General features: G+C 37.8%; 26 protein-coding genes, 4 tRNA genes and 1 pseudogene (2 of these 31 running past the window's edge). 22 read left to right on the forward strand and 9 right to left on the reverse strand.

Annotated elements, in window-relative coordinates; translation table 11 throughout:
* Positions 1-828, forward strand: the 3' portion of a protein-coding gene (locus BWD121_RS00450) for an adenylosuccinate synthase (protein ID WP_078662917.1). Its footprint begins 462 nt before the window's first position; 828 of the gene's 1,290 nt are visible here — the last part of the coding sequence; its start codon lies beyond the left edge, outside the window; the stop codon is at positions 826-828.
* A gap of 250 nt (positions 829-1,078) precedes the next feature.
* The gene (locus BWD121_RS00455; RefSeq protein ID WP_078662918.1) at positions 1,079-2,527 is read left to right on the forward strand and encodes a hypothetical protein; all 1,449 of its coding nucleotides are present in this window, start codon (positions 1,079-1,081) and stop codon (positions 2,525-2,527) included.
* Positions 2,528-2,643: 116 nt separating this feature from the next.
* On the opposite strand, the gene rpoH is transcribed toward BWD121_RS00455, so the two are convergent.
* From rpoH to BWD121_RS00470, 3 genes are all read right to left on the reverse strand, one after another.
* Positions 2,644-3,570: an RNA polymerase sigma factor RpoH gene (rpoH, locus tag BWD121_RS00460; protein ID WP_078662919.1), complete on the reverse strand. Its 927-nt coding sequence runs from the start codon at positions 3,568-3,570 to the stop codon at positions 2,644-2,646.
* Positions 3,571-3,702: 132 nt separating this feature from the next.
* On the reverse strand, positions 3,703-4,728 hold the full coding sequence (locus BWD121_RS00465; RefSeq protein ID WP_078662920.1) for an RluA family pseudouridine synthase: 1,026 nt from the start codon (positions 4,726-4,728) through the stop codon (positions 3,703-3,705).
* 35 nt (positions 4,729-4,763) lie between these two features.
* A complete protein-coding gene (locus tag BWD121_RS00470) occupies positions 4,764-6,194 on the reverse strand; it encodes an aldehyde dehydrogenase family protein (RefSeq protein WP_078662921.1) in 1,431 nt (476 codons plus the stop codon).
* 472 nt (positions 6,195-6,666) lie between these two features.
* On the opposite strand from BWD121_RS00470, the gene BWD121_RS00475 reads away from it, so the two are divergent.
* Positions 6,667-9,249, forward strand: coding sequence for a DNA translocase FtsK (locus BWD121_RS00475; protein WP_078662922.1), 2,583 nt, complete (start codon positions 6,667-6,669; stop codon positions 9,247-9,249).
* 177 nt (positions 9,250-9,426) lie between these two features.
* Positions 9,427-11,694: a PAS domain-containing sensor histidine kinase gene (locus tag BWD121_RS00480; protein WP_078662923.1), complete on the forward strand. Its 2,268-nt coding sequence runs from the start codon at positions 9,427-9,429 to the stop codon at positions 11,692-11,694.
* Positions 11,695-11,709: 15 nt separating this feature from the next.
* Here BWD121_RS00480 and mscL read toward each other — a convergent pair whose 3' ends face one another.
* Complete coding sequence (gene mscL, locus BWD121_RS00485; protein WP_078662924.1) at positions 11,710-12,123, reverse strand: large conductance mechanosensitive channel protein MscL; 414 nt, start codon at positions 12,121-12,123, stop codon at positions 11,710-11,712.
* A gap of 581 nt (positions 12,124-12,704) precedes the next feature.
* Between mscL and BWD121_RS00490 the strand changes: the two are divergent.
* The 4 genes and pseudogenes from BWD121_RS00490 to BWD121_RS00505 all read left to right on the forward strand — a co-directional run bounded on the left by BWD121_RS00490 (position 12,705) and on the right by BWD121_RS00505 (position 16,879).
* Positions 12,705-13,793, forward strand: a pseudogene (locus tag BWD121_RS00490) (quinone-dependent dihydroorotate dehydrogenase).
* Between the two features lie 103 nt (positions 13,794-13,896).
* Positions 13,897-13,973, forward strand: a tRNA-His gene (locus BWD121_RS00495).
* A gap of 180 nt (positions 13,974-14,153) precedes the next feature.
* Positions 14,154-15,581 (forward strand): glutamine synthetase family protein, encoded by a 1,428-nt coding sequence (locus BWD121_RS00500; RefSeq protein ID WP_078664030.1) that lies wholly within the window; start codon positions 14,154-14,156, stop codon positions 15,579-15,581.
* An 11-nt stretch (positions 15,582-15,592) separates the two neighbouring features.
* Positions 15,593-16,879 (forward strand): FAD-binding oxidoreductase, encoded by a 1,287-nt coding sequence (locus BWD121_RS00505; protein WP_078662925.1) that lies wholly within the window; start codon positions 15,593-15,595, stop codon positions 16,877-16,879.
* A 767-nt stretch (positions 16,880-17,646) separates the two neighbouring features.
* Here the strand turns inward: BWD121_RS00505 and folD are convergent.
* A complete protein-coding gene (gene folD, locus BWD121_RS00510) occupies positions 17,647-18,546 on the reverse strand; it encodes a bifunctional methylenetetrahydrofolate dehydrogenase/methenyltetrahydrofolate cyclohydrolase FolD (RefSeq protein WP_078662926.1) in 900 nt (299 codons plus the stop codon).
* A gap of 306 nt (positions 18,547-18,852) precedes the next feature.
* On the opposite strand from folD, the gene BWD121_RS00515 reads away from it, so the two are divergent.
* Entirely contained in the window at positions 18,853-20,733 is a 1,881-nt protein-coding gene (locus BWD121_RS00515; protein ID WP_078662927.1) for an AsmA family protein, read from the forward strand.
* A gap of 92 nt (positions 20,734-20,825) precedes the next feature.
* Here BWD121_RS00515 and BWD121_RS08335 read toward each other — a convergent pair whose 3' ends face one another.
* Positions 20,826-20,969, reverse strand: coding sequence for a hypothetical protein (locus tag BWD121_RS08335; protein WP_197684850.1), 144 nt, complete (start codon positions 20,967-20,969; stop codon positions 20,826-20,828).
* A 229-nt stretch (positions 20,970-21,198) separates the two neighbouring features.
* Between BWD121_RS08335 and BWD121_RS00520 the strand changes: the two genes are divergently transcribed.
* On the forward strand, positions 21,199-21,942 hold the full coding sequence (locus tag BWD121_RS00520; RefSeq protein WP_078664031.1) for a 16S rRNA (uracil(1498)-N(3))-methyltransferase: 744 nt from the start codon (positions 21,199-21,201) through the stop codon (positions 21,940-21,942).
* Between the two features lie 55 nt (positions 21,943-21,997).
* The gene (locus BWD121_RS00525) at positions 21,998-23,371 is read left to right on the forward strand and encodes a glutamate--cysteine ligase (RefSeq protein ID WP_078662928.1); all 1,374 of its coding nucleotides are present in this window, start codon (positions 21,998-22,000) and stop codon (positions 23,369-23,371) included.
* A gap of 270 nt (positions 23,372-23,641) precedes the next feature.
* Here BWD121_RS00525 and rpsU read toward each other — a convergent pair whose 3' ends face one another.
* Positions 23,642-23,875, reverse strand: a complete 234-nt coding sequence (rpsU, locus tag BWD121_RS00530) for a 30S ribosomal protein S21 (protein WP_078662929.1) — start codon at positions 23,873-23,875, stop codon at positions 23,642-23,644.
* A gap of 437 nt (positions 23,876-24,312) precedes the next feature.
* A tRNA-Arg gene (locus BWD121_RS00535) sits at positions 24,313-24,389 on the reverse strand.
* A 365-nt stretch (positions 24,390-24,754) separates the two neighbouring features.
* On the opposite strand from BWD121_RS00535, the gene BWD121_RS00540 reads away from it, so the two are divergent.
* From BWD121_RS00540 to pgi, 3 genes are all read left to right on the forward strand, one after another.
* Positions 24,755-25,897, forward strand: coding sequence for an efflux RND transporter periplasmic adaptor subunit (locus BWD121_RS00540; RefSeq protein WP_078662930.1), 1,143 nt, complete (start codon positions 24,755-24,757; stop codon positions 25,895-25,897).
* A complete protein-coding gene (locus BWD121_RS00545; protein ID WP_078662931.1) occupies positions 25,894-29,031 on the forward strand; it encodes an efflux RND transporter permease subunit in 3,138 nt (1,045 codons plus the stop codon). The genes BWD121_RS00540 and BWD121_RS00545 overlap by 4 nt, the downstream gene beginning before the upstream one ends.
* A gap of 192 nt (positions 29,032-29,223) precedes the next feature.
* The gene (pgi, locus tag BWD121_RS00550) at positions 29,224-30,873 is read left to right on the forward strand and encodes a glucose-6-phosphate isomerase (RefSeq protein WP_078662932.1); all 1,650 of its coding nucleotides are present in this window, start codon (positions 29,224-29,226) and stop codon (positions 30,871-30,873) included.
* A 34-nt stretch (positions 30,874-30,907) separates the two neighbouring features.
* On the opposite strand, the gene BWD121_RS00555 is transcribed toward pgi, so the two are convergent.
* Positions 30,908-30,997, reverse strand: a tRNA-Ser gene (locus BWD121_RS00555).
* A gap of 274 nt (positions 30,998-31,271) precedes the next feature.
* Here BWD121_RS00555 and rplU point away from each other — a divergent pair.
* The 8 genes from rplU to BWD121_RS00595 all read left to right on the forward strand — a co-directional run.
* A complete protein-coding gene (gene rplU / locus BWD121_RS00560) occupies positions 31,272-31,748 on the forward strand; it encodes a 50S ribosomal protein L21 (RefSeq protein WP_078662933.1) in 477 nt (158 codons plus the stop codon).
* Positions 31,749-31,759: 11 nt separating this feature from the next.
* Positions 31,760-32,014: a 50S ribosomal protein L27 gene (rpmA, locus tag BWD121_RS00565; RefSeq protein WP_078662934.1), complete on the forward strand. Its 255-nt coding sequence runs from the start codon at positions 31,760-31,762 to the stop codon at positions 32,012-32,014.
* A gap of 1,933 nt (positions 32,015-33,947) precedes the next feature.
* A complete protein-coding gene (locus tag BWD121_RS00570; RefSeq protein WP_240536674.1) occupies positions 33,948-35,675 on the forward strand; it encodes a YadA-like family protein in 1,728 nt (575 codons plus the stop codon).
* Positions 35,675-36,247 carry an invasion associated locus B family protein gene (locus tag BWD121_RS00575; protein WP_078662936.1) on the forward strand — a complete coding sequence of 191 codons (573 nt, stop codon included), beginning with the start codon at positions 35,675-35,677 and terminating at the stop codon, positions 36,245-36,247. The genes BWD121_RS00570 and BWD121_RS00575 overlap by 1 nt, the downstream gene beginning before the upstream one ends.
* Before the next feature lie 128 nt (positions 36,248-36,375).
* Positions 36,376-36,465: transfer RNA gene (locus BWD121_RS00580), tRNA-Ser, on the forward strand.
* Between the two features lie 1,791 nt (positions 36,466-38,256).
* Complete coding sequence (locus tag BWD121_RS00585; RefSeq protein WP_078662937.1) at positions 38,257-42,891, forward strand: YadA-like family protein; 4,635 nt, start codon at positions 38,257-38,259, stop codon at positions 42,889-42,891.
* Positions 42,892-43,798: 907 nt separating this feature from the next.
* Complete coding sequence (locus BWD121_RS00590) at positions 43,799-51,151, forward strand: YadA-like family protein (protein WP_078662938.1); 7,353 nt, start codon at positions 43,799-43,801, stop codon at positions 51,149-51,151.
* A gap of 907 nt (positions 51,152-52,058) precedes the next feature.
* On the forward strand, positions 52,059-57,671 hold the 5' portion of the coding sequence (locus tag BWD121_RS00595) for a YadA-like family protein (RefSeq protein WP_078662939.1). Its footprint extends 1,734 nt past the window's final position; the window shows 5,613 of its 7,347 coding nt (coding positions 1-5,613); it begins with the start codon at positions 52,059-52,061; its stop codon lies off the right edge, out of view.

Here is a 57,671-nt window from a genome sequence, read left to right on the forward strand (position 1 = left end):
GATACACTTATGGCTAAGATCGAGCGGCTTTTGGAACATCATAATGTTTTACGTCGTGGTATGGGAATTGCAGAAATTAATTCACAAGCTCTATATGATGAATTAATGCAGGTGGCGGATAAAATTATACCCTTTTTGGATTGTACATGGCGTCTTTTAAATGAAAGCTGTCAAATGGGAAAACGCATTCTTTTTGAAGGTGCGCAAGGTGCGTTGTTAGATAATGATTTTGGGACTTATCCTTATGTGACATCGTCTAATACAGTTTCTGGGCAAGCTGCTGTGGGTTCAGGTATGGGGCCTGGTTCAATCCATTATGTTTTAGGTATTACAAAGGCTTATACAACACGTGTGGGGGAGGGGCCATTTCCAACAGAGCAGATAAATGATGTTGGTGAATTTCTTGGGACGCATGGGAATGAGTTTGGTGTTGTGACTGGTCGAAAACGTCGATGCGGTTGGTTTGATGCTGTTTTAGTACGTCAGACGGTAGGTATTTGCGGCATTCATGGCATTGCACTAACAAAGCTTGATGTTCTGGATGGTTTAAAAGAAATTAAAGTTTGTGTGGGTTATGAACTTGATGGTAAAAGAATTGATTATTTACCATCTTCTATGGAGGCGCAAGCTCATGTGAAGCCAATTTATGAAACATTAAAGGGTTGGAAGGAAACGACAGCGTGCGCAAAGAGCTGGGCAGAATTACCAGTGCAGGCTATAGAATATATACGCTATATTGAAGAATTGATAGGTGCACCGGTAGCTTTATTGTCAACTGGCCCTGAGCGTGAAAATACAATTATGATTACTGATCCTTTCGCAAATTAGTCGTTGTTTATAAATTCCAATATTGGCTTTAATCTTATATTTTCTTTATTTTTTAGTGAGAATAAAGATTCATATATGTGAAAAGGGATGTAAATTAATATTGTTTATTTTTTATGCATTTTAAAACTGCTACAGTATTTTGTGCCAATGTAAATTATAATCAATTATAAGATTCAAGAAGAGAGACTACAAACGGTTTAAGCTTTTGTGAACTAAATTTTTCTTAAATTTGAGAAAGACTATATAAAATATGGTAGATTTCATTGGGATTTTAAAAAAGAAAATTGATGCACAAAATAATATTACACCACAGTTGCGTGAACGAATTTATAAACAAGCCTTTGAAATACTAGAGCATAAATTTTTAGAAATAAAAATGCCAAAAAAAATGGCAGATGCACAAAGACAGGCTTTACAAAGTGCTATTGTGGCTATTGAAGAGGAATATTTAACTGCTGAAAAAGAGTTGCTTTCTTTAGTTATGGGGTGGGATCTTACAGGTAAAGATAACAATAACGAAAATGTACAAAAGTCTGTACTATCACAAAGTGGTGATACATCAGCTGTAGTTACAGAAGAAAAAAAAAGACAACAACCATCTGTTAGTGGTAGAAAGAGTAAAAAGGCACTTGATAAGCTTTCTGTAGAATCGAAAATGTCAAATACAGAGCCTACCTATATGGATACTTCTTTGGCTCCTTGTTCAAGTAAAGTACATTCGAATATTGAAAAAAATGCTCGTAAAAGTACGGCTTTACAAACAGACACTTCCCATGTTGTTTCACATATTTTCGCTCAAGCCCTTCGGCGTGCTAATCGGTCAATTATAAAAAAGCGTATTTTAATAGGTATCGCTATCTTTATTGGTTTTTTTATTTTATTGATCGGAGTTTTTTTTGTTGGTGAATATATGTTCACATCATATAATAATCAGATACAGGAAGCAAATGTTCAAGCTTCTAATGGATTACAAAGAGAAGGACAAACCAATCAAAAGTTGACGCAACGCTTGTTGGAAGATGGAAGTGAAGTTGATGCTGGTTCAATTGAAAAAACAGATAAAAAAACAGAGTTTCTGAGTGAGGAGGAGGCATCAACAATTGTTGCTGACAATTCGAAAACAATTGAACATCCAGGTGAGGTTATATTCTATAAGACACATGCAGATCATGATTCAGAAAAAGTGATAACGGGTAATGCTTGGTGGTCACTTATAAAAGAAGCTTCTGTTAAAGATGCACCAGAAGAATTAGCTATACGAGGTGATATAAACATTCCAAGTGAGGGGTTATTATTACAGTTAACTTTGCGCCGTAATATTGATCCATCTTTCCCTACAGCTTATATTATGGATCTTGTTTTTATGACTACTGATAAATTTTCAGGTCAAGCAATACATGATATTAAAGAGTTAACTTTTAAGGCCAGTAAACAATCAGTCGGTCAACCCTTAAAAGGAGCTTCTGTAGCTAAGATTGATGATGATTTTTTTCTTTTTGCATTAAGTAACAATCATCCATTTCGTGACCAAAACTTACAAATAATTCGCGAATTAGATTGGATTCATTTGGTGATAAGTGACAAAAACGGTCATATGAGCGAATTCACTTTTGAAAAAGGGCCAACAGGCAAGGCTATTTTTAATGAAGTTATTGAACAATGGCTTGCACAAACAGCTAAACAAACGATTTTTGATTAGGAAATAATATATTAAAATAAAAGAGGTAAAGATAGACTCTTTTAAAGAGCTAACCCCCTATAAACCAACCTATTAATAGGTTGGTTTATAGGGGGTGGTTGGGGTATTTCTCTACTTTAATTCCGATTCATTTCAGAAACGCGCAAAGAGTGCTGTTGTTGTGCTTTTTTCTGGGATAGAATAGCTGCTTTAATAGAATTTTGCACTTTTTCAAATGCACGCATTTCGATTTGTCTTACACGCTCTCGACTGATGTTGAATGTATTTGAAAGTTCTTCAAGTGTCAGCGATTCATCACTTAACCGACGTGCTTTAAATATATGCTTTTCGCGCTCACTGAGGTTATCTATAGCATTTATTAACATAGAGCGGCGGTTTTCTAATTCATCTTGTTCAATCAAAATTTGTTCTTGACTATTTGAATCATCAACTAACCAATCTTGCCATTCGGTCTTCTCACCTTCTTTTGTGCGAAGAGGTGCATTGAGTGAAGTATCGCCACTAAGTCGATGATTCATGGAAACAACTTCATCTTCTGTGACATTTAATCGAGTTGCGATCTCTTTGACTTGTTCTGCATTGAGATCACTGTTATCAAGAGCTTGAAGTTTATTTTTTAATTTACGAAGATTGAAGAACAAACGCTTTTGATTAGCAGTTGTTCCCATTTTTACTAAACTCCAAGAACGTAAAACATATTCTTGAATTGACGCTTTAATCCACCACATCGCATAAGTTGCAAGACGAAATCCACGTTCTGGTTCGAAACGCTTAACAGCTTGCATAAGTCCAATATTACCTTCTGAAATAACCTCTCCAATAGGTAAGCCGTAACCTCGATATCCTATTGCAATTTTAGCTACAAGACGCAAATGACTCGTAACAAGCTTATGTGCAGCTTTTGGGTCGTTATGTTCACGATATCGCTTAGCTAACATATACTCTTCTTTTGGCTTAAGCATTGGAAAACGACGTATTTCTTCTAAGTAACGATTAAGACCTCCATCACCTGCTATGATTGATGGTAAATTTACATGGGCCATATAGCACCCTCCTTTCATATGAATTCCCTAATAAGGCAAATTCTATTTCCAAGTACTATATCAGTATTTCTTTCTTTTTTCCATCACTATAATTTTTAATTTTGTTCGAAAATGGGTATTTTGTTATTGAAATCATTGAAATGGTGAAAAGTTCCAATTAAGTTTTTTAAAATGATTGATAAGTTCAGCCATATCTTGAGGGAGAGGTGAGGAAAAAGACATAATTTCACCTTTAGCGGGATGCTCAAAAGTAAGGCTAGCTGCATGAAGTGCTTGCCGGTTGAATTGATCGATAGCATTTTTAATCGTCGCATTAAGTGTGTTTGTTTTTGTTTTAAAGGCATTTCCATAAACTGTGTCACCTACGAGTGGGTGTCCGATATGAGCCATGTGAACACGGATTTGATGTGTGCGTCCAGTTTCCAGGCGACATTCTAGAAGGCTGGCGAAGGGTTCTGCATCTACACAGGTTTTATATTTTTCAAGTAAAGAAAAATGCGTAATAGCACGGCGGGCATGAACATTCTGATGGCGGACAACAGTTTGCTTTATTCGGTTATGGGGAGAGCGGCCAAGGGGCACATCAATTGTCCCAATGTTGCGACGTGGAGTATTCCAAATCAAAGCATGGTAGCGCCGATCTAATGCGCAGGTACGTCCATGGTCAGAAAATTGGGCGCTGAGACTTTTATGAGCAAAGTCATTTTTAGCAACAACCATCACCCCACTTGTGTTTTTGTCAAGACGGTGAACAATACCAGGACGTTTAACACCACCAATACCAGATAAACTATCACCACAATGGTGAATAAGAGCATTAACCAATGTTCCCGTCCAATTTCCATTACCGGGATGGACAACAAGGCCAGCTGGTTTATTGATAACAATGACGTGGTCATCTTCAAATAGAATATCAAGTACAATAGCTTCACCTTCAAGATGTATGTTCTTGAGAGGAGGTATTATCAATTCAATCGTCTGGTTAGGTTGCAATTTTGTTTTTGGTTCTTTTATTAATTGACCATCAACTTTAAGGTAACCTTCACGTATCAGAGTTTGCAAACGTGAGCGCGATAGCTCATTATGATATTTTTTAGCAAGCCATTGATCAATACGTTGCCCAAGAGCACTTTCATCTGTTGTTTGTTGTATCACCATACGGTCCTGTTTTTGAAGTTTTTTATGAAATTCTTTTACCAGTACGAAATTGCTTTGGTATCCAGAAATTCTTCAATTCCCCATCTTCCACCTTCACGGGCACGTCCGGAAAATTTTACTCCTCCAAAATAACTACCATTTGGTAAGTTATGTCCATTAATTTCCACCATGCCAGAACGCAATTGTACAGCAATACGCCGACATTTAGCTTGATCTTGCGATTGTATATAATTTGTGAGTCCATATTCTGTGTCATTGGCCAAGGCTACAGCCTCATCTTCTGTGTTAAAGGGAAGGATCGAAAGGACTGGACCAAATATTTCTTCTCGGAAAATGCGCATGTCAGATTTAACATCGGCAAAAACTGTTGGGCGTACATAATAACCGCGTGTCATTCCTATGGGCAAACCAATTCCACCTGCAACAAGAGTTGCGCCTTCATCAATTCCAGATTGAATAAGGGCTTGGATTTTATCATATTGCTGTTTTGAGACTACAGGGCCAATATGATTTCCTGCCTTGTGATTTGAAGCTACCGTGGTTGTTTTAGCAATATGCTGTGCTGTTTTTACAGCTTCGTTATAGATTGAATGTTCCACAAGCATGCGCGTTGGTGCATTGCAGCTCTGCCCACTATTGTAAAAACAGTGCCGTACACCGCGTTGAACGGCATCTATATCGGCGTCGGCAAAAATGATATTGGCTCCTTTACCTCCAAGTTCTAGACAGACCCTCTTTAAAGTATCACTAGCGTTTTTAGAAATAATTTTTCCTACTCTGGTTGAGCCGGTAAAACTAATCATTGCTACATCTGGATGAGAAGATAAATAAGAACCTACGTTATCTCCATCGCCATTGATGAGATTAAAAACGCCGGCAGGTAGAGCAGCTTCATCTAAAATTTCAGCAAAGAGTATGGCAGAAAGAGGAGCAATTTCAGAGGGTTTTAAAACCATAGTGCAACCAGCTAATAATGCCGGGATGACTTTAAGGGTTATTTGATGTATAGGCCAATTCCATGGAGTGATCAACCCTACGACACCAATAGAATCATATTGAAGGATTGCGTTATTGTTTCCTTTTATTAAAGCTTTTTGGAATAAAAATTCTTCAAAAGCTTTAATGAAATCGCGGATATTATCACTCCCAGCTGTAGTTTGCGCATTGCGCGCCATATCGATAGGCGCACCCATTTCCATTGAAATGGCTTTAGCCATATCTTCAGAGTGTTTTTCATAGATTTCTAAGATTTTTTTAACAAAGGAAAGACGTTGACTCGGTGTGGTTGTTTTCCAGTTTTGAAAAGCCTTTTTAGCGGCTACAATCGCTTTATCTGTATCTTGGATACTGCTGTTGCTGATAATAGCACAAGCTTCTTCTGTTGAGGGGTCAATGACATGCAGATCATTGGGAGTACTCGGATCATTCCAGAGGCCATTAATATAAAATTTTCGTTTATTTAACATGGCTTGCTTCCTATTTTTTCGTTTTTAAATTGTATACGACTAGATTTTTATAACAAGATTATTTTGCTTAAATATGCGTAAACGTTGATTATTATATCGCAAGTGTGCACTAAGCGTACTGAGATGGTGGAATTTTGCCAAATTGAAAAAAGGTAATAGTTGTTTTTATATAATTTTATAATGGTGTTTGCATTAATAGAGCAGTTGGTTTGACGTATTGTTCATAAAGCATGTCTTATGACAAAGTGTTTCAGTATTGAAAGTTATAAAGAAGTAAAATCAAGATCTTCTTGTTAGATGGATTTCTGAAGTTTTTAGATGCATTTAAATTTTTCTTAATAAAAGTACAATTAATGATGCTTATTTTCGTTTAAAATTGGCTGATGACAAAAGGTTATTAACCTTCATAGTGTATCGCTTGCGCATTCTTTTTTGAAAAATCATTCTCGTTACTATAATTTTGTTGGATATTATGCGTAATTTAAAAACTATATCTATGTCTACGTCTTGTTTGGTTGATAAGGATGCAGAAGATGCATCAGAACAAAACTCATCTGGCAGTTTTGATAAGATGTTTTCTTATCCGACAGTGTGGAAAAAGGCATTTACTCTTGAACAGAATGTGCGTTTCACTCGAACTCCAGAAGTTGAAATTTTGCGTCGTCGTATAGAAGGAAATCCAATTTTTGCAAAACGGTTTGAAACTTTTGCAAAGCAAGAACCGCAAAAATTAACGGATGTCACAGAATTTAAAATGCAACCTCAATTGGCACAAGAGGTGTTTCATTCTCAATCACTTGAAAATAAAGTATCACTTTATTGTTCAACAACTCTTGGACAATCCGTGCAACAGGCTGTTAGTACACCAATTGAAAAAAATACAGTTGAGAATACCTTGCAGGTAGAGAGTGTAGCGCAAGAAATAAAACCTATTTCTTATCTTTCTGATAATGCGTTTTTTGAGTGTGAGCCCTTTTTACTAGAGCAAGTCAATGTTAGAATTTCACAAGAAGAAGATGCATCTGTTAATTTAGAAAATAATAGGGCTTTGCTGGGAAAAACTTCTTCTTTTGATGAATCAGTTTCTACTTTTTATCGTGTGCTTGAATGCCATTTCCCACAATCTTATAATGCGATTGTGTCAGAAGTTTCAGAAAATGATGTTCAGGATGATGAGGGAATTTCTGATTTAGATCATACTAACGACGAAATTGTTAGAGAGGTTCAAATACAGAACACTGAACCTGTTTTCGAAGAAATTGAAGAGGTTCAAGAACTGTCTGTTGTTGAGACACCTGATTGTGAGATAAGCGATGTGATGGATATAGACACTGCAGTAGGTGATGATCCCCATAACATTGCTAACTGTATGACAACTGATGTGACAAAAAGTGTAGAAGATCTTTCTGTAACAAAAATAGTAAGAAGCACAATGGAAACTACTGATGTGTCATTTCGCAACCATACTTCTGCTTTTATACCGAGTTCCCAATCTATTGATTGTGGTGTTTATGAATTACCTCCGATTGAACTATTACAAGAGCCTGTTTTTCAGGATGATACGTCGATTTCTCAAGAAACGCTGGAGCGCAGTTCCGGACTTTTAGAAAGTGTTTTGGAAGATTTTGGTATTAAGGGTGAAATTATTCATGTTCGTTCAGGACCGGTGGTAACAATGTATGAATTTGAGCCCGCTGCTGGGGTGAAATCATCGCGAGTTATAGGTCTTTCTGATGATATTGCTCGTTCTATGTCTGCCATGTCTGCACGTGTTGCTGTAATTCCTGGGCGTAATGTTATTGGAATTGAATTACCAAATGCAGTACGTGAAACTGTTTATTTGCGTGAATTAGTCCAGTCGAGCACTTTTCGCGATAGTGAATTTAAATTAGCTCTTGCTTTGGGGAAGGGAATTAATGGTGATCCTGTAATTGCAGAATTAGCAAAAATGCCTCATTTATTGATTGCAGGCACGACAGGTTCGGGTAAATCTGTTGCTATTAATACAATGATTTTATCGATTCTTTATCGAATGACGCCAGAGCAATGCCGTTTAATTATGATTGACCCTAAGATGTTGGAGCTTTCTATCTATGATGGTATTCCTCATCTTCTAACGCCCGTAGTAACTGATCCAAAGAAAGCTGTAACAGCTTTAAAATGGGCTGTTCGTGAAATGGAAGAACGTTACCGCAAAATGGTGAAATTAGGTGTACGTAATATTGATGGTTTTAATGCACGGGTTACGCTTGCGGTCGAAAAAGGTGAGACAATTATGTGCACCGTTCAGTCCGGTTTTGATAGGGAAAGTGGTGAAATACTTTATCGTGAAGAAGAGATGGATTTAACACAATTGCCTTATATTGTTATTATTGTTGATGAAATGGCTGATCTCATGATGGTTGCGGGGAAAGAGATTGAAAGCGTCATTCAACGTTTAGCACAAATGGCGCGTGCTGCAGGCATTCATCTTATTATGGCAACACAACGTCCTTCTGTTGACGTGATTACTGGCACGATTAAGGCGAATTTTCCTACACGTATTTCTTTTCAGATAACTTCAAAAATTGATAGTCGTACAATTTTGGGAGAACAAGGTGCTGAAACACTTTTAGGTCAGGGAGATATGCTTCATATGGTTGGTGGAGGACGCATTGAACGTGTTCACGGGCCTTTTGTTTCTGATGAAGAAGTTGAATCTGTGGTTGCACATCTTAAAGTACAAGGAAAACCTGATTATTTAGCAACTGTAACAGATAGTGAACACGATGATGATAAAATAGAAGATGCTCATTCGGTTGCCGAAATTATTGCGGCGGGAAGTTCTAATGAGGACGGTGAAGAACTTTATATGCAAGCTGTTAAAGTTGTAATGCGCGATAGAAAATGCTCAACATCCTATATCCAGCGTCGACTTGCAATTGGTTATAATAAAGCTGCTTCTCTTGTTGAAAGAATGGAAGAAGAGGGTATTGTTGGAACTGCCAATCACGTTGGGAAACGTGAAATTTTACTCAATGGGCGCAATGATCAAAATGATTTTAAGAGTATATAACGACGGTAATTTTAAAAACTAAAAACTTAATTTTATTTTATAAGAGCGGACATTATTTCCGCTCTTTTTTTGTCGCGAAATATTAAAAAGAATTTATAGAGAAAGACAAAGTAGAAATACTATCTTATATTTACAATTATTAGTAGGTAGTGCAGATGAATAGAAAAGAGGTTGAGAATGTCTTTAGCATTTTTAGATTTTCTAAAATGTAAAGAAATTAAACAAGCCTTTATAAAAGGAAAGGTAGCTTTTGTCTTATCCTTCGATGGTAGAAATATTCTTTGGTTAAATGGTGCTGCAGCATGTTTTTTTGGTTTTTCTTCTGTTACAGATGCAATTAAACAGCAGTCTTTCTTTGATGAAGAACTGCGTTGCCAAATATTAAATAATGCTCAATATACACGTTCTATTATATTGCATGGTTTAAAACGTTGTGCTGAATTTTCTATAGCTTCTATTGATATTACTGGTTTAGGTAAAGCATTTTTACTTGAAGCTTTGCTAGAAGAGAATGTCCCTCTTATTACTGGTTTAGATAGCGCAACAATGTCTGCTGCAATTATTGATCAACATGCAACTGTGTTGGAGGCTTCTTCCCATTTTAATTTTGTTGATGAAACAATTAAAATTCTACTCCAAACGATTGATGATGATCTTCCGGTGAAAACTGTTTTACCTATAGCAGGTGTTAATACACAAGTCGATGTGATCCGCTTGGGAGTAAAGCCGACGAGTTTTTTAGTGTTATATGCACAATTGAATGGGGATGAATTAGGTAGAGATCAAGGATCTTTTAGTTTTAAGCCACATCTTTTACCACAGCGTTTTATCTGGAAAATGGATGCAAATGGCTATTTTTTTGAGGTTTCAAAAGAGTTAGCTGAAACTGTCGGCCCTATATCTTCCCATATTATAGGATCTGATTGTCATAAACTTGCTGATCAATTTAATGATGAAAGATATCGGTCATTAAGTAGTTTTATTGAAGCTGCTATACCTTGGAAAGAACAGAAAGTTCAGTGGCCTGTTGACGATTGTCTAGAACGGGTTGATGTTGAGTTGTCCGCTGTTCCAGTTTTTGATACCAACCGTCAGTTTAAGGGATTCCATGGGTTTGGGATTTTAAAAGCACAAGAAAAAATACAAGATAAAAGTGATAAAAAACCGAATATAAAAACATCTGGTCTTTCAGAGATAGAGCGCTCAGCTTTTCATGAAATTGCAGAACAGTTGCGCGGTGAATTACATTTGTCTTTAGGGCATGAGAATACAGCTAAGAAAACGCCCGTTCAATTGCCATGTGCACAGATATTACCGGTGGATGTCATAAAACAGGCCTTAATAAAGGAACCTGAAGTAATTTTATCATTGTTGGATACAGTAACTGATGGCGTTTTGTGGCTTGATGGACAGGGCTGTGTTCAGTTTGCTAGTGACGCTGCTTTAGCATTGATTGGCTATGAAATGGATGAGTTACTGGCACAGCAGTTATCATCACTATTTACTTTTCAAAGCCGAGATTTGATTGAAGAGTATTTTAAATTGATCCGTATGGAGGGAAAAAATCAAATCTTTAATCGTGGTGAGACAGCTGATTTGATGACAAAAAATCACGAGAATATAAGGGTTTCTATGACGATTGTACCTTTGACTCTACAAAATAATTATGCCGTTATGTTGCGTGATATGACAGGGATGACTTTATCACCTTTAGATAAAATATCAGAAGAAAATAAAATGATTGAAATTATTCATGAAATGCGAACACCTTTAAATGCTCTTATTGGTTTTGCAGAAATTATGAAAGATGGCCGTTTTGGTTTAATAGAAAATGAGCGTTATCGTAGATATTTACGTGATATTGTCTCATCTGGAAAACATATATTATCTCTGGTTAATCAATTATTAGAGTACTCTAAAGCAAATTATTCTAGTTCAAATGGCACAATTGATGCTCCTGTTATAACTCAAAAATTTGATGTAACAGCTTGTTTGCGTTCCAGTATAGCTTTTCTTGAAACGCAGGCGAATCATAATGGTATTATTATGCGTATTGTTGCACCGGCACGTGTGCCATTTATTGGTGTATCACAACAGATATTTCAACAGATTATATGGAATCTTCTTTCCAATGCCATCCGTTTTACACCTTCAGGTGGACAAATTGTTATCCATGTTTCCTATGGAAAAAAAGAGCGAGTGAAGATTTCAATTAGTGATAATGGTTTAGGGATGAGTGATGAAGAAGTTGTGCAAGCTATGCAACCTTATGGTCAGGTAGAGCGCAAGGATGGTCGATGTGGAGACAACATATTTATCGGGACTGGTCTAGGACTGCCAATATGTAAGACAATGGTGGAAGAGGTTGGTGGGCAGTTTTTGATATTTTCAAAACCCAATCATGGAACAACTGTAGAGATGTTTTTTCCCATGCTTCGTGAGTAAATCTATGGAATGGATTTATTTTGTATTGGCCAATAAGTCTCTGATTTCTGTCAACAGTTGTTCTTCAAGGGACATTTCTTTTAACTTTTCTACTTCTTCTTTTTGCTGGCGCATTTTATTTAAACCTTTGACAAACAAAAAAAGGATCCACGCAATAATCAAAAAATTGATAAAAAGTGTCATAAAGTTTCCATAGGCAATGGTAGCACCTGCCTCTTTTGCAGCGCTTAATGTGGCTTTTTTCTCGCCGGCGAGCTGAATAAACATGTTAGAAAAGTCAATGCCGCCTGTGATAAAGCCGATGATTGGCATAAAAATGTCGTTAACAATTGAATTGATCAAACCACTAAAAGCGCTACCTATAATCACACCAATAGCGAGATCAATCATATTTCCTTTTAAGGCAAATTCTTTGAATTCTTTAAGCATTGCATTTCCCTCCTCGTGTATATGATGTACAGCAATTTAACTATCGCTTTTGGTAAAAAAAGAAAGAGGGAGAAGCTTATTTTCTTGAAAAATTACATTTCAAATATCAGCATTTTTTCTCATAGTATTGCAATGTATAAAAAGTGCTCATTAATGCTTCATTATATGATAGTATGCTTTTAAGATTCAGATGAATGGAAAGCTTCTTGCTAAAAGGCTGTATATCCTCTTCTTTTCAATGATAAAATGAGGAAATATATTTGATTGATGAAATCATTGCAGGAGTTTTATGGAAGAATTTTGGAAAAGAAGGTGCATTTACGAGATCACTTTTTTCTCTTCGAGGAAATTGGTCAACTTTTTAATATGTGAGTAGGTTGTTGAAAGGAAATAGGAAAGCATTATTCGAAATAAGAACAATCTTTTACCAGTCGATATTTTTAATAAGCTTGATGAGTTATTTCTTCTCGTTATGTGCGTCAATTTCTTTATTTGTATAATATATTTTATTGGTGTTTTTTTATTTTGAGAAGTTTAAATGAGATGAAAAGGGTAGTTTTCATTTTATGGAGGGAGATTTTGTGAGTTTTTTTCATTGTATTGGGCGTTCTTTTTATTTATGTTGGATCCGGAACGTGCGCATCGTTTAGCTATTGCTGGGTTAAAAACGGGATTGAGTGGGTATCAAGAAATTCTTGATGAGCGTTTGTGTGTAACTGTTGCAGGCCTTAAGTTTAAGAATTTTGTTGGTCTTGCCGCAGGTTTTGATAAAAACGCAGAGGTTATAGATGCTGTTTTAGGCTTAGGATTTGGTTTTAGCGAGATTGGTACAGTTACACCAAAACCGCAAATGGGAAATCCCAAGCCACGAATTTTCCGTTTGGTGGAAGATGAAGCTATTATTAATAGAATGGGTTTTAATAATGACGGACATCAGGCTGTTTACAAAAGGATTTGCGTGCATAAGAAGGGCGGTATTGTAGGGATCAATATTGGTGCTAATAAAGATACGGTCAATAAGATTGACGATTATATTGCAGGTATTACTTTCTTTTATGATGTAGCTGATTATTTCACGATTAATATTTCTTCACCTAATACACCAGGTTTGCGTGATTTGCAGGCACGTAGTAATTTGAATCTTTTAATGAAGGCTGTTTCACAAGCGCGCAATGAAAAAAGGAAAAACATGGTGTCTTCGTTCCGATTTTTTAAAAATTGCGCCCGATTTAACGGAGCAAGAATTAGACGATATAGCTGAGGAAATGAAACTATCTGATTTTGATGGTTTAATTGTTTCCAATACTACTCTTTCACGTCAAGGCCTTAAGAATAGTGCATTGATTAGCGAGGAGGGAGGGCTATCAGGACGTCCACTGTTTGAGCATTCCACCATTGTACTTGCCAAAATGCGTAAAAGATTGGGTAAAGATATTGCAATCATTGGTGTTGGTGGTGTACGTGATGCACAAACAGCTTTGGAAAAAATCAAAGCCGGAGCTGATTTAGTTCAGCTCTATAGCGGAATGGTTTATGAGGGGCCGGAACTTGCCGTAACTATTATGAGGGATGTTTTGCAGATTATGCAGAAAGATGGTATTGATACTATAAAAGCTTATCGCGATCATAGTGTTGATAATTGGGCAAAACGTGCACTTCTTTTGTCATGAGGTTGTTGTATTTTCACAAAAAAATGTAAGATTCTTTTTAAGGGGCTTGCAAACTCTCTTGATCTTCCGTATGTCACACAGACAGAGGATAAATATTTTTTAGGCGGTTGTAGCTCAGTTGGTTAGAGCGCTGGTTTGTGGCACCAGAGGTCGTAGGTTCAAATCCCACCAACCGTACCATTTTTCCAACATGTTTTAAGATAATGAAAAGCTTAAAAAGATCGCGAAGCGCATTTTATCTTGATAAAGGTTGTGATGTTTTGTAAAACAAATTAAATTTATGCAGTTTTTACACGGTGTTTATGCATAAAATGGTGTCATAAAAAGGGGGGCTTTAATTGTTTTTTGAGTTTGTGTGTTATAGCTGTGAGAAATAGCGAGCCAATGAAACGCAAAGGTTATAAGCCTGTTTCTGATTTTCTAAAAAGTTTGCGTGGTGTAAATAATTGGGAACAAGTTTCGCAATGGCTTTCATTCCGAGATGTGGAAGATATTGAGTGTATTACACCTGATCAGGCGGGGGTAGCACGTGGCAAGATGATGCTTTCTAAAAAATTCACATCAGAAACATCTTTAGCATTGCCTTCAGCAGTTTTTATGACAACAATTTCAGGATCTTATCCTGAAGATGGAAATGGTTTTGAATATCCAAAAACAGATGGTGATTTACGTCTTGAGCCTGATCTTTCTACACTGAGTATTGTGCCATGGGAAGATGCACCTACAGCGCAGGTGATTTGTGATCTTGTATATCAAAATGGGCAGGCTGTTGATTATACACCACGTAATGTTCTACGGACAGTAATTGATTTTTATACTCAGATGGGGTTGAAACCGATTGTTTCACCAGAAATTGAGTTTTATTTAGTGGAAAAGAATCCTGATCCTGACTACCCTTTGGTACCTCCAGTTGGTCGTTCTGGACGTTCGATTGGTGGTGGGCAAGGCTACTCGATTGCGGGTGTTAATGAATTTGATGAGTTGATTGACGATATTTATCAATTTTCAGAGGCACAAGGATTGGAAATTGATACTCTCATTCATGAAGAAGGAGCAGGTCAATTTGAAATTAATTTACGTCATGGTGACCCTATTGAATTAGCCGATCAAGTTTTTATGTTTAAACGAACGATTCGTGAAGCAGCACTTAAATATAATATGTATGCAACTTTTATGGCCAAACCTATTCAGGGGCAACCGGGGTCTGCTATGCATATTCACCAATCTGTTATCGATCAAAAAACTGGAGACAATATTTTTACAGAGAAAGATGGTGGGGAAAGTATGTGTTTTCGCCACTTTATTGGTGGTTTGCAAAAGCATATGGCTGGAGTATTTGTTATGCTTGCTCCTTATGTTAATTCTTATCGGCGCCTTATGCCGTGTTTCTCTGCACCAGTTAATTTGCGGTGGGGGTACGATAATCGTACTACAGCGTTTCGTGTGCCACGTTCTGTTCCACAGGGACGACGCGTTGAGAATAGACTTCCTTCATCGGATGCTAATCCTTATTTAGCGCTTGCTGCTTCTTTAGCATGTGGTCTCATTGGTTTGCAAAACAAACTTGAACCAGATGAGCCGGCAGAGAAAACTGTAAATGCTGATAATATTGAATTACCGCGTGGATTAATTGAGGCGGTCAATTTATTTGAACAAGATAAAGCATTACGTGCTATTTTAGGAGATGCATTTGTAAGTACTTATGCTGCTATCAAACGACAAGAGTTTGAAACTTTTATGCAAGTGATTAGCCCGTGGGAGCGTGAGTATCTCCTGCTTAATGTTTAAATATTATCACTATGATTAATTCTCATCAAATTTCTCCAGGAGTTTCTTGGTATGAAGATACTTTGGAAGATCGCCCTTCTTATCCGTTGTTTGTTGGTGAACAGATACAATGCGATGTAGTTATTGTTGGAGGTGGATTTACAGGGCTTTCAGCTGCTTATCATTTAGCTAAGGCTGGAATGAGTGTTGTTTTGTTTGAAGCTTCATGTTTTGGCGATGGCGCTTCAGGGCGCAATGGTGGGCAATTGGGGACAGGTCAACGACAATGGGTAGAAGCACTAGAGAACAAGTATGGTTTTGAACGAAGTAAAATATTATTTGATTTAGCTGAAGAAGCCAAAAGAGATATTTTATCTTGGTGCACCATGCCTGATTGTAATATCGACTTTATAGCAGGCCAACTTTCCGTTACCCATAAACAACGTGAGATCAGAGCTTATCAGCAGCATGTTGAGGCTATGCAGCGTTATGGTTATCGTGGTCTTACTTTTATGGATAAGGCTGAAACAGATGAACGGCTTGGTTCGTCTTTTTACCATGGCGGTATTTATGATGTAGATACTGGCCATATCAATCCATTAAAGTTAATTGTTTGGTTAGCAAAAAAAGCAAAGAAAGTTGGCGCTAAACTTTATGAGAAGACTCAAGTAAAGGCGATAAAGCGCAACAATAACCAATGCGTAGTGGTGACAGAACGAGGCAATATAAAGGCTGAGAGTGTATTATTGGCGACCAATGCATATAATCTTGGGCTTCAGGATTTTGTGCAAAAACATATTTTTTCTATTCGTTCTTATATTGGAGCAACTGAACCATTATCAGAGTATGGTCGGATTCTTCCTGGAAGAGAAGCGGTAGATGATTCCCGTTTTATGGTTCGTTATTTTCGAAAAAGTATCGACAATCGTTTATTATTTGGTGGGGTAGAAAGTTATAGTAACCAGTATCCAGTTGATTTAGATGAGCGTATACGTCGGCAAATTATTGAAATTTATCCACACCTTCAATCTATAAATTTGACCCATCGTTGGGGAGCAACAGTAGCAATTACGTTTGAGCGCATGCCTTATGTTCGCCAACTTATGCCGGGTGTTACTTATTGTGGAGGATATTCAGGGCATGGGGTTATACTTGCCCCCTTTATAGGAAAATTATATGCTGAATGGTTATCTGGAAAACGTGAACGTTTTAAGTATTTTCAGGATTTAAAGATTTCATCCTTTCCGGGTGGTAAGATTTTTCGTTATCCGCTTATATTTTTAGCAATGAACTGGTTTTCTTTGATGGATCATTTTTAATCAGCTATTATTTAGAATGAAGAAAATTAATGGCTTGTTTAATGTCTGTCTATTGTAATGGTAAAAGCTTTTTGTAAATTTTGTAAGCTTGTATAATTGAGTGGAAAAATAGATAGGTTCATGGTTAGTAAAATTATTTCAAATATCTTTTTTTGATTGTATTTGGTGGTAATGGTGATTTAGCAAAACAAAAATTGTTCTTACTTTTTAATCATTGTTGATATGTTAGGCAGCTTAGTGAGCTAACAATTGTATTATAGAAGTTTTAAGCTTTCTGCTAAGTGATGAAGGATGTTATAATTTTCACGCTTTTCTTGAAAAGCATATTTATTGTATAGTTTTCAATCGAGCTAAGTTCTATCACGTTCTTATGTGTTTACCTCTTATATTTCTACTGAAATTATGTTGAGCTAAGAAGATAGAAAAGTCTTACTCTGTTGTTATCAAAAGATATAGTTGATATTTGAATTTTTTATTTGGTAGTTGGTCTCATCATTTTTTGGCAATCTCGTAAGTTAAATTGGAATAAAACAGTTTAGTAACGCAGCTACATGCGAGATTTTATTTATGAAAATCAATTGTCTGTGAATAAAAAACAGCAATTGAATTACATGATATATTTGCGTAAGTATTTGATGAAAGACGGTTTTTATATTAATCTTATCTTAAAAGAAAATAGTGCAAATCAAAGAATACTTATATGATGGCACAATGAGAACACAAAATGCAGAGAATTTAATGCATGTGGTAAAAAGTGCAAAAAATTCTTAGAATTTTGGTATAGGTAATTTATGTGCTTGAGCAGCAGCTTTAAGCGTATTGACCATAAGCATGGCAATTGTCATAGGCCCAACACCTCCAGGTACAGGAGTAATAGCAGCGGCTTTTTCTTTAACTTCTTCAAAGTCTACATCACCAACAAGACGGGTTTTATTGGTACCTTTTTCTGACGCTTCAATCCGGTTAATACCAACATCAATAACAATAGCTCCTTGTTTTACCCAATCTTTCTTAATGATATGTGGACGGCCAACAGCTACAACTAGAATATCAGCACTACGACATACTTCATCAAGATCACGGGTGCGACTGTGGGCGATTGTCACTGTAGCATTGGCTGCCATCAATAAGGCTGCCATAGGTTTGCCAACAATATTAGAACGCCCAACGATAACTGCATCAAGACCTGATAAATCTCGCCCACATTGTTGTTCGATTATCATCATAACACCAGCAGGCGTACAGGGAATGATAGTATCTTCAAATATATTTACTGCGAGTTTTCCTATATTGATATAATGAAAACCATCAACATCTTTCTGAACGGCGATAGCTTGCGTTATTTTGTTTGTATTGATATGAGCAGGTAGAGGGAGTTGTACCAAAATCCCGTGAATTTTAGGGTCGGAATTTAACGTTTCAATGAGTTGCAGAAGTTCTTCTTCTTTTGTGTCTTGGGGAATTGTATGCTTAATTGAAAGAAAACCGCATTCTTCAGCTTTTTTACTTTTTGAGTTAACATAAACCTGACTTGCGGGATCATCTCCAACAATAATAACAGCAATTCCAGGCTGGATTGTATGATTGTTACGGAGTTTCTTTGTTTCTTTCTTGACTTTATTAATAATGTTTTCAGCAAGCTTTTTTCCGTCAATAATATTATTCATGAGAAGAATCCTTTCGGTAGGGATATTCAGTTTTTTAAAGTATTTGCTGATAGTAAAAAGAGCTTTATGGCACTATTTAATAACCATAGTTACGTGGTTTTCCTACCTTTTTTCTGTTGGAAAGTAGTGGAAAATAGTTGCTTTATAAAGAGAGAGTAACATTGTTGTTTCAATAAAATTTGAATAAAATAAGAGTAATCGAATTATTAAATAGATATAGCAAATTATAGGATTATCAAAACCATTTTTTAATGATCATTTAGTTTCATTTTAATCTATTATAGGATCAAAAATATAGAGGAAATTGTGCTCATCAGAATAATAAAATTTTTGAGTGGGGTTTTTGTGGCAGTTGTTTTTTTGCTTGGAACTTCTGTTATCGTTTTACCTTATTTTGTATCAACCGACACGATTCGTGTCCGAGTGGCACAGGATTTAAGCGCATGGACAGGCTATAATGTGCAACTGCGTGAACCACCACGTTTGAAACTTTTTCCTTATCCAAAAGCATTTCTTTCAGGAGTTACTTTAACATCCAAAATTAATGATGTTGCACCTTTAATGGAAGCTGAATCGATAGAAGTAGATCTTTCTTTAATTGATCTTCTGAGAGGATGTGTTTCTTTTTCAGAAACACGAATTGTGCGTCCACAATTTGTTATGGAAAAGCCTTTTAAAACAGTGTCTGATTTTTTTAATACACTTTCGCGGTCACAAGGTACCTTGGGGTTAGCAGTGCGTAATGCTCGTGAAATTGTTAAACTCAATCCTGATCAACCAGATATAGAGAGTCTTTTAAACCAGCCTTTTGGACGTATTGTTATCGAAAATGGTGTTCTCATTTATCGTGATAGTGTTTCTGATGTGACAGAAAAAATAACAGGACTAAATGCAACTATTGATTGGTCAGAATCAACACAAGCAGCGCGGTTTCGCGCAAGTGCTCGTTGGCATGGGGAGTTAACGGAATTATTAATTAATGCTGATCAAGCTTTGTTACTTTTAGCAGGGGGACAAAGCTCTCTTAGAGTGAGCTTCAATTCTTTGCGCGGTGGTATAACGTTTACGGGGAAAGCACGATTATCTGAATATTACATTTTTGATGGAAAAGTATCGATGCGTTCTCCTGGCTGGAATCAAACATTGGCTTGGATTGGTGGAAATCAGCTTTGGGGAGGAAGATTAAAGGTGCCTATTGTATGGGAATCTCATTTTTTAGCACAGCCAAAACGTATCGAAATGAATAATATTACATTTAACATGGGTGCTGCAAATGCGCGTGGAGCTTTGGAATTTGATTTTCAAAACCATGTTCCTAACATAATAGGATCTTTAGCTTTTGATACTATGAATCTTAATATATTAGAGTCAATGTTTTTACCAGTTGGAGAGGAAAATGAATTCCTTGATATGGTAATTTTTGATCGTATTGGATTAGATGTGCGAATTTCAGCGCCGCAAGCAAAAATAGGTAAGATTGCACTCACAAATTTAGCAGCAGCAATGCAAATTAAAAATGGGTATGGGAATTTTGACCTTGGAAATGCACATGTTTTTGGAGGATCTATTCAGAGTAATGTCCAAATTGTACCAAATGGTAAAAAAGCACGCATTGAAGGGCGTGTTTCGGGTACTTCTGTTGATGTACAAACTTTTTCAGAAGCTTTAGGACTGACACAATTTATACATGCTAAAACTGACTTCATTGTAACAATACAAATACTTATTAGTAGTTGGTCAGAAATCTCTGAAAAAATGCAAGGGCAGTTAACAATGAATATGCTTTCTGGCCGGTTATTGAAATATGATTTAAATGAATTGCAGAATAAGCTTTCAGAGAATGAACAGTTCTATTTAGTAAATAACCATACATTTTCAACACCTTTTGAGCGTTTAAATATTAAAGCAAAATTTTCTGATGGCATAGTGACGCAGATAGAATCATTAATGCGTACGGCAGATTGGAATTTGTCTATTGATGGTCCGATTGCAGTGCCTATCACTAAGAAAAATCAGAAAGATTTTATGTTGCAAGGACGATTACAGAAAAATAATCGTTCAGATACTTTATGCAAAGATGTTCAATGTCTTACTAATAGCCTTATGCGGCCTTTTAGTTTTTCACTTGGTTCTACGGAGCAGTCTCTAGAAAAATTTTTTGTTAGGAAAAATATTGATGAAAATTAAATTTTGTTTTTCATTATTGATTTTGATTTTAAAAAATCACTCGAAAAATATTGTTTTAGGATGAAATTTCAAAGACTACGGTAGCAGAATGTCTAACGCATCTGAGAGGAAATACCGTATCCATCTGTGGCAATTATATGCTTTCCCTTTGTTCCAACTGAGCTAATTCCTATAGTGATCAAGATAAAGGCTAAAATTGTAGCAATAGTAATAACAGTAGCTTTTTTAGCAGACATATCTTTCTCCAGTCATAGGGTAAGTCGTTGAATGCAAGAGAGTATTTTGTGATCAATTTTATATGCACAGAATCATTTAACATTCTATTTGTTCCAATTATTATAAACAAAGGTAAACAATTCTCTACTCTTCAAGATATTGTAGTTTTATGGAGCTGATTTTTTCTTTTGATTGTACTTTTTGTTTTATTATCTTGACGATTGTAATTTGCTCTGTCACAAATTTTTTATGCGTGTAAATTATAAATTTCAAAGGTTGTTTATTCAGCAACCACTTTCTTTGGACAGAGAAATAAAAATAGAAGGAGCTCAAGTTTCTTATCTTGTGCATGTTTTGCGCGTGAAAGAGGGAGCTCAGATTTTACTTTTTAACGGGCAAGATGGTGAATGGTTGGCCAAGATTACCGCTATTAAAAAAAAGTTTGTAGTGGTTCGGCTTGTTCATCAGACAAGATCTCAAACAACATGTTCGGATCTTATTTATTGTTTTGCTCCACTTAAACATGCGCGTTTAGATTATATGGTGCAAAAGGTTGTAGAAATGGGGGTATCTGTTTTGCAGCCTGTTATAACACATCATACACAAGTTTCTCGTATCAATATGGCACGTATAAAGGCTAATATTATTGAAGCGGCTGAACAATGTGGCATTTTGTCTTTACCAGAATGTTTACCTGCTGTATCGTTAAAAACACTTTTAGCACATTGGGATAGAACACACTCTTTGTTTTTTTGTGATGAGTCGCATGAAATACAAAACCCATTACCTCTTTTAAAGAAACATGGAACTGTTCCCCTTGGTGTTCTTATTGGACCGGAAGGAGGATTTAGTGAAGAAGAACAGGTCCTTTTAAGAAAACATTCTTTTGTGATTTCTATATCATTAGGTCCACGTATTTTACGTGCTGATACTGCAGCTGTTGCGGCTTTGGCTCTTATTAATACTACAATAGGGGCGTGGTCAATCGATTAAGAAGCTTGCAATATCATTTAAAATAGTGGAACTTGTTGATAAGGTAAAATAATTTATGGCGCTTGATATAACTGATGAAAGTGAAATTCACAATTTAGATTCTCTAGTTGGTTATCTTCAAGAGGGTTGTAAAGCAAAAAATGACTGGTGCATTGGTACAGAGCATGAAAAATTTCCATTCTATATAAATGGTTTTCGTCCTGTTCCATATGAAGGCGCAAAAGGTATTCGTGCACTTTTAGAGGGGATGCAACAAGCTCTAGGGTGGAAGGTTATTTTAGATGAAGGAAATATTGTTGGGCTTGTAGAATCAACGGGTCAAGGTGCGATTTCTTTAGAACCTGGCGGGCAGTTTGAATTATCTGGCGCACCATTGAAAACGGTTGGCCATACTTATTGTGAACTGATGGAGCATTTGACTCTCCTCAAAAAAATTTCGGGACCATTAGGTATTGGTTTTTTAGGTATTGGTGCTAGCCCAAAATGGACTTTAGCTGAAACACCACAAATGCCCAAATCACGTTATCAAATTATGACTAAATACATGCCAAAAGTTGGTCATAATGGTCTTGATATGATGTATAGAACAGCGACTATTCAAGTAAATCTTGATTTTTCGTCTGAAACTGATATGCGGCGGAAAATGCAAGTGTCAATGAAATTGCAATCCATTGCAACAGCATTATTTGCCAGTTCGCCTTTTGTTGAAGGGCGCCCAAATAATTTGTTGTCGTGGCGTTCTCATGTTTGGTGTAATACTGATAATCAAAGAACAGGAATACTTCCTTTTATATTTTCCGAACGCTTTGGGTTTGCTGATTATGTTGAGTGGGCACTTGATGTACCAATGTATTTTATTATACGCGATGGGCATTATCATGATTGTACACATATAACTTTTCGCCAATTTATGAATGGAGCATTGAAAGGGCAAATTGTAGATTCAACACCTAATATAAGAGATTGGGTAGATCACTTGTCGACTTTGTTTCCTGAAGTGCGTTTAAAACGCTTTTTAGAAATGAGAGGTGCTGATAGTGGATCTTGGCAACATATCTGTGCATTATCTGCTTTTTGGGTTGGTCTTCTTTATGATAGCGAAGCCCTTAATGAGGCAGAAGCTTTAACGAAAGATTGGTGTTTTGAAGAAGTTTTAGATATGCGTAGACGTGTTCCAAAAGAGGGATTACAAACGCCTTTTCGTCAAACGATGATTTTAGAATTAGCACGTCAGGCTATTGCGATTTCACGCAAGGGATTAAGAAATCGCAAGCAATATGATACTTGCGGTTATGATGAAGAAAGTTTTCTTAATCCTTTGGAAGAAATAATTGCAGTGGGTCAAACGGATGCTGATAGGTTGTTATCTAAGTATCATTCTATTTGGGGTGGGTCTGTAGAGCCAGTGTTTTTAGAATGTGCTTATTAGATTTTTGAAATGAGAAAAGCGTTTTGTGTCTTTGTGGTAAAAAAACATACAATGCTTTCTCTTATCTATTCTTTAAGAATAAATAAAAAATATTTGTAATTATGAAGTTCTCAACAATAGGTGAGAATCGATAATCATACTTAGGCACAGAGTAAAGTTTATTTAAAATAAAAAAAGAATTCTCTTTACAGATTATCATTTAAGACTGAATAATTAATATCACGTAACTTTCTTGTTTGAGCTATTTTTAGCGCATAAACAAAAAATGTATTATCGTACAAAAACAGCTCGACCGTTACTAATGAGGCCTTCTCTTTGCGCACGTTTACGAGCAAGTTTACGTGTACGACGAATAGCTTCAGCCTTTTCACGAGCCCGTTTTTCCGATGGTTTTTCATAATATCCACGCATCTTCATTTCACGAAAGATACCTTCGCGCTGCATTTTCTTTTTTAGCGCACGCAATGCTTGATCAACATTATTATCACGAACGAGTACTTGCACAGTTTACCTTACTTTGTTTCAATGTCCTAAATAAATAGATAAAAACCCACCACCCTTTGAACACAGTCAAAAGGATTACATTAGCAATGCGCATACCACATAAATAAGGTGGTTGTCTATATTGCTTTTCAAAAACTCTATTTTTTTTGTTATACGCAGTTTTTTACAATTAACAATTGCATTTACAAATATGTGTTTATAAAATTTACTAAATTCATTATTCAAGTCAAAAATCAAGATAAATTTTTCAGTGACAAGTAAGGTTAGACGTAGATTATGTTATTGTAGCAATTGCTCTATACCAAGGTGGCTAATAGAAAGCGATTCAACATAAAAATAATCAAAAAAGCTGCAAAAAGTATGGGGGGAAGAAATCAAGAATTCATTAAAATTAATAAAATCAAAAGCCTTTATAGCCTTTTGATTCTACTGATATTTGGCGCACCCGAAGAGATTCGAACTCCTGACCCCCAGATTCGTAGTCTGGTGCTCTATCCAGCTGAGCTACGGGTGCATAAATTTTCAGTCTCTTAAATATCGTTAAGACATGGGGTTCCTAATCGTTTCGTTGATGAATTGCAAGTAAAACTTGGTAAAAAAGTTTTTTTGTTTAAAGTTTAAGGTATTTATGATTTCTATAAAGCTTCTGTGTAGTATTATTTTTTTATTTGGTTCATGGTAAGAATCTAAGATGAACGATAGTTAACTTGACGGTCTGTTCCATGAAAGATAGTCAAATTAATAGGATTATATAGATGGGATACGTTTTTGCAGTATGGTTACACTCTCTACGATTGATTTTTGCAAAATTCGAATGTTGCTGGTGTAGACTATTTCAAATGCATTGGTGTAAGTAAATGACGAAGCAAGGATAGATGTATGGGGTCACTTAAAAAGATCATTCCGTTAATGCTTTTGGGTATTATTTGTATTGCCATTTATTTTTGGCCAAAACACAATATAGAATACCTTGTTCATACAGAAGGTACAACAAAAAATACACCGCATGCTGCATCAAAAGCACCAATGGGAATGCCGCCGGTAAATGTTGTCGTTGATCTTGTTAAAGTTCAGGATTTTTATGAACGTCTTAATGCTATAGGTAGTGGACAGGCTATTGCAGCGGTCAATTTAACTCCTTGGTCAGGAGGTGTTGTTGATAAGATTTTTGTGTCTGCCGGTACAAAAGTCCAGGCGGGTGATGCAATTGCAAAGCTTGATTCTAAAAAGGAAGAAATAGCAGCTGCAAGAGCAAAAGTTCAACGCGACAATAATGCTTTAACGCTTTCACGTATTCTTAAGTTACGCACGACTAATACAGCAACAGAAGTTCAAGAGATTACTGCACGCTTGGAATTAGAGAATGCAAATTTAACTTTGTCTGATGCTGATTTAGCACTTGATCGACGAACAATTCGTGCACCAATTAGTGGAATTGTTGGTATTTTACCTATTGATGTAGGAAATTCTGTTGGCCTTGATACTGTGATAGGTCGTATTGAGAATAACGAACGTATTTTGGTTGATATCTGGGTGCCTGAACGATATGCATCACGTATCCATAAAGGGGATGAAGTGACTGCAACCTTAATAGCACAGCCAGATAAGACTTTTGTTGGCCATGTTTATGCGGTTGATAATATGGTTGATCCACAAAGCCGCACACTTCACGTTCAAGTTGAAATTCAGAATGAAAAAAATGTACTTATGTCTGGTATGTCTTTTTCTGTTACGTTTCAATTTCATGATGGTTCTTTCCCGGTTGTTGATCCTCTTGCCATTCAGTGGAGCAGTAGAGGGTCATTTGTTTGGCGTGTGAGAGAGGGTAAAGTAGAATACGTTCCAGTATCGATTATTCAGCATAAAGCAAATCAAGTATTTGTAAAAGCTCCCCTAGAAAATGGTGATCAGATTGTCGTTCAAGGGGTACAAATGCTTCGTCCGGGTGGTCATGTCATTATTAGTGATTCAAAGGCTCATCAAAAGCAATTATCAGAAGCTAATGGGCAGGATGGGCAATGAGTCAAAAAGTTGAGAAAAAGCCTTTAGCAGAGTCAGAACAAAGTGGTATAATGGCATTTTTTATTCGCAGGCCAGTTTTTACCTTTGTTTTAAATGCTCTAATTGTAATTGCAGGGATTTCTGCATGGATGAGCGTTGATGTGCGTGAATTGCCAGATGTGGATATTCCAGTGGCAACAATTAAGACGACTTTTACTGGTGCGTCAGCAGAAACAATTGATCGTGAGATTACGAAAGTTATAGAAGATGCAGTTTCTCGTGTGTCAGGGGTTAAAACAATTTCTTCAGCTTCCGCTTTTGGTCGTTCCCGTGTGGAGGTTAAATTTAATGTTGGTGTTGATTTAAATGTTGCGGCATCTGATATTCGCGATGCTATTTCTCGTATTACTTATTCTCTGCCAAAAGGTGCGGAGCCGCCTATAATTATTAAAGCAGATTCGAATGCTGCTGCGATGATGTATTTGGTTGTAACTTCACCAACAATGAATATTGATGATTTAACAACGATTGTGAACGATCAAATTGTTGATGCACTTTCTGCTGTTGATGGTGTTGGTGATGTGCAGGTTGATAACGCGCGTGTAAAGATTTTTCAGATTGATATTGATCAAGCAAAACTTGCCAGTTATGGGTTAACTGTAGGAGATATTTCACGTGTTCTGTCTGATATGACCACTGATGCACCTGTGGGATCATTGCGTAATTCCGAGCAAGCTTTAATTGTGCGTGCAACCGCTCGTTTAACGACACCAGAAGCTTTTGAACAAGTTGTTTTAAAGCCTCATGTACGTCTTGGTGATGTGGCGCATGTTACTTTATCTCCTGATGTAGAAACAGTTATTCTTCGTGTAAACGGGAAGGTGGGGATTGGGTTAGGTATTGTGCGTAAGGCTCAATCTAATACTCTTGATATTTCCAAAAATGTTCGAGTGGTTGTTGAACGTCTCAAAAATGTTCTCCCTTCTTCTGTTCATATAAGTATTCCTAATGACGATGCTATTTTTATTAAGAGTGCTCTTCATGAAGTTGAGATTGCATTAGTTATTGCTGTGCTTAGTGTTGTTTTGATTATTTTTCTATTTCTGGGAGATATTCGTGTAACACTTATTCCTGCTGTGTCTATTCCAGTAGCTCTGATTGGGACAATCGCTGCAATTTATCTTGCGGGCTTTTCCCTAAATATTCTTACGTTTTTAGGGCTTGTTTTAGCAACAGGGCTTGTTGTGGATGATGCCATTGTTGTTCTTGAGAATATTGTTCGGTGGCGCAATATGGGATTTGGTGCTCGGTCAGCAGCGGTATTGGGAACTCGGGAAGTATTTTTTGCTGTTGTGGCAACGACATTAACTTTGGTGGCTGTTTTTGTACCTATTTCCTTTCTTCCTGGGCAAATTGGGGGACTTTTTAGAGAGTTTGGTTTTGTATTATCAGTGTCTGTTCTGCTTTCTTCGGTTGTTGCTTTAACTCTTTGCCCTATGCTCGCTTCACGCTTTCTTAAAGAAGAAAAGCATGTTGAAGATGATGAACAAAAGGAACATCATTTAATTTTTCTGTCTCGGATGAGTGCTTTCTTTAGTAGGGGGTATGCTCATAGTTTGCATAAATGTTTGGAACGACCTTGGACTGTTGTCTTTGGTTCGCTTATTTTCTTCGTTCTCTGTATTGGAGGTTATATGGCGCTTAAACAGGAATTGACGCCAGCAGAAGATAGGGGAATTATTTTTTTAGTCGTTAGTGGACCACAAGATATTTCGGTACAGTATCTCAATGAGCAAGTGCAGCAAATTGAAGCAAGCTTAAAACCATTGCGTGATTCTGGTGAAATTGTTAACAGTTATTCTATTTCTGGAGCTGGAGGTTCATCTAATAATGGTTTTCTTATCTTGTTGCTTTCGTCTTGGGACAAGCGTTCGCGTAGTCAGCAGGAAATTTTAAAAGATGTTAATGCAAAAGTTAGGCAGTTTCCGGGAGTTTTTGCATTTGCTGCACAAATTAATTCTTTAGGGGTTTCAGGAATTGGTCAAGGACTGCAATTTGCAGTCGTTGGGGATGATTATACACAACTACAATCAATTGCTGATAAACTTGTAAGCACTTTGCACACTGATCCGCGGTTTGTTCGTCCGCGGCTTACTGTTGATGCTACGCAACCTCAATTTTTTATTGAAATTGACCGAGAAAAAGCTTCTGATTTAGGGATTGATATCACTAATTTGGGTGATACATTGCAAACAATGGTGGATGGGAAGCAGATTGGCTCGATTTATGTGGATGATCATGCCTATGATGTAAAACTTACATCGCGTAAGAATCCTATTAATAATCCTGCTGATTTAGAAAATGTTTTTTTAAAAACCAGAGACGGTAAATATGTTCCTTTATCGGTTGTTACGGATTTACATGAAAAGGCTATTGCACCTCAATTAAAGCGAGAAGAGCGCATGAGTGCTGTCGTTATAGGTGCAAATCTTGCTCCAGGAGTTTCTTTAGGAAGTGCTTATAAGACTGTAAAAGAAGCTGCGCTTCCTTTATTATCAGAGGGAAATTATATTATTCCTTTAGGAGATGCAGCAACTCTTGGTGAAACATCTTCTGATTTAATGATTGTTTTTGGAATTGCTTTTGTAATTATTTTGTTGATTTTAGCAGCGCAGTTTGAAAGTTTTGTTTCGGGCTTTATTATAATGGCTACTGTACCATTAGGAGTTGGTTGTGCAGTAATTGCTATGCTTTTGGGTGGTGTTAGTCTCAATATTTATAGTCGAATTGGTTTGATTTTATTAATTGGTATTATGGCTAAAAATGGTATTCTGATTGTTGAGTTTGCAGATCAGTTACGTGATAAAGGTAAAAGTGTACGTGAAGCTATAGAAGAAGCGGCTAATGTTCGTCTTAGACCAGTTTGTATGACGATGATTTGCGCTATTTTAGGAGGTATTCCTTTGGTTTTAGCAAAGGGTGCTGGTGCAGAAGCACGTGTAGCTTTAGGTTGGGTTATTGTTGGTGGTTTGGGGTTGGCAACTATTTTTACTCTTTATGTAACGCCAGTTGTTTATCTATTTCTCGGACGTTTTATAAAACCAAAAGCAGAAGAAGCTAAGCATTTGACAAAAGAACTAAGCCAAGTCAAATAACTGCTTTCGGATAGAAGATTGACACAGTTTTTTAACTCTTATTTAAAAGATATCATTTGAGTGCCTTATCTTGCTATTTTTGTATTATTTCATATATGAGCAGTCAAAATGGGTTATAGAGTAAGGAACTATCCTCTATTTTAAAGTCATTTGTGTCTTGATATTATTGTCAATGACCATAGGAAAATAATTATGGTTCGCAATGAAAGAGCTTTTGAAGTAGCTTTGAAGGCTTTGAAAAAGCATATTATAGAAGATAAAGTTTGTGATATTCGTCGACATTTTGCAGAAGATGAACAGCGTTTTACTCGTTTTTCTTTAAAACTTGATGATTTCCTTTTCGATTTTTCAAAGTGTGGTGTAACATTAAACACACTGAAACTCTTAGATAATCTTGCTGTTGCAGCGGATGTTTCAGGCAAGTGTAAGGCGATGTTTTCGGGTGAAGCTATTAATGTAACTGAAAAACGCTCAGCTCTTCATATTGCGTTACGTTTGTCTGCTGATGAAGTTTTTATGTTGAATGAGCGTAATATTGTTCAAGATATCCAAGCCGTTCTTACCCGTATGGAAGAATTTTCTGAAATGGTTCGTTGTGGTAACTATAGAGGATATAGTGGTGAGAAGATAATTGATATTGTAAATATTGGTATTGGAGGGTCTGATCTTGGACCTGCAATGGTTACTAATGCTTTAAAACCTTATCATGATGGACCATGCTGCCATTTTGTTTCTAATGTGGATGGTGCACATATTGTTGATGTTCTTGCTAATTTGAATCCGGAAACAACACTTTTTATTATTGCTTCGAAAACTTTTACAACTTCTGAAACAATAGCAAACGCTAAAGTTGCACGCCAATGGATCAGTTCACATTTAGGAGAAGAAGCGGTAAAAGTGCATTTTGTTGGTGTTTCTAGTAAAACCGATAAAGTGCTGGAATTTGGTATAGATTCTTCAAGGATTTTTGAATTTTGGAATTGGGTTGGGGGGCGTTATTCAATTTGGTCAGCAATTGGTCTTGTTGTTATGTTGGCAATTGGTGGTAAAAATTTTCGCCAGTTTCTTAAGGGTGCACGCCAAATGGACGAGCATTTTAAAACTGCACCTTTGCATAAAAATATTCCGATTCGATTTGCTCTTTTAGGATTCTGGCATCGTGTTATTTGTGGTTATTCATCGCGTGCAGTTATTCCTTATGCGCAGCGTTTAGCGCGTTTTCCAGCTTATTTACAGCAGCTTGATATGGAATCAAATGGCAAGCATATTTCTTTAGATGGCAAACCAATAGGCTTTTCGAGTGGTCCAGTTGTTTGGGGCGATTCGGGGACAAATGGACAACACGCTTTTTTTCAATTTCTACATCAAGGAACGGATATCATTCCTGTGGAATTTGTTTTATTTGTAAAAGGGCATGAATCACATTTAAGTCATATGCATGATATATTAATAGCTAATTGTTTGGCGCAATCAGAGGCTTTGATGAAAGGCCACCTTATTAAGGACAGTTGGAACACTGTTGTTAATAATGCAGTTGGTGGTAATGAAACAGATAATTTGGTGTTTCATAAAAATTTGCGAGGAAACCGGCCAAGCATTATGCTAATTCAGGATTTATTAACGCCCTTTGCGCTTGGTCGTTTAATGGCGCTTTATGAGCATCGTATTTTTATTGAAGGTGTTTTAATGAATATTAATTCATTTGATCAATGGGGTGTTGAATTTGGTAAAGAATTAGCAAATGAATTGTTACCCGTTATACGTGGAGAATCTAAAGCTCATAATCGTGATAGCTCAACGTTAGGATTACTGGCGCATATTCAAGCGAGACGTGTTGAATAAAAAAATTTGAAAATTATCTCAATTTTCTTAGTAATGGCGGAGAGAGAGGGATTTGAACCCCCGATAGAGTTGCCCCTATGCCGCATTTCGAGTGCGGTGCTTTCAACCACTCAGCCATCTCTCCATATGTAAATGCAATAAAGTTTTTTCATTATATAATTTGTGTATGATGCTTGATAATCTTCAATTGTTTTAAGTACAACCTTTTTTTGCTTCTTTGTTGGCTTTTCTTGACAGCAAATAGAAATTCTATCATATATGTAACGTTAAGGGAATTTGCATTCTAAGAGGTGCTGTTTATCCCTTTTAAATTATTACGACTGATAAAAAGAAGCCTATTTCCCATACTGAATAAAGCAGAAGTGAAATAAGAGCGGGATCGAACGAAAGGATAAAAAATGTTCGCAGTCATTAAAACAGGTGGTAAGCAATATCGTGTTGTTGCTAACCAGGTATTAAAAGTTGAAAAGATCATTGGCAACGCTGGTGATATCGTTAAATTCGACAATTTATTGATGATAGGTGAGGGGGAAAGTGTAGCTATTGGTGCGCCTGTTATCGCTGAGGGTTTAGTTACAGCTGAAATTGTAGAACAAGGACGTGCTCGTAAGGTTATTGCATTTAAGAAACGGCGTCGTCAAAATTCGAAGCGTACTCGTGGTCATCGCCAAGAAATAACGACACTCCGTATTTTAGAAATTTTAACAGATGGTTCAAAGCCTAAAAAAGCAGTAGCTAAGTTGGTTGAGAAGAAAGCAGCTGCACCAAAGGGGACGAAAACTTCTACTCCTCCTAAAAAAACCGCTGCAAAAACTGCTAAAAAAAAGGTTGCGTCACAAAAAACGGCTGCGATATCAAAAAGTAAAGAAGACTAAGGGAGAATTCCATGGCACATAAAAAAGCTGGCGGTTCCTCACGTAATGGCCGCGATTCAGAATCAAAACGTCTTGGCGTTAAGAAATTTGGTGGTGAAATTGTTATTGCTGGAAACATTATCGTACGTCAACGCGGTACACGTTGGCATCCTGGTGAGAATGTTGGTATTGGGAAAGATCATACTCTTTTTGCGCTTTCAAATGGGAAAGTTTCTTTTCGTAAGAAAGCAGATAACCGCTCCTATGTTTCAGTCATTCCTATGTGATGGGGATAGAGGTAATCTGGGGATTCGTTAAATAGATCGATATGTATTAGATTTCGGTTTAAAGCTTTGGGGCATTAAAAAAATAATGTCCCATCTTTTTATTCTAGATATACGATAAGTGTTAGAGCTATATAAGAAATTGGCACAAAACAGGATTTTCTGATTAGTCTTGCTGGAAGATTTATTTTAGGTTTCCTTTGTCTGAAGATATTGAGTGATAACTTGGATTCTGCAACAGACTTTTTCTGTTTATACAATTTTACTTGAAGGTGTAACTTTGATTGCTCCAGTTTGTCCTTTGAGGTTGAAATGCCGTGGTATTGCTTGATCTTAGAATCGAGTAGGTAGGCAATTCGTAAGTGTATTTTAGATAAATGGTTCTTTATTGAGATGTACTCTGTTGAATTATTTTATGTTGGGTATTTAATTTAACTGAATTCAAATCCACAGTATAAGTTATTCATTTTTAAATGATATTCCACTTGGTATTTATTTTATAAACAATTTATCATTTTTGATACAGTTTGGCCTGACTGTACAAAAGTTGTGAAGTTGATATAACTTTAACGTATTAGGGGGTAATGTTTCATACAGCTTATTTTAGCATGTGCTTGAATTTTCAGCAATTTGCACTGTAAGCGTCAATTTTAGTATTGAGATTAGTAGGTATCGCTTAGTAAGTGGGTTAGGCGACCGTTATTGTAACTGACCTTATGAATAAATAGCATAGGTACGTCTATTACGTTGGCACTATCTGGAAGTTTGTTTATTAACTATTACCACAACGATGACAAATATGATCTTACTTATAGTGTAAATTCCTATCTGTTTAGTATTTCTGCATTATTTAGGCGAGAAAAACCGTAATAAAATAAATTGATAATTTTTATTTAGAGTTTTTCATTGACACATAAAAAAAACTTCACTTTACTCTGTATGAGCTGTTGTAAATGATTTCTGAGTTAATTACAGATTTTAAGAATCTAGCTCACTTATACAGTAAAAAAAAACTATAAAGTGAATATTTTTACGCAAAAGCATCCTGATGATATTTTCTAACTTTAATGTCGTAGTTGTTGAATGAGTATTTAAATATTAGTAAAATGTTTTTTGAGCAGTCTTTCCATTAATTTCTAATGATTTTACTTATAAACACATTATGCTATTTATATATTATGCAAAAATCAATATATGGTGATAAATTATAAAGTTAAAATAGCAATATTTTTATTATTAAAACAATCGATTATATCTACACAATATTTTTCCATAAATCAAAATTGCAATACTGAAAAATTTTTTTGAAATTGTCTGATAGTTATGTCGTGGCTATAATAGCGATTATTTTTTAGCTTCTTATCATATAAGTTTCCAAGTTTTAGAAGTGCACTGTAGATATCATTGAACATAAAATGCATTTCAGTGTTCGTTGGAATTCGTCTTATAAAAATATACAAAAATTATTTATTAGTACCCTTGCCATTTTATTAATGTGCGTTATTTGAAGAACAAATTGATCTTTAATAAAGAAACGTTTACATCGAAATGGATTATATTTTTAATGGAGGTTATGCAATATTTTTAAGAATAAGTTGTATATTTTCTTTGTTTGAAAGCTTTTAATTAAGAAGGCTGTAGTTCTTTTAAGCTCCAATTTTTTAAGAGATTTTAGAACGATGCTGCAATAAACCGTAGCATCGAGAAGGTTGTTTTTATCTTTTTTTATTTTTTCCTAATGCGCAACAGTAACTTTGCGAAGGGTTTTCTTTTGCTTTCTGTGATGATGTCAGTCTCTGTTAGAGTTTCAATATATTGCCTTATTTCAAGGGGTATTATGCAGAAATTGTATTTAAGCTCAAAAAGAAATGAACTGAATTGCTGTTATTTCTTTTATAGGTCACCTTGGATTAAAGTGGTTTCATTAGGGGCAATAATGGCTACGCTTCTATCGAATGTTACTCTAGTTTTTGCTACTAATCAGGGTCAGGGGGTTGAATGTGGTTCAGAAGCAAAAGCAGAGAAGCAATCAGATACTGCAATCGGTCAAAAAGCGCATGCTAAGGGGGACGGTGCTACGGCTGTAGGTTCTTCTAGTGAGGCTAGTCAGCAAAATTCTACAGCAATAGGTAGGTACGCAAAGGCTAATGGCTATGGTGGGACAGCTATAGGTACTTCAGCTACTACTATGGTTGGTTCCGGTGGAACTACGTTAGATACAGCTATTGGTTATTATGCAAAATCACTTGTGTGGGGTAGTGTTGCTTTGGGCAGTCACTCTAAAGCCGATATTGCAGAAAGGATTGCTGGTTATGATCCTGAAAGTGGCATCGCTTCAATGAAAACGTCACCGATATGGAGAAGTACTACAGGCGCAGTTAGTGTTGGTGATGTTAATAGTGATATAACACGACAGATTGTAGGAGTTGCGGCTGGTTTTCAAGATACTGATGCAGTAAATGTTGCGCAACTGAAAGCGTTAGAAAAATGGGTAAAAGAAGAAAGTGGCACTTGGAAACTTTCTGTTAGTAGCGAAAATACTACACAAGTTAATAACAAGTACAGACTCGGTTTAGATGGAGGTAAAAATATTAGGAATGTGGCAGAAGGAAAAGTTACTCAAGATTCGACAGATGCAATGAATGGTGCACAACTTTATACGCTAAACGACGATATTGCAAAGTATTTAGGGGGTGGTGCAGCGGTTCGTGAGGATGGTTTTTTCGGGCCACGGTATATTTTATCTAAAGTTTCTGCAGATGGGATTGTAGGACAACAGCCAATTATCTCTCATGATGTTGGTAACGCTCTTACAGAACTTGATATGAATGTTAGGAATGTAAATAGTCACCTAAAATATGTGTCTGGTAATTTTACGGAAGCAATCGATAAGATTTTAAAAAAATTTAAGCATAATACTTTGTTGTGGAATAGACGTGAAAAAGCTTTTCTTGCACTTCATACAGAAAAAGGAGAAAGAAAAAATAGCAAACTTACGTTTCTTATGGATGGAAATGTTGCTCCTAATTCCACTGATGCGGTTACAGGTCATCAGCTTTGGGTGATAAATGAGGAGATTGACAGCCTTAAAGATAAAGTTAATAATATAATAATTAGTGGAGGTGGTACTCTTATTGCTGAGGGGGCTGTTACCTATGATAAAGATAAGGATAATAGTATCACGTTAGTAGGTACTGATGATGATACACCTGTAACCATTGATAATGTTGCTGATGGTAAAGTTGAAAAAGGTTCCAAACAAGTAGTCAATGGTGGACAACTAAAGGAACAGATGAGTCTTGTTCTTGCAGGTGCAAACAAGTATACAGATGAAAAAATAGAAAATATAGTTGGTACTGCTTTTATACAAGCCCACGCTTATTCTGATATGAAGTTTGAGGCATTAAGTTATAGAGTTGGAGGCGTTCAAAAAGAAGCAAAGCAAGCAGCAGCAATCGGTTTGGCTGTAGCTAGCTTGCATTACATTAATACACCAGGGACTCTCAGTATTGCATTTGGTAGTGGTGTATGGCGTGGTCAATCAGCACTTGCTTTTGGAACTGGTTATATGTCTGAAGATGGAACGGTGTGCTCCAACTTCTCCGTTACCACGTCTGGAGGTCACTGGGGTATAGGAGCAGGATTAAGCTTCGCATTAAAATAATGATGAGAAATTGGAAAATTATTACAGGTCTTTTGTTTGTTCTTGTTTTTTTAGGAAAAGCTGTAAGCTTTGCTGAGGAGCAAGATAGTATTTACATAGTACGTCCACCGCAATTGTCAGTACCCGGTGGAAAGTCTGGTGAAACACGCCGGATTATTATGCAGTTTCATTACTGGACATTAATTTGCGATGAGAACAAAACAATGAAACAAGGGATCTGCAATGTAACTCAGACAATTCATGATGATAAAGAAGGTAACAAAGTTTTTAGTTGGTCTCTTGTTTCTACGAAAAATGGTCAACCGGTTATGTTGTTACGGACATTGCCAAACGCTAACACAAATGCTCCTATTCAAGTATTTATGGAAGATGTTAAAAAGCCGCTTCTTATTAGTTATAAGCAGTGCAATCAAGAGATCTGTTTAGCGCAGTATCCTGTAGGGCCTGTTTTAATGAAACAGATAAGTAAGAATAGCAATGTGCGCATTTCTTATCAGCTTAAAGAGGGAAAAACGTTTTCCTTTCTAGCCCCATTTAAGGGTTTGGGTGAAGCACTTTTCTCTTTGCAATAATAACAAGCAAACAAACGCAGATTTTATTTGTTTCAGCATTAGTTTGACTGATAAAGTAATTTTTTATTGCTTAAAGTATATAATTTAAGCTTGCAGGTTATTTCTTTCTGAATATAGTGCAAACCTCTGGAGAGGTGGCCGAGTGGTTGAAGGCGCACGCCTGGAACGCGTGTATATGGGAAACCATATCGAGGGTTCGAATCCCTCTCTCTCCGCCAAAATATAATACAATCAAATAGTTATGTAGAAGTTAGAGAATTTTTATTGCTTTGATTTTTTAAGTGTTTCAGATGCTATCTCTTGCCTTTTTGTAGTTTTTAATTGATTCAAGGGGCAGTTTTTATGGTTAGTACTCTTTGTGTAGAGAGATGCCGTTCTATTTTTCATCCACTTAAAAATTGCTTCCACGTATGAAATTGCAACTTTGTGTGAGCTGCTTTTATTATAGTTTATGTTTTAATCTATAAGCCTGATTTTTAATGTTTGCTGCATTACATGCTTTTCTAAGCAAGTTGCCGAATTTTTTTGATAAGTTTCTTATTCTACTTGTCGCTGATGAATGTTTCATCATGTGTAAGATTAATTTCAAACGGTTTTCCGATTTTAGGTAAGACGGAAAAAGGGACATCTGTTTGAAATTTGCTTTTTTCTGTCTCTAAATGAATGATATTATTTGTTACGATTTTTCAACTATGATTTTGATGGTTCTTATTCTTATGAAAAGGAAAATGGAAATGGTTATAAAGAAGCACCTTATATAATCGAAGCACCTTATATGATCATTGAAGGTGAAAGAAGATATCACAGTCAAAGTCTATATCAAAAAAATGTTTGCTTTCGTAACAGTAGGGCTAATTGGTATTGCTAAACATTTAGTGCCGTTGTGATAACTGATGGATTAAATACAACAAAGAAGGAAGTTGTTGAAAAGAAGGAAGTCATTGAGACGGGAAGAGATTTTGTTTCAAACGCACCAGCATAGCTAAGCCATTTATAAACACTTATCGTAATAGAAAGATTTCATAGAAACGACCACACTCAATAATTACTGGTGTTATTGCTAAACAAATTTACTCAAAATTCTTAACGCCCCCTTCCAAACAAAAACATCCATCAACATGGTATTATAAAAAGTCTCAAATAATTACATTACTTTGCAAATTAACTTCCCATAAACCATCTATTTCATTACACAGAAATTGAAAACACTCCAATTTATTTAATGAAATATCCTAATAAACGCTTCAAAAAGCCCACTTCAGTTTAAGAACAAGCGCATTACGAAAAATACTTTACCAGAAAGTCGTTTTGAAAAAATAAAGCACCCCCCTTTAAATTTTTTGCTCGTTATACATATACCCCCTTACCCTTTAACATAAAGCCAAGTTGCTTTCCGTAAACACGTTAAAAGCAAACACTACACTCAGACTAATTACTTTAATTAAGGAGATATAAAACGAACACACCCCATTAGTTATGTTTAGCTTTTAAATGATGTTTTCGAAAAATAAAATACTCTCTTAAACACCCTTCATCATATTAAAGAGAAAAATTTTTCACTAACGTCTATTAAGAACTTACTCACACAACCCTATTCTCTCAAAGGCTCAACACAACAACTTACCTTTGTTTGAATACCCCAACCCCTTTTAAGCTAACAACAATTAAACTTAATCTAATGGCAGCTAAATAACCCTTGATACTCAAATGCATTACTTAACATTTTTATTTCAGAGGATTTGCTATGAAAACCACACACCCCTAAAACCCAAATCCTTTATAAGGATAGGACCTTAAAGATCTCCTCTCCTTACTGATTATTGTTAACACGAAGTTTATTTGAAAGCTGAAAACTGCACTCTTTTGTTTTTTAGCATCCAAAATTGGCTCCGCTTTATGGTTTGTTTTTATGCTTATTTTTGAAAAACAAAACCCATTGTCAAATCACATAGCGCCAAATTGTGACTTTTTTATGTCCAAGTATATTTTTTACTTTTGAAAGATTTGTTATGAAAAAAGTACATATCACTCCAAAAGACAAAAGCTTCAATGCTCAAAGGCCTCTTTATGAGGTATCTTTGGTTAGAGCTGTTTCATTAGGGGCGGTAATGGCTACGCTTTTATCGAGCGTTTCTCCAGTTTTTGCTTCTCATCTTTCTTCAACGGGGGCGACAGTTCAAAGTGTAAGTGCAGGTGTGGTTTCTGCTAACGTTGCTCATGGGCGTGTTGGTGGGAGTGTTGGGGTGGCTAATGGTAATCGTTCTTGTGGGGTAGATCAGGTTGTTAGCCATAGTTTATCATCAGCTAAGAAAGTATCTGCAGAAGAGCAGTATAAAAAATTGAGCGCTAATCAACAATTTATTAATTGTGATCCTAATGGTTCTGTAATTCAACCAGTTACTTGGATTGCTGATACGGATGCTATGTTTCGCGCTATTGCTGCTGGTGTGAATATGAGACAAGTTGCCGAAACGTCAGAGGAAATACAGGGTTATTTTGATAGTTTCACTTTGAAAGGTATTGGTGCTGAGCTAGGTTCAAATGCGAATGCAGAGAGCGGAGAAGATGTCGCAATTGGCAGGGAAGCATGGGCTAAGGGTGGTGGTTCTGTGGCTTTAGGTTTTTCAAGTCAGGCTCTCCAGTCACAATCTATTGTAATAGGTAATTACGCAAAGGCTGAGGGAATGAAGGCAATAGCTATAGGTTCTTTTGCTGAGGCTAAATTAGGTACTGCTGTTGGTTATCGTGCACGGTCATCTGTGGAGGGCGGTGTTGCTTTAGGTGATGATTCTAAAGCCGAAGTTGCAAAATGGGTTTCAGGTTATGATCCTGTAAGTGGTATCGCTTCAATGGAAACGTCACCGGCATGGAGAGGTACTACAGGTGCAGTTAGTGTTGGTGATGTAAGCAATAGAAAAACACGACAAATTACAGGAGTAGCCGCTGGTTTTGAAGAGACTGATGCAGTGAATGTTGCTCAGCTGAAAGCATTAAAAACGTGGGTAGAAACAGAAGGTGGTACTTGGCGGCTTTCTGTTAACGGTCAAAATGCTACAAAAGTTAATAAAGACACTAGTCTCAATTTAGTTGCTGGAAGTGACAATATTAAGATTGTTAAAAGTGGCAATACGGTAACATTTGATCTGAATAAGGATCTTGTGCTGACAAGTATTTGGACAAGAAATGTTCGCTTAATAGACGCTGGCTTACTTATTGTGAATGGTCCATCAGTGACTACTGCTGGGATCAATGCTGCAGATATGAAAGTTAGAAGTGTGGCGGATGGAATTCTCTTGAAAGGTTCGAAAGATGCAATCAATGCCGGTCAGGTTTATGAACTTAATAGTACGGTTGCAACGTATTTAGGGGGTAATGCAAACGTACTCGAAAGTACAGCACCGACTTATACAATTCAAAGTCAAGGGTATAATAATGTTGGAGATGCATTCACAGGTGTTGATACTTCACTGACGCGGCTTTTTGGAAAAATTAACGATGTGGTAGATAGCATTCTCGTAGAGCAAAATTCAGGAACAAGGCGGATTACCATTGGTGCCAAAACCGATGGTAATGAGGTTTCTATTGCTAACAAAGGCGGAGAATCTCGGATACTTTCTGGTATAAAAGATGGAGATCTTTCTGCACATTCGACAGAAGCAGTTAACGGTGCACAACTTTATAAGGTGGATGAAAGTGTTAAGACACTAGGTAGTACTGTATCAAAAGTTGAAGGGAAAGTGACGAATCTTGATACTAATGTTACAAAACTTAATACAAACATTTCGGAATATTTGGGTGGTAGTGCAAATATACTGACAGATAAGGCACCAACTTATACAATTCAAAGTCATGAATACGGTAATGTTGGTAGCGCCTTTGAGGGCGTTGATAATGCACTGACACAGCTTTTTGGTAAAGTTGAAAACATTCTTGTACATCAAAATCCAGGAACGAAGGTGATCACCGTTGGTAAGGAAGTAGAAGGCAGTGAGATTTCCATTGCCAACAAAGATAGAGAATCTCGGGTGCTTTCTGGAGTGAAGGTAGGAGAGCTTTCTGCAAACTCGACAGAGGCAGTTAATGGTTCGCAGCTTTATAAGCTGAGCAGTAATATATCTCAGTATTTAGGTGTTGGTGCCAACATACTAGAAGATACAGTGCCGACGTATACAATTCAGAAACAGACTCATAATGATGTTGGAGCTGCATTTGCTGGTGTTGATGCTTCATTAACGCAGCTTTCTAGTAGGATTGATGATGTGGTAGGTAGCGACCTTGTTCAGCAAGAACAAAGCACGCATAAGATCACCATTGGTGCTAAAGTGGGGGGCAGTGAGATCATAATTAGCAACGGTGATGGAGTATCTCGAAAACTTACAGGTTTGAAGAATGGGGAAGTTACTGAAGATTCGACAGATGCAGTTAATGGTTCGCAGCTTCATGAAGTCAAGCAAAGCGTTGACGTATTGACAGGCACAGTGTCTGGTGTGCAGGAGAATGTGACGAAGCTTGATACGAATATTAATAAGTATTTAGGTGGGAGTGCAGATGTATTGAATGGTACGCCACCCACTTATAGAATTCAAGATGAAGATCGTATAGGTGTTGCAGCCGCGTTTGAGGGTGTTGATGATACATTAACACAGCTTTCTGGTAAGATTGATGGTGTTGCAAATGTGTTGAATAATGGTCTTGTTCAGCAAGATTCCATATTTGAGCTCATCACCATTGGTGCCAAAACAGGTGGTACTGAAGTCTCTATTGCTAACGCTAATAAAGAATCTCGGAAACTTACTGGCTTAGCAAATGGAGATGTTTCAGAAAATTCAACAGAGGCAATAACAGGTTCGCAGCTTCATGGAGTTACGCAAAGTGTTACCAATTTGCACGGTATTGTATTGGAAGTTGAAAAGAATGTCACAATCCTTGATGCGAATATTTCGGAGTATTTAGGTGGAGGCGCAAATATATTGGAGAATAAGGCACCAACGTATACCATTCAGAATGGGGAATATAGTGATGTTGAAGTTGCCTTTGTAGCTGTTGATGATACACTAACACAGCTTGTTGATAGAATTGATGATGTAGTACGTGGCGACCTTGTTCAACAAGAGCTAGGGACGCGTAAGATTACCATTGGTGCTAAAGCAAGAGGTGACGAGATTTCCATTGTTAACAAAGATGGAGAATCTCGGACACTTTCTGGGGTAGCTGATGGATCTGTTACAGAAGGCTCGACAGAGGCAGTCAATGGCAAGCAGCTTCATGAAGTTAAGCAGGGTGTTGAGACGTTGACTAACACAGTATCTAGTGTGCAGGGAAATGTGATAAAACTTGATACGAATCTTAATGAGTATTTAGGTGGTGATGCCAATATACTGAATGGTATAGCGCCGACTTATACCATTCAAAAGAAGGATTATCACACTGTTGCAGCTGCGTTTGTAGGTGTTGATGAGAAATTGACGAAGTTGCAGAACAATATCAATACAAATACTACAGCGGTTAAGGAGAATGCTTTATTTTGGAGTGATGAGGAAGAAGCTTTTGTTGCGCTTCATGTGAACAAAGGAGAAGGGCGAGGGGTAGCAGAAAATAACAAACTGAAGTTTCTTTTAGATGGAGATATTATAGAAGGCTCGACAGAAGCAATAACAGGTAATCAACTTTATGTACTGAATAAACAGCTTGCAGCTTATTTTGGTGGAGGAGCTGGGTATGAAGATGGAAAGTGGACAGATCCAACGTTTACAATTACGGATTTTGGTGCACAAAGCAAGAATGAAAAACAAGCATATCATAATGTAGCTGAAGCTTTTGGTGCTGTTAATAGCAGTATGTCTGGTCTCAATGACCGTATTGAGAAAGTTGAACAGCAGACAAGCTCTCAAATGAGTTCTGATCGTTTGATCTGGAATAATGATAAAAATGCTTACGATGCTAACCATAATGGTCAGGCTGGTAAGATAACCGATGTAGCGGATGGTGCAATTAAACAAGGTTCCAGTGATGCGGTTACAGGTAATCAACTTTGGGAGACGAATGAGAAGATTGACAACCTTGAAAACAAGGTTGATGGTATAATTAGCGATATTAGCACCATTACTGATGGTGTTGTTACCTATGACAAAGATGAACATGGTAACAAAATCAATAGTATCACGTTAGTAGGTACTGATGATGATACACCTGTGCTCATTGATAATGTTGCAGATGGTGAAATCGAAGAAGGTTCAAAACAAGCAGTCAATGGTGGTCAACTGAAAGAACAGATGAGCGTTGTTCTTGCAGATGCAAACAAGTATACAGATGAAAAAATAGGGAATATGGTTAGTGATGCTGTTGAGCAAGCTAATGCCTATACTGATATGAAGTTTGAGGCCTTAAATTATAAAGTTGAAGGTGTCCAAAAAGAAGCAAGGCAAGCAGCGGCTATTGGTTTGGCAGTAGCGAACTTGCATTACATTGAGACACCAGGAATGCTCAGTATTGCATTTGGCAGTGGTGTATGGCGTGGTCAATCAGCACTTGCCTTTGGTGCTGGTTATACATCTGAAGATGGGGATATCCGCTCCAACCTCTCCGTTACCACGTCTGGAGGTCACTGGGGCGTAGGAGCAGGAATAAGCTTTACACTGAATTAATAACACCACATTAAGAATTAGTATACCATATACCAAAGATATGATTTGGATAAAATCAGCTTAAATAAATAAAGACATTTTTAAGGAAAGAAAAACTTATCCACAGTTTTCTTTTGATATATTATTGCGAAAAACCGCACAAAACCACTCCGGTTTATCCCAGAGATTCACTTGGAAATAAAACACATTTCAATCTTTACGAAGAACTCACTTTTAACAAATAGAGCTAAACTTCCTTAATTTTCTATTTACTCGTCCGTGTGTACCCTTTAACATAAAGCCAAGTTGCTTTCCGTAAACACGTTAAAAGCAAACACTACACTCAGACTAATTACTTTAATTAAGGAGATATAAAACGAACACACCCCATTAGTTATGCTTAGCTTTTAAATGATGTTTTCGAAAAATAAAATACTCTCTTAAACACCCCTCATCAGATTAAAGAGAAAAAGATTTTTCACTAACGCCTATTAATAACTTACTCACGGAACTTTATTCTCTCAAAGACCTAACACTACCACTGCTCTTTGTTTGAATAAAATTCTCACACCTCTTTTAAGCTAACAATAACTAAATAACCTTTGATGCTCAAATGCATTACTTAACATTTTTATTTCAGAGGATTTGCTATGAAAACCACACACCCCTAAAACCCAAATCCTTTATAAGGATAGGACCTTAAAGATCTCCTCTCCTTACTGATTATTGTTAACACGAAGTTTATTTGAAAGCTGAAAACTGCACTTTTTTGTTTTTTAGCATCCAAAATTGGCTCCGCTTTATGATTTGTTTTTATGTTTATTTTTGAAACACAAAACTTACCATTAAATCAGATAGCGCTCAATTATGACTTTTAAATGGCTCAAATGCATTTTTTTGATGTTTTTTATTTTTTGAAAGATTTGTTATGAAAAAAGTACATATCACTCCAAAAGACAAAAGCTTCAATGCTCAAAGGCCTCTTTGTGAGGTATCTTTGGTTAGAGTTATTTCATTAGGGGTGGTAATGGCTACACTTTTGTCGAGTGTTTCTCCAGTTTTTGCTTCTCATCTTTCTTCAACGGGGTCGACAGTTCAAAGTGTAAGTGCAGGTGAGGTTTCTGCAAAGGGTGATAAGGCTGGTTCTGGGCGTGTTGGGGTGGCTAATGGTAATCGTTCTTGTGGGGTGGATCAGGTTGTTAGTCGTAGTTCATCAAGGTTAGGTAAGAAAGTATCTGTAAAAGAGCAGTATAAGAAATTGAGCAAAAATCAGTTATCTGATGGTTCTGGTGATTATTCTTTTGAGAGTAGTTGTGGGGCTGATGCATCAGTAAATGTATTAACGAGTGCAAGTGCACGTTCTTTAATTGATGTAGATGCAGCGGCGAGTGATTGGTTGTTAGAAGAAAATAATACCATCAACTGGTCTGTTAATACGAGGTCTGGCAATACAACGGGTGCACGTGTTGCTGGCACACAGATGAGGGGGGTGATTGACGGTCTTCTTTGTCGTCCGGGCCAAGAGCAAAGTCTATGCATAGGTGAGCTGACTGAGACGGAGGGTAACGAAACGGGTATTGCTCTCGGATACAAGGCTAGAGCGATTCGTGGTCCTCGTGCTGTTGGTTATGACCCTATAACTAATGGCACTTCAGAAAAAATGAATTCTACATGGATGAGTACTCTTGGCGAACTGGGTATTGGTGATGGAGAAAGAGGTCAATCACGACAGATTACAGGAGTTGCTGCTGGTGTTGATGATAATGAGGCAGTGAATGTTGCACAGCTGAAAGCGTTAAGACAATGGGTACAAGATGAAGGTGTCACTTGGCAGCTCTCTATTAACGGTCAAAAACCTATAAAAGTTGATAGTGAAAACGGTGTCAATTTAGTTTCTGAAGGTGATAATCTTACGATTACTCAAATAGATAGCAGTAACAAAGTCGCATTTAATTTGGCTGAGAATCTTAAAGTATCGAGTGTTACAGTGAAAGGTGATGGTCCAAAGTTGGATGTTAGTGGAATCGATGCTGGAAATAAAAGTATTACAAATGTGGCAAAGGGAACAATTGCTCAAGCTTCTACAGAAGCGATTAATGGCTCACAGCTTTATGAGACGAATACCACGATTGCGAAGTATTTGGGTGGAGAAGCTGCATATGAGGATGGTGATAAATGGACAAAGCCGACGTATAAAATTCAGGATACTCCGTATAATGATGTAGGCTCTGCCTTTAAGGGTGTTGATAATAAGTTATCAGAGCTTTTTAAGCAAGTTCAGGGTATGGAAAGTGCAGGCCTTGTTCAGAAAGATGAGTTGAATGTCATCACGATTGGTAAGGACGCAGAGGGTGATGAGATCTCGGTTGCTAACAGTAGTAGAGATAAGAGGAAAATTACCGGTTTGAAGGATGGAGCTCTTTCAGACGAGTCAACAGATGCAGTGACAGGTAAGCAGCTTCATAAAGTGGATAAGAGTGTTAAGGAGTTGAGCAGCACTGTTGAGAAATTTGAGAGTAGTGTTTCAAGCTTGGCAGGCAATCTTAATGAGTCTTTAGGTGGTGGTTCAAATGTACTGAAAGGTAAACAGCCGGAGTATAATATTCAGGGTAAAGACCGTACAGGTATTGAAGCAGCTTTTGAGGGTGTTGATGAAAAGCTGACGGAACTTGATGGGAAGATTCAGGGTGTTACGGGTGAGGTCAGTAATGCTCTTGTCGCGCAAGAAAAAGGTACGAATGTCATTACGATAGGAGCTAAAGCTGAAGGTAACAAGATCTCCATTTTTAATAAAAGTAAAAAAACTCGGACACTTACCGGTTTGAAGGATGGAGATCTTTCAGAAAAGTCAACAGATGCAGTTAACGGTGCGCAGCTTTATAAGCTGGGCAGTGATATATCTCGGTATTTAGGTGGTGGCGCAGATGTACTGAAAGGTGAACAGCCGAAGTATGAAATTCAGAAAAAGCCGTATAATGATGTTGGCTCTGCCTTTGAGGGTGTTGATGCTTCATTGTCAAGTCTTTCTAAGCAAGTTGAGGCTGTGGAAGGCCGTTTCATTGTGCATCAAGATGAAGGGACGCATAAGATCACGATTGGAGCCAAAACAGAAGGTGACGAGATTTCCATTTCCGGTAGCAAAGGCCCACGCAAGCTTACCGGTTTGAAAGAGGGGAAAGTTGATGTAGGCTCAACGGATGCGGTGACAGGTGCACAGCTTCATGGTGTTAAGCAAAGTGTTGAGGGGTTCAGTAGCACTGTTGAAAGTATGCAGGAGAATGTGACGAAGTTTAATACGAATCTTAATAAGTATTTAGGTGGTAATGCAGATGTATTAAATGATACGCCACCCACTTATAAAATTCAGGATCAAGAGCGTGTAGGTGTTGCAGCCGCGTTTGAGGGTGTTGATAGTAAGCTGACAGAACTTTCTAGCAAAGTTGGCAATGCGGAAAAGAATAACCTTGTAACGCAGGAAGTGTCGAAGGTAATCACCATTGGAGGCAAAGTAGAAGGTGATGAGATCTCCATTGCTAGTAGTGCAGGACTGCGCAAACTTACCAATTTGGAAGATGGAAAACTTTCAGACGAATCAACAGATGCAGTGACAGGTAAGCAGCTTCATGGTGTCAAGCAAAATGTTGAAGGGTTGAGCAGCACTGTTAAGAAGGCTGAGAAGGACGTTTCGACTTTGGTTGAAAGTCTTAATAAGTCTTTAGGTGGTGGCGCGGATGTACTGAAGGGTAAACAGCCGGAATATGAAATTCAGGAAAAGCCGTATACTGGTGTTGAAGCAGCTTTTAATGGTGTTGATGGTAAACTAACAGAGCTTTCTAAACAGGTTGAAGGTGTCACGCATGCGATAAGTAATAGCCTTGTGGTGCAAGATAAATCATCGAATGTCATTACGATAGGTAAGGAAGTAGGGGGCAATGAGATTTCGATTGCTAACAGTAGTGGAGGTAAGCGGAAAATTACCAATTTGGAAGAGGGGGATCTCTCAGACAAGTCAACAGAAGCGGTAACAGGTGCACAGCTTCATAAAGTGGATAAGAGTGTTCAGGAGTTGAGCGGCACTGTTAAGAAGGCTGAAAGTGATGTTTCAAGCTTGGCAGACAATCTTAATAAGTCTTTGGGTGGTGGTTCAAATGTACTGAGTGGTAAACAGCCGGAGTATAAAATTCAGACAAAGCCGTATAATGGTGTTGAAGCAGCTTTTAGTGGTGTTGATAAAGTTCTGACGGAGCTTGATGGGAAGATTCAGGGTATCACGGGTGTGGTCAGTAATGCTCTTGTCGCGCAAGAAGAAGATACGAATGTCATTACGATAGGAGCTAAAGCTGAAGGTAACAAGATCTCCATTTTTAATAAAAGTAAAAAAACTCGGACACTTACCGGTTTGAAGGATGGAGATCTTTCAGAAAAGTCAACAGATGCAGTTAACGGTGCGCAGCTTTATAAGCTGGGCAGTGATATATCTCGGTATTTAGGTGGTGGCGCAGATGTACTGAAAGGTGAACAGCCGAAGTATGAAATTCAGAAAAAGCCGTATAATGATGTTGGCTCTGCCTTTGAGGGTGTTGATGCTTCATTGTCAAGTCTTTCTAAGCAAGTTGAGGCTGTGGAAGGCCGTTTCATTGTGCATCAAGATGAAGGGACGCATAAGATCACGATTGGAGCCAAAACAGAAGGTGACGAGATTTCCATTTCCGGTAGCAAAGGCCCACGCAAGCTTACCGGTTTGAAAGAGGGGAAAGTTGATGTAGGCTCAACGGATGCGGTGACAGGTGCACAGCTTCATGGTGTTAAGCAAAGTGTTGAGGGGTTCAGTAGCACTGTTGAAAGTATGCAGGAGAATGTGACGAAGTTTAATACGAATCTTAATAAGTATTTAGGTGGTAATGCAGATGTATTAAATGATACGCCACCCACTTATAAAATTCAGGATCAAGAGCGTGTAGGTGTTGCAGCCGCGTTTGAGGGTGTTGATAGTAAGCTGACAGAACTTTCTAGCAAAGTTGGCAATGCGGAAAAGAATAACCTTGTAACGCAGGAAGTGTCGAAGGTAATCACCATTGGAGGCAAAGTAGAAGGTGATGAGATCTCCATTGCTAGTAGTGCAGGACTGCGCAAACTTACCAATTTGGAAGATGGAAAACTTTCAGACGAATCAACAGATGCAGTGACAGGTAAGCAGCTTCATAAAGTGGATAAGAGTGTTAAGGAGTTGAGCAGCACTGTTAAGAAGGCTGAGGGGGATGTTTCGACTTTGGTTGAAAGTCTTAATAAGTCTTTAGGTGGTGGCGCGGATGTACTGAAGGGTAAAGAGCCGAAGTATGAAATTCAGAAAAAGCCGTATACTGGTGTTGAAGCAGCTTTTAATGGTGTTGATGGTAAACTAACAGAGCTTTCTGAACAGGTTGAAGGTGTCACGCATGCGATAAGTAATAGCCTTGTTCAGAAAGATGAGTTGAATGTCATCACGATAGGTAAGAAAGTAGGGGGTGATGAGATCTCGATTGCTAACAGTAGTGGAGGTAAGCGGAAAATTACCGGTTTGAAGGATGGAGCTCTTTCAGACGAATCAACAGATGCAGTGACAGGTAAGCAGCTTCATGATGTTAAGCAGAATGCTGAGAAGTTGAGCAGTACTGTTGAGAAGGCTGAAAGTGATGTTTCAAGTTTGGCTGACAATCTTAATAAATCTTTGGGTGGTGGTTCAAATATACTGAGTGGTCAAAAGCCGAAGTATGAAATTCAGAAAAATTCGTATACTGGTGTTGAAGATGCTTTTAGTGGTGTTGATAAAGTTCTGACGGAGCTTGATGGGAAGATTCAGGGTATCACGGGTGTGGTCAGTAATGCTCTTGTCGCGCAAGAAGAAGGTACGAATGTCATTACGATAGGAGCTAAAGCTGAAGGTGACAAGATCTCCATTTTTAATAAAAGTAAAAAAACTCGGACACTTACCGGTTTGAAGAATGGAGATCTTTCAGGCGAGTCAACAGATGCAGTAAATGGTGCGCAGCTTTATAAGGTGGATGAGAATGTTAAGGAGTTGAATATCACTATTGAGAGTGTGCAGGAGAATGTGACGAAGTTTAATACGAATGTTAATGAGTATTTAGGTGGTAATGCAGATGTATTGAATAGTACGCCACCCACTTATAAAATTCAAGGTGAAGATCGTATAGGTGTTGCAGCCGCATTTGAGGGTGTTGATATTTCATTGACGGATCTTTATGAGAAGTTTGATGGATTGCAAAACAGTGTTGGAGATGACAGTCTTGTTGCACAAAATGAGGTGTCTAAGCTGATTACGATAGGTGCAAACGTAGAAGGCAATAAGATCAGTATCACTAACCGTGAAGGAAAAGCTCGTAAACTTACTGGTTTGGCAAAGGGGAAACTTAATGAAAGCTCGACAGATGCCGTAACAGGTGCGCAGCTTCATGAGGTTAAAGAGAAGATTGAACCGCTCAATGTTACTGTTGAAAGTGCGCAGGCAGATGTAAAGAAGCTTAATGCGAATATTAATAAGTATTTAGGTGGTGGCGCGGATGTACTGAAGGGTCAACAGCCGACGTATGAAATTCAGGGTACTCCGTATCATAGTGTTGGAATTGCCTTTGAGGGTGTTGATGGTAAGCTGACAGATCTTTATGAGAAGCTTGATAAGGTTGAAAGTGTTGGGGATGACAGTCTTGTAGCACAGCATTCAGAGACGAAGGTCATTACCATTGGAGGTAAAGTACAAGGCAGTAAGATCAGTATTACTAACAGTAAGGGAGAAGCTCGTACACTTACAGGTTTGAAGGATGGGGAAGTTACTGCAAGCTCAACAGATGCAGTAACAGGTGCGCAGCTTTTTGAGATTAAAGAAAAGATTGAGCCACTTAGTGTTACTGTTGAGAAGGCTAAGGGGGATATTTCGACTTTAGATACGAATATTAATAAGTATTTAGGTGGTGGCGCGGATGTACTGAAGGGTAAACAGCCGACGTATAAAATTCAGGATACTGCGTATCATAGTGTTGGAACTGCCTTTGTAGGTGTTAATAATACACTGACTGATCTTTCTAACCAGCTGGAAGATATAGAAAATAATCTTGGAGCAGGAGGTAATAGTCTTGTAGCACAGGATCCATTGTCGCATATTATCACCATTGGTGCTCAAGCAAGAGGTGACGAAATTTCCATTACTAATAACAATGGAAAATCTCGGATACTTTCTGGTGTGAAAGACGGAAAGATTACTGCAAACTCGACAGAAGCAATAACAGGTAATCAACTTTATGTACTGAATAAACAGCTTGCAGCTTATTTTGGTGGAGGAGCTGGGTATGAAGATGGAAAGTGGACAGATCCAACGTTTACAATTACGGATTTTGGTGCACAAAGCAAGAATGAAAAACAAGCATATCATAATGTAGCTGAAGCTTTTGGTGCTGTTAATAGCAGTATGTCTGGTCTCAATGACCGTATTGAGAAAGTTGAACAGCAGACAAGCTCTCAAATGAGTTCTGATCGTTTGATCTGGAATAATGATAAAAATGCTTACGATGCTAACCATAATGGTCAGGCTGGTAAGATAACCGATGTAGCGGATGGTGCAATTAAACAAGGTTCCAGTGATGCGGTTACAGGTAATCAACTTTGGGAGACGAATGAGAAGATTGACAACCTTGAAAACAAGGTTGATGGTATAATTAGCGATATTAGCACCATTACTGATGGTGTTGTTACCTATGACAAAGATGAACAGGGCAACAAAATCAATAGTATCACGTTAGTAGGAGGTAAAGAGGATGAGCCTGTGCTCATTGACAATGTTGCAGATGGTAAAATTGGAAAAGGTTCAAAACAAGCAGTCAATGGTGGGCAGCTGCATGATTACGTTAAAGAAAAAGCACAATTTGTTCTCGCAAATGCCAACAAATATACAGATGAAAAAATAGAAAATATAGTTGGTGATGCTGTTGCGCAAGCCAACGCCTATACTGATATGAAGTTTAATGCTTTAAGTTATAAGGTTGACAGCATCGAAAAAGAAGCAAGACAAGCAGCAGCAATCGGTTTGGCTGTAGCTAACTTACGTTACGATGATACACCTGGTAAATTCAGTGTTACATTTGGTAATGGTACATGGCGCGGTCACTCAGCACCTGCCTTTGGTGCTGGTTATACATCTGAAGATGGGGATATCCGCTCCAACCTCTCCGTTACCACGTCTGGAGGTCACTGGGGCGTAGGAGCAGGAATAAGCTTTACACTGAATTAATAACACCACATTAAGAATTAGTATACCATATACCAAAGATATGATTTGGATAAAATCAGCTTAAATAAATAAAGACATTTTTAAGGAAAGAAAAACTTATCCACAGTTTTCTTTTGATATATTATTGCGAAAAACCGCACAAAACCACTCCGGTTTATCCCAGAGATTCACTTGGAAATAAAACACATTTCAATCTTTACGAAGAACTCACTTTTAACAAATAGAGCTAAACTTCCTTAATTTTCTATTTACTCGTCCGTGTGTACCCTTTAACATAAAGCCAAGTTGCTTTCCGTAAACACGTTAAAAGCAAACACTACACTCAGACTAATTACTTTAATTAAGGAGATATAAAACGAACACACCCCATTAGTTATGCTTAGCTTTTAAATGATGTTTTCGAAAAATAAAATACTCTCTTAAACACCCCTCATCAGATTAAAGAGAAAAAGATTTTTCACTAACGCCTATTAATAACTTACTCACGGAACTTTATTCTCTCAAAGACCTAACACTACCACTGCTCTTTGTTTGAATAAAATTCTCACACCTCTTTTAAGCTAACAATAACTAAATAACCTTTGATGCTCAAATGCATTACTTAACATTTTTATTTCAGAGGATTTGCTATGAAAACCACACACCCCTAAAACCCAAATCCTTTATAAGGATAGGACCTTAAAGATCTCCTCTCCTTACTGATTATTGTTAACACGAAGTTTATTTGAAAGCTGAAAACTGCACTTTTTTGTTTTTTAGCATCCAAAATTGGCTCCGCTTTATGATTTGTTTTTATGTTTATTTTTGAAACACAAAACTTACCATTAAATCAGATAGCGCTCAATTATGACTTTTAAATGGCTCAAATGCATTTTTTTGATGTTTTTTATTTTTTGAAAGATTTGTTATGAAAAAAGTACATATCACTCCAAAAGACAAAAGCTTCAATGCTCAAAGGCCTCTTTGTGAGGTATCTTTGGTTAGAGTTATTTCATTAGGGGTGGTAATGGCTACACTTTTGTCGAGTGTTTCTCCAGTTTTTGCTTCTCATCTTTCTTCAACGGGGTCGACAGTTCAAAGTGTAAGTGCAGGTGAGGTTTCTGCAAAGGGTGATAAGGCTGGTTCTGGGCGTGTTGGGGTGGCTAATGGTAATCGTTCTTGTGGGGTGGATCAGGTTGTTAGTCGTAGTTCATCAAGGTTAGGTAAGAAAGTATCTGTAAAAGAGCAGTATAAGAAATTGAGCAAAAATCAGTTATCTGATGGTTCTGGTGATTATTCTTTTGAGAGTAGTTGTGGGGCTGATGCATCAGTAAATGTATTAACGAGTGCAAGTGCACGTTCTTTAATTGATGTAGATGCAGCGGCGAGTGATTGGTTGTTAGAAGAAAATAATACCATCAACTGGTCTGTTAATACGAGGTCTGGCAATACAACGGGTGCACGTGTTGCTGGCACACAGATGAGGGGGGTGATTGACGGTCTTCTTTGTCGTCCGGGCCAAGAGCAAAGTCTATGCATAGGTGAGCTGACTGAGACGGAGGGTAACGAAACGGGTATTGCTCTCGGATACAAAGCTAGAGCGATTCGTGGTCCTCGTGCTGTTGGTTATGACCCTATAACTAATGGCACTTCAGAAAAAATGAATTCTACATGGATGAGTACTCTTGGCGAACTGGGTATTGCTGATGGAAAAAAAGGTCAATCACGACAAATTACAGGAGTTGCTGCTGGTACTGAAGAAACCGATGCAGTGAATGTTGCACAGCTGAAAGCGTTAAGACAATGGGTACAAGATGAAGGTGTCACTTGGCAGCTCTCTGTGAATGGTGAAGATGCTATAAAAGTTGGTAATGGAAACGGTGTCAATTTAGTTTCTGAAGGTGATAATCTTACGATTACTCAAATAGATAGCAGTAACAAAGTCGCATTTAATTTGGCTGAGAATCTTAAAGTATCGAGTGTTACAGTGAAAGGTGATGGTCCAAAGTTGGATGTTAGTGGAATCGATGCTGGAAATAAAAGTATTACAAATGTGGCAAAGGGAACAATTGCTCAAGCTTCTACAGAAGCGATTAATGGCTCACAGCTTTATGAGACGAATACCACGATTGCGAAGTATTTGGGTGGAGAAGCTGCATATGAGGATGGTGATAAATGGACAAAGCCGACGTATAAAATTCAGGATACTCCGTATAATGATGTAGGCTCTGCCTTTAAGGGTGTTGATAATAAGTTATCAGAGCTTTTTAAGCAAGTTCAGGGTATGGAAAGTGCAGGCCTTGTTCAGAAAGATGAGTTGAATGTCATCACGATTGGTAAGGACGCAGAGGGTGATGAGATCTCGGTTGCTAACAGTAGTAGAGATAAGAGGAAAATTACCGGTTTGAAGGATGGAGCTCTTTCAGACGAGTCAACAGATGCAGTGACAGGTAAGCAGCTTCATAAAGTGGATAAGAGTGTTAAGGAGTTGAGCAGCACTGTTGAGAAATTTGAGAGTAGTGTTTCAAGCTTGGCAGGCAATCTTAATGAGTCTTTAGGTGGTGGTTCAAATGTACTGAAAGGTAAACAGCCGGAGTATAATATTCAGGGTAAAGACCGTACAGGTATTGAAGCAGCTTTTGAGGGTGTTGATGAAAAGCTGACGGAACTTGATGGGAAGATTCAGGGTGTTACGGGTGAGGTCAGTAATGCTCTTGTCGCGCAAGAAAAAGGTACGAATGTCATTACGATTGGTAAGGAAGTTGAAGGTGATAAGATCTCCATTGTTAATAAAAGTAAAGAAACTCGGACACTTACCGGTTTGAAGAATGGAGATCTTTCAGAAAAGTCAACAGATGCAGTGACAGGTAAGCAGCTGTATGAGTTGGGTAGTAGTGTATCTCGGTATTTAGGTGGTGGTGCAGATGTACTGAAAGGCGAAAAGCCGAAGTATGAAATTCAGGATACTCCGTATAATGATGTTGGCTCTGCCTTTGAGGATGTTGATGCTTCATTGTCAAGTCTTTCTAAGCAAGTTGAGGCTGTGGAAGGTCGTTTCATTGTGCATCAAGATAAAGGGACGCATAAGATCACGATTGGAGGTAAAACAGAAGGTAACGAGATTTCCATTTCCGGTAGTGAAGGATTACGCAAACTTACTGACGTGAAGGATGGAGAGCTTTCAAAAGATTCTGCAGAAGTAGTAACAGGTGCGCAGCTTCATGATGTTAAACAGAATGCTGAGAAGTTGAGCAGCACTGTTGAGAGTGCGCAACAAAATATCGCAAAGTTTAATGCTAATATTACAAAGTCTTTAGGGGGAGGAGCAGATGTACTGAAGGATATAGCTCCGAAGTATGAAATTCAGGGTCAAGGCCGTACAGGTGTTGCAGGTGCGTTTGTTGGTGTTAATGATACATTGACGGTTCTTTTTGGCAAGGTTAACGATATGGAAAAGAACAATCTTGTCAAGCAAGAAGAGTCGGGTCTGATCACTATTGGTAAGGATGTGGAGGGTGATGAGATTTCCATTGCCAACAATACGGGGAGAGCTCGCAAACTTACCAATTTGCAAGATGGAAAACTTTCAGATGAGTCAACGGATGCAGTGACAGGTAAGCAGCTTCATACGGTGGATGAGAGTGTTAAGGAATTGGATAGAAATGTTGAAAGTGTGCAGGCGGATGTAACGAAGCTTGATACGAATATTAATGCGTCTTTAGCAGGAAAGGCAAATGTATTACAAGGTAAGCTACCAACTTATACAATTCAGGGTCAAAGTCTTACAGGTATTGCAGGTGCCTTTGAGGGTGTTGATGAAAAGCTGACGGCTCTTTTGGCTGATGTTAAGGATGCTGCGAGTGCGATAAGTGATAGTCTTGTAGTGCAAGAAGATTCAAAAATCACGATTGGTGCTAAAGTAGGTGGTGATGAAATCTCCATTGCCGGTAGTGAAGGGTTACGCAAACTTACCAATTTGGAAGAGGGGGATCTCTCAGACAAGTCAACAGAAGCGGTAACAGGTGCACAGCTTCATAAAGTGGATAAGAGTGTTCAGGGGTTGAGTAGTACTGTTGAGAGTGTACAGAAAAATATCACAGAGTTTAATGCTAATATTACAAAGTCTTTAGGGGGAGGAGCAGATGTACTGAAGGGTAAACAGCCGGAGTATAAAATTCAGAGTCAAGAGCGTACAGGTATTGCAGGTGCCTTTGAGGGTGTTGATAAAAAGCTGACAGAACTTTCTAAGAAGGTTGAAGTTGCGGAAGATGGCACGTTGACATATAACGATTTAGTAGCGCAAGAGAAAGATACGAATGTCATCACGATTGGTAAGGAAGTGGAGGGTGATGAGATTTCAGTTTTTGGCAGTAAAGCAGCAGCTCGAATACTCTCTGGTGTGAAGGATGGAGCTCTTTCAGAAGTTTCAACAGAAGCAGTAAATGGTGCGCAGCTTTATAAGCTGGGCAGTGATATATCTCGGTATTTAGGTGGTGATGCAGATGTACTGAAAGGTAAAGAGCCGACGTATAAAATTCAAGATACTCCGTATAACGATATTGGCACTGCCTTTAAGGGTGTTGATACTTCATTGTCGCAGCTTTCTGATAGGATTGGTAATGTAACGGGCATAATAAGTAATAGTCTTGTGGTGCAAGATGAGTCGCATAAGATCACGATTGGTGGTAAAACAGAAGGTGGCGAGATCTCCATTTCCGGTAGTGAAGGATTACGCAAACTTACTGACGTGAAGGATGGAGAGCTTTCAAAAGATTCTGCAGAAGCAGTAACAGGTGCGCAGCTTCATGATGTTAAACAGAATGCTGAGAAGTTGAGCAGCACTGTTGAGAGTGCGCAACAAAATATCGCAAAGTTTAATGCTAATATTACAAAGTCTTTAGGGGGAGGAGCAGATGTACTGAAGGATATAGCTCCGAAGTATGAAATTCAGGGTCAAGGCCGTACAGGTATTGCAGATGCGTTTGTTGGTGTTAATGATACATTGACGGTTCTTTCTGGCAAGGTTAACGATATGGAAAAGAACAATCTTGTCAAGCAAGAAGAGTCGGGTCTGATCACTATTGGTAAGGATGTGGAGGGTGATGAGATTTCCATTGCCAACAATACGGGAGGAGCTCGCAAACTTACCAATTTGCAAGATGGAAAACTTTCAGATGAGTCAACGGATGCAGTGACAGGTAAGCAGCTTCATACGGTGGATGAGAGTGTTAAGGAATTGGATAGAAATGTTGAAAGTGTGCAGGCGGATGTAACGAAGCTTGATACGAATATTAATGCGTCTTTAGCAGGAAAGGCAAATGTATTACAAGGTAAGCTACCAACTTATACAATTCAGGGTCAAAGTCTTACAGGTATTGCAGGTGCCTTTGAGGGTGTTGATGAAAAGCTGACGGCTCTTTTGGCTGATGTTAAGGATGCTGCGAGTGCGATAAGTGATAGTCTTGTAGTGCAAGAAGATTCAAAAATCACGATTGGTGCTAAAGTAGGTGGTGATGAAATCTCCATTGCCGGTAGTGAAGGGTTACGCAAACTTACCAATTTGGAAGAGGGGGATCTCTCAGACAAGTCAACAGAAGCGGTAACAGGTGCACAGCTTCATAAAGTGGATAAGAGTGTTCAGGAGTTGAGTAGTACTGTTGAGAGTGTACAGAAAAATATCACAGAGTTTAATGCTAATATTACAAAGTCTTTAGGGGGAGGAGCAGACGTACTGAGTGGTAAACAGCCGGAGTATAAAATTCAGACAAAGCCGTATAATGGTGTTGAAGCCGCGTTTGAAGGTGTTGATAAAAAGCTGACGGCTCTTTTGGGTAAGGTTGAAGTTGCGGAAGATGGCGCGTTGACATATAACGATTTTGTAACGCAAGAGAAAGATACGAATGTCATTACTATAGGTCAAAGGGTTGAAGGTAATGAGATTTCCGTTTTGAATAATGAAGGAAAAGTTCGTGTACTTACCGGTTTGAAGGATGGGGATCTTTCAGACAAGTCAACAGATGCGGTAACAGGTAAGCAGCTTTATACGACCATTCAGAATGTTGAGAAGTTGAGTGGCACCGTTCAGGGTGTACAGGGGGATATTGCCAGGTTTGATAAGAATCTGAATGAGTATTTAGGAGGAGGAGCCGATGTACTGAAAGGTACAGCACCTACTTATACCATTCAACAATATGGGTATAGTGATATTGGAAGCGCCTTTGAAGGTGTGAGTAAATCGCTTAAAAAACTTTCAGCGAAGGCTGAAAGCGCACAAAAGAGTGTACAAACGAGACTAAAGAATGAGAAGCTTGTCGAAAAAGATGAATTGCATGCCATCACTATTGGTAAAGATGTAGATGGTGAAGAGATTTCCATTGTCAACAAAGAAAAGGGGTCTCGTGTTCTTTCTGGTGTTACAGAGGCAGAGCTTTCAGCAGAGTCAGAAGATGCGGTAACAGGTAAGCAGCTTTATAAGCTTGGTCAGTATGTTGAGAAGTTGAATAGCAGTGCTGAGAGTGTTCAGACAGATATCGCAACCTTT

Origin of the sequence: Bartonella sp. WD12.1 (genome assembly GCF_002022415.1) — a bacterium.
Taxonomy (GTDB): Bacteria; Pseudomonadota; Alphaproteobacteria; order Rhizobiales; family Rhizobiaceae; genus Bartonella.

Bases quoted from the DNA above. Each gene is read 5' to 3' on its own strand.
- BWD121_RS00480 (WP_078662923.1), top strand. From the start codon at position 9,427: ATGTCTTTAGCATTTTTAGATTTTCTAAAATGTAAAGAAATTAAACAA.
- rpoH (WP_078662919.1), bottom strand. From the start codon at position 3,570: ATGGCCCATGTAAATTTACCATCAATCATAGCAGGTGATGGAGGTCTT.
- BWD121_RS00465 (WP_078662920.1), bottom strand. From the start codon at position 4,728: ATGGTGATACAACAAACAACAGATGAAAGTGCTCTTGGGCAACGTATT.
- rplU (WP_078662933.1), top strand. From the start codon at position 31,272: ATGTTCGCAGTCATTAAAACAGGTGGTAAGCAATATCGTGTTGTTGCT.
- BWD121_RS00475 (WP_078662922.1), top strand. From the start codon at position 6,667: ATGCGTAATTTAAAAACTATATCTATGTCTACGTCTTGTTTGGTTGAT.
- BWD121_RS00470 (WP_078662921.1), bottom strand. From the start codon at position 6,194: ATGTTAAATAAACGAAAATTTTATATTAATGGCCTCTGGAATGATCCG.
- BWD121_RS00590 (WP_078662938.1), top strand. From the start codon at position 43,799: ATGAAAAAAGTACATATCACTCCAAAAGACAAAAGCTTCAATGCTCAA.
- BWD121_RS08335 (WP_197684850.1), bottom strand. From the start codon at position 20,969: ATGTCTGCTAAAAAAGCTACTGTTATTACTATTGCTACAATTTTAGCC.
- folD (WP_078662926.1), bottom strand. From the start codon at position 18,546: ATGAATAATATTATTGACGGAAAAAAGCTTGCTGAAAACATTATTAAT.
- BWD121_RS00540 (WP_078662930.1), top strand. From the start codon at position 24,755: ATGGGGTCACTTAAAAAGATCATTCCGTTAATGCTTTTGGGTATTATT.
- BWD121_RS00570 (WP_240536674.1), top strand. From the start codon at position 33,948: ATGGCTACGCTTCTATCGAATGTTACTCTAGTTTTTGCTACTAATCAG.
- mscL (WP_078662924.1), bottom strand. From the start codon at position 12,123: ATGCTTAAAGAATTCAAAGAATTTGCCTTAAAAGGAAATATGATTGAT.
- BWD121_RS00455 (WP_078662918.1), top strand. From the start codon at position 1,079: ATGGTAGATTTCATTGGGATTTTAAAAAAGAAAATTGATGCACAAAAT.
- BWD121_RS00520 (WP_078664031.1), top strand. From the start codon at position 21,199: ATGCGTGTAAATTATAAATTTCAAAGGTTGTTTATTCAGCAACCACTT.
- pgi (WP_078662932.1), top strand. From the start codon at position 29,224: ATGGTTCGCAATGAAAGAGCTTTTGAAGTAGCTTTGAAGGCTTTGAAA.
- BWD121_RS00545 (WP_078662931.1), top strand. From the start codon at position 25,894: ATGAGTCAAAAAGTTGAGAAAAAGCCTTTAGCAGAGTCAGAACAAAGT.
- rpmA (WP_078662934.1), top strand. From the start codon at position 31,760: ATGGCACATAAAAAAGCTGGCGGTTCCTCACGTAATGGCCGCGATTCA.
- BWD121_RS00575 (WP_078662936.1), top strand. From the start codon at position 35,675: ATGATGAGAAATTGGAAAATTATTACAGGTCTTTTGTTTGTTCTTGTT.
- BWD121_RS00585 (WP_078662937.1), top strand. From the start codon at position 38,257: ATGAAAAAAGTACATATCACTCCAAAAGACAAAAGCTTCAATGCTCAA.
- BWD121_RS00505 (WP_078662925.1), top strand. From the start codon at position 15,593: ATGATTAATTCTCATCAAATTTCTCCAGGAGTTTCTTGGTATGAAGAT.
- BWD121_RS00525 (WP_078662928.1), top strand. From the start codon at position 21,998: ATGGCGCTTGATATAACTGATGAAAGTGAAATTCACAATTTAGATTCT.